Here is a 55257-nt window from a genome sequence, read left to right as displayed (position 1 = left end):
ACCGTGAGCACCGCGAACCCCGTGCCGCGCACCGCGGACAGCGCCAGCAACCACGCGAGCTGGTCGGTGGCCATGAAGGCCAGCGACGGCGCACCGAGCAGCAGCACTCCGGCGACCATCGTGAGCCGCCACCCCACCCGGCGCAGCAGCCACGGCACCGTCGTCTGGGTGAGGACGGTCGCGAGCATGAGGACGGCGTTGACCAGGCCGGCGCCGCTCTCGCCCGCCCCGCCCCGCACCGCCCACAGCGGCGCGGTCGGCAGCAGCAGCGCGTACCCGGAGAAGCCCAGCGCGGACATCGCCAGCAGCGGCCGGAACCCCGGCACTCGAGCGACGGACGACGAGGACGACGGGGCGGGGCGGCGCATCCTCGGCAACCTACCCGCCCCGGCCCCGGAGCGGGGGATCAGCCCGCCGGCGGCTCCTGCAGGGCGCGCACCTCGATGCGGGCCCGCAACGCGCGGGCGGCCCGGGTCGCCCACTCGACGGCGGCGGCCTCGTCCGCCACCTCGATCAACCAGAACCCGCCGACGTACTCCGGGGCCTCGACGAACGGGCCGTCCGTGACCACGGGCTCGACCCCGGTGGCGTCGACCGTCTTCGCCGACGACGGCGGGTGCAGACCGCCCAGGAACAGCAGCGCGCCGGACTCCTGGAGCGCGGTGTTGAACTCGCCGACGGCCGCCATCACGGCCTCCAGCTCGGCGGGGTCCATCGACGCCATCGTCGGTTCCTCGGCGGAGTCGTGCGGCAGGGTCAGGAAGTACTGGGTCACGGTTCACCCTCCTCGGCATCGGTGTGACCCGGGCCACATTACCGACGCGATCACCAGTCCGCGGGAATGGTGTCCTTGCCGTCGAGCCACAGCCGGTCGCTCGCGTCGCGGTGCGAGCCGCTGGAGCCGACGTGCTTGCCCCCGATCCGGTCGCCCTTGGTGACGACGTGCGTGACAGCCATCGCGTGGCCGTGCCCGAGCCCGTACGTCTCCTTGAGCCACGCGACGACGGGCGTCGACTTGCTGCCGGGGCCGAAGCCCTGCTCCGCGGCGGCGTCGACGAGCTGGCGCGGGGTGAGCCCCGTCTTCGTCTCGACGGCGTCGAGGTAGGCCTGGAAGGACATCAGCGGCTCTCCTGGGTCTCGTGCTGCGGGGTCAGGTTCTGCTGGATCATCGTGCCCGACGCGTGGATGCACATCATGCGCAGCGCGCCGGTCCCGGAGTTGGTGAAGCCGTGCCACGTGTCGGGCCCGACGACGGCGGTGTCGCCGGTGCGGGCGACGACCGTCTCGTCGCCGATCCGGATCGTCGCCTCCCCGTCGAGCACGTTCCAGGTCTCGCTGTACGGGTGCCGGTGCAGGCCCGGGCCCTGGCCGGGGTCGTTGGTGACGAGGAAGAACGAGACGCCCGAGCCGTGGGGCTCGCCCTCGAAGCGCAGCGTGCGCGAGCCCTCGATCCGGATCGCGTCCGCGGGTACCACCGTGGTCATGCTTCCTCCTGCGGGTCGGCCGACGCCGGGGCGGCGTCGGTGCGACCAGCCTCGCGAGGGACCGGCGGGTCCACGACCCTTTCGACGAGCGTCGAAAGGTCGGCGCGCTCGAGCTACGGCGGGATGTCGGTGGTCGGCCTCCCCGACGACCTGCTCGTGGACTGGTTCGCGCCCGCCACCTGGGACCGGCGGATCCGCCGCGCTCGTCGGCGAGTTCGCGGCGCAGCGCGTCCAGCGGCGACGGCGCCGCTACCGTGTCGCCGTGCAGCGCAACATCGCGGAGTTCCGCCTCGCGCCGGGCGACGTGTCGGCGATCCGGTTCGGCGTCTCCCCCGGTCACGAGCTCGCGCACGCCGTCCGGGTGCTGAGCCGGCCGCAGTACCACCCGCTGCAGTGGGGCTGGCTGCGCCGGGCCCGGGGGCAGGTCCCGGAGCGGGCGTTCGAGCTGATGCAGCTGCTGATCGGCGCGGACGGGTACATGCCGGACTTCCTCACCTCGACGCCCGGCTGGGACCTCGGGCCGGCCGAGGAGCTGGAGCGGCTCCGGGATGCCGACCCGGGGCCGATGCGGGTCGACCTGCGCAAGCGCGTCGACCGCACGAGCGGCACCGGGCAGCGACTGCTGCGCGCGATGGCCGACGACCCGGAGGGCGCGCGTGCCGCCGTCGCGGACGCCTGGGAGCAGTGCTGGGACGCGCTGCTCGCCCCGTACTGGCCACAGCTCGAACGCCTCCTGCGCGCCGACATCGGCGCCCGGTCGCGCCGCACGACGACACACGGCCTGGGCGAGATGGTCGAGACCCTGCACGAGGCGGTGAGCTGGGCGCCCGACGCCGTGCGGGTGCGGCTGCGGCTGCACGGCGAGGTGCTGGACTGCGCGGGCAGCGGCCTCGTGCTCGTGCCGTCCGTGATGGCGCCACGGTGCTCCGTCGTGACCGAGCCGCCCGCGCAGCCCACCCTCTTCTACCCGGCGCTCGGCCTCTCGGAGCGCTGGGTCGACAACGCCGCCGACCCGTCCGACACGCTCGCCGGCCTGCTCGGGGCCGGCCGCGCGGGGGTGCTGCTCGCGCTCCGGGGACCGCTGACGACGAGCGAGGTCGCCGCGGCCGGCGGGCTCGCCGTCTCGACGGCGTCCCACCACCTGGCGCTGCTGCGCGCGGCCCGGCTCGTCGACTCGCGGCGCGACGGCGCGAGCGTCCTGCACGTGCGCACCCCGCTCGGCGAGGCGCTCGTCGGCGCGTGACGCCTGCGGGCACGCCGGGTCCGCTCCGTACGATGACCGCATGGTGAACCCGGAAGGCGGCGCGGGGCCGGTGGGTCGAGCTCCCGGGCGCTCGTACCGGCAGGCCGCGGAGCGACGCGCGGAGATCCTCGAGCGAGCGATCGAGCTGTTCGCCGAGCACGGCATGGACACGTCGCTCCGGGCGATCGGCGAGTCGATCGGGGTGTCGCACGCCGCGCTGCGCTACTACTTCGCCTCGCGCGACGAGCTCCTCATCGAGGTCTACCGGCAGCACGAGGCGCGGGAGGACGAGGCCAAGAAGGACGCGGCCGACGAGGCCGACGAGGACGACGAGGACGAGCCGAGCGGTACGCAGGACGTCGCCGCCGTCGCGGTGATGGAGCGCAGCGCGGAGCGCAACCGGTCGATCCCGGGCCTCGTCGAGCTGTACGCGACGCTCACGACCGACGCCCTGCAGGGCGCAAAGCACCCGCTGACCAGGGAGTTCGTCGTCGAACGGTTCCGCCGGGTCCGGGCGGACCTCGTCGAGCGCATCGCGGCCGGGCAGCGGGCCGGGAGCGTCGCGGCGGACGTCGACCCCCAGGACGCCGCCGCCCTCGTGATCGCCGCGTCGGACGGGCTGCAGCTGCAGTGGCTGCTCGACCCGGACGCCGTCGACGTCCGCCGGTCCCTGGCGATCCTCGAGCGCGTGCTGCCCGGGGACGACGCCGGCGCGGCCGGGCGGGACGGGCCCGCCTGACCGCGCCGGTGCGCGTGGGTGCCGGATGGCGCGGGCGGCCTCAGACGGCCGCCGGCACCCCCAGCGTCGCGACCGCCGGGTCCCAGCCCTCGGGCAGCGGCGCGACCGGGTCCACGACGGACGCCACGTCGACCGCCGCGCCGCTGTCCGCGGCGTCGCGGATCGCGAGCAGCACGTCGAGCACGTGCGACGCCAGCGCTCCCGACGCCCGCTCGGGCTCGCCGGCCCGGATCGAGCGGACCAGGTCGACGACACCGGCCCCGCGCCCGTAGGCGGCACCCTCGGCGGGCAGCACGACGGGCTCGGCCCGCCCCGTCGTCCACAGCGTGCTCTCCCCGTCGAAGTTGTTGGGGTCGGGCAGCACGATCGTGCCCTCGGTGCCGTTGATTTCCACGAACCCCGCCCGGGGCAGCGCGTGCTGGAACGAGAAGGTCGACTGGGCCGAGCCGCCCCCGTCGAACTGGATCAGCGCGGCGTGGTGCGTCGGGACCTCGACGTCGAAGACCTGGCCCGCCAGCGGGCCGGAGCCGACCGTGCGGGTGCGGTGCGACGTCGACGAGACGGCCTGCACCCGGGACGCCGAGCCCAGCACGTGCACCAGCGTCGTCACGTAGTACGGGCCCATGTCGAACAGCGGCCCGGCGCCGAGCCCGTACAGGAAGCTCGGGTTCGGGTGCCACGCCTCCGGGCCGGGCACGTGGAACATGGTCGTGGCGGTCAGCGGCTCGCCGATGTCGCCGCGCGCGACGGCGCGCAGCGCCGTCTGGACCCCGGCGCCGAGCACGGTGTCGGGCGCGCAGGCGACCCGCAGCCCGGCGGCCTCGGCGTCGGCGAGCAGCGCGGCGGCGCCGTCGTGGTCCAGGGCCACCGGCTTCTCGCTCCACACGTGCTTGCCGGCCGCCAGGATCCGGCGGGTGACCTCGGTGTGCACGGCCGGGACGGTGAGGTTGAGGACCACCTCGACGTCGTCGCGGGCCAGCAGCTCGTCGGTCGTGCCCGACGCGCCGACGCCGTACGCCGACGCCTGGGCGGCGGCCCGGTCGACGTCGAGGTCGGCGACGAAGCGCACGTCGACGTCGGCGAACCGCGTGAGGTTCTGCAGGTACTGGTCGGAGATGTTCCCCGCCCCGATCAGGCCGACGCCGGCCACGCCGTCGCGGGTCACCGGTCGTTCTCCTGCAGCCACGCGAGCGAGGTGGCGATGCCCTCGAAGACGTCGCCGGAGTACGAGTCGAACTCGACCACCCGGAGGGCCTGCGGCGCCGCGGCGAGGACCGACGGGACGTCGACGTCGCCCTGCCCGGCCGGGGTCTGGTTCTCGTAGGCCGCCTGGAGGGCGTCCGGCACGACGAGCGCGCTCTCGCTGGACGGCAGCACCGTCGCGATGTCGCCGGACACCTTCCCGTCCTTGACGTGGATCGCGACGACGCGGTCCCCGAGGGACCGCAGGACGGCCGGGGCGTCGGCCCCGCCGACCGTCGCCCAGAACGTGTCGACCTCGAGCACGGCCTCCGGCGCGAGGTGCTCGGCGAAGATCTCGAACACGGCGCGGCCGTCGACCTTGTTCGCGAACTCCCACTGGTGGTTGTGGTAGCCGAAGCGCAGGCCGCGGGCCGCCGCCCGGACGGTGAGCTCGTTGACGCGGTCCGCGAGCCGCTTCGCGTCGTCGGCGGTCTGCCAGCGCTCGGTCGGCACGAACGGGTCGATGACGATCCCGATGCCGAGCCGGGCCGCGGCGTCGAGCACGACGTCGGGCTCCGCGGCGTCGATGACGGGCGCGTGGCCCGACGGCGCGGTGACGCCGGCGTCGGCGAACGCCTTGGCGTAGTCGTCGGCGCGCTCGTGGAACGCGTACGGCTCCACCTGCGTGAAGCCGACCTCGGCCACGCGCGCCACCGCGCCGGCCAGGTCGGCGGCGATGGCGTCGCGCACCGAATAGAGCTGCACGGAGGTCGGCCGCGCTGTGGTCTTCGACATGGAGAACTCCCTCGTTTCCGCTCGTCCTGCCCCGGACGCCCTTGCCCGTCGGGGGCTTCGCGTCGAGCCTACCCAGAGAATCTTCCATTGGAAGAATGATTCACCCCGTGGCGGTCCGCCAGGGGGCGGCGAGCCCGGCCGCGCGGGAGGAACCTGGAGGGGTCCGGCGCCGCGCAGCGAGCCTCGTCGTGCTGTCGCCGGCGGTCACGAGGGAGTGCGACGACCATGGTCACGACACAGCGCGGGTTCTCCAGCTTCTCGGTGGACGACGCCGACGCGGCACGAAAGTTCTACGCGGACACCCTCGGGTTCCGCGTCACCGCCCAGCCCGAGGGGGGCGGCCTGGTGCTGCACCTCGACAGCGGCGCGCACGTGTTCGTCTACGCGAAGGAGGACCACCGGCCCGCGACCTTCACCGTCCTGCACCTGGCGGTGGACGACGTCGACCCGGTGGTCGAGGACCTGACCGCCCAGGGCGTGCCGTTCCAGCGCTACGACGGGTTCGACCAGGACGAGAAGGGGATCGCGCGGGGGTTCATGGAGGGCGGCGACGGCGCCTGGTTCACCGACCCGGCGGGCAACGTCATCGGGCTCATGGACGGCGAGGGGATGAGCGCGCTGCTCGACCAGGTCACGTCCTGACGGCACGCGGGACGCGGCGGCCCTGCAGCACGCCCGCCGCGAGGATCACGATCGCGCCCGCGACCGGGACCACGAGCAGCCCGGCGCGCAGGCTCGACGCATCGGCGACGAGGCCGACGACCGGCGGCGAGAGCAGGAACCCGAGCCGCATCAGCCACGACACCACCGTCAGGCCGGTGCCCGCGCGCAGGCCGGGCAGCTCGTCGGCCTCGTGCATCGCCGCCGGGACGAGGGTCGCGACGCCGAAGCCCGCCGCGGCGAACCCGGCGATCGTGCCGGGCACCGTGGGGAACGCGAGCGCCAGGCCCATGCCGACGGCGACGAGCAGCCCGCCCGCGCGGGCGACGGCCCGCTGGCCGAAGCGGTCGACGAGCCGGTCCCCGAGCATCCGGCCCACGAACTGCGCGCCCACGAGCGCGACGTACCCGGCGGCCGCGAGCGCCGCCGGCGCCCCGAGCGCGCCCGCCGCGTACACCGCGGCCCACGTGCTGCCGGCATCCTCCACGAGCGCCCCCGCCACCGCGATGAGCACGAGGGCCGCGAGCACGAGCCCCGTCCGCACCCGCGAGACCGCGACCGCCGGCGCGACACCGCGCACGGACGGGCCGTCGTCGTCCGCCTCGCCGTCGAGGCCCGGGAGGCAGTACCGCAGGGCGACGACGGCGACCGCGGAGAACAGCGCCCCGGTGACGGCGAGGTGCACGGGCCGGGACAGGCCGAGCGCGATCGCGCCCGCGGCCATCGACCCACCGACGACGGCGCCGATCGACCACACCGCGTGGAACGAGTTGATGATCGAGCGTCCGTAGCGGCGCTGGACCCGCAGGCCGTGGGCGTTCTGCGCGACGTCGGTGATCGAGTCCATGGCGCCGCCGACGAACAGCAGCGGGATCAGGAGCGCGAGCGCCGGGGCGCTCGCGGCGGCGAAGACGCAGACCGCGGTGAGCACCGTGCTCGCCACCGCCACGCGCGCCGACCCGAACCGCCGCACCAGCACGGCCGCGGCGAGCCCCGCCGCGATCGCGCCCGCCGGGAAGGCGGCCACCGTCAGCCCGTACGTCGCGTTGGTGAGCCCCAGGTCGGCCTTGATCTCCGGGAACCGGGGCACGAGGTTGGCGAACAGCGCCCCGTTGGTGAAGAACAGGGCGCCCACCGCGGCGCGCGCCCGGCGCTCGGCGATGTCCGGGCGCGCCGGGGTGTCGACAGTCATGCGCCCGATCGTACGCCCGCGTGTGTACGGTCGTACACACGCGGGCGGTCGTAGGGTCGGCGCGTGAACCTCGACGACCTGGTGGCCCGCGTCGACGCGGCGTACGCCCGTGGAGACCTGCCCTCCTGGCCGCCGCCGAGGCCCGAGGGCGCCGAGGTGAGCGAGGCGGAGTACTCGCGCGTCACCGACCCCGCGAAGTACCGCGTCGTGCACGCCCGGGCCCGCGCCTGGGCGCAGGTGCTCGGCGCGCTGCCCGGCGTCCGGGTCGAGGAGCTGGGGCCGGTCGACGGCGTCCGTGCCGACGGCACCCGCGAGCCCGGCCGGTTCTCCCGCGGGACCCGGGTCGCGTCGTCGCGGCCGGGCACGCTGCCCCTGCTCCTGCTGGAGGCCGACGGCGGGCCGACCGACCACGGCCCGACCGTGGACCTGCTGCAGGTCGCCGTCGCCTCGCCGGAGCACGCCCTCGACGAGCAGCCCGACTGCGGGTGCGACGCCTGCGACTTCGGCTCCGCCGACCTGCTCGGCGCCGTCGACCAGGAGGTCGTGCGGGTCGTCGGCGGCCCGCTCGTCGCGCTGCGCGGCCGCGACTGGTCGGCGACGTGGTCCCCCGACGCGGGCGGCATGACCGGGGAGCCGCGGGACGACCCGCGCTTCCGTGGCCGCCGGGGCTTCAGCGAGACGATGCGTGCCTGCCGGGCGCTGGCCGAGGGCCGCGAGGTGGCGCTGCCCCGCGGCACCGCCGCCGTCGTCGGCCGGGCGTGGTTCGAGTAGACCCGCGCCGGGTGGCGGTCATGACGTCGGCGACGCCCGCAGCTCCGCGAGCCGCTCGGTCGACACGCACGAGACGAGGCACCGCTCCTTGCGGTTCTCCAGCAGCCGCGCCGTGAAGCTCGTGAGGCCGCCGTCGCCGAGGTCGACGGCTCCGTCGTCCGCCGTGAGGGCCAGCGCGAGCCCGTCGTAGTAGCCACGCCCCTTCTCGCGGGCCGCGTCGAGGACGGCGGGGACGACGTCGTGCGCCACGGCGGGCAGGACGGTGTCGGCGAGGCGCTCGGCCACGGCGCCGTCCGCCCAGGCCGTCAGCTCGACGCGGGGCCGCCGGTGGGCGATCGTGCGGCCGAGCACGTCCTGCCAGTACCGCACGTGCCGGACGAGCAGGTCCGCCTCGGTGCGCCCCGACCCGGTATCACGGGCGCTCGAGACCAGCACGAACAGCCGGAAGGCGACCCTGCGCCCGGGCCGAAGACCTGCGCCCGCAGCTGGGGCTGGACCGCGGCGAGATGGACCGCCTCGTCGCGCGGCCGTTCGGCGCGGCGCGCTGCGGCCTCGACGGCGAGCGCGTTGGTGGAGTCGCTCACGACCTCCGTGAGTCGCATCGTCGTGACGACGCGGTGCTGGCTGACCGGCGCGAGCGCGGCCACCGTCCCGAGGGGCGCGACCGGGGAGAGCTCGACGCCGTCGAACGCGTCGGGCAGGGCGTCCCACAGCGCGGCCTCGAGCGCGGCGAGCCGGCGGGGGTCGGACGCGCCGGGCCGCACCAGCCGGTCCTGGCGCCAGCGGGCGAGCACCTCGGCGGGCCGGATCGCGCCCGCGCGGGCGGCGGCGACGTCGAGCAGCAGCGTCCGCAGGTCCGCGGCGGGAAGCCGCGACTCCAGCAGGGCGCGGACGTCGTCCGGCACGTCGCGCCACACGCGGACGGAGGCGCCGGACCTCGGGTTGCCGTCGTCGGGCCGCATCGCGCCATCGAAGCACGGCCGGCCCCGGACGGTCACGGGGATACGGCGCCCGTCAGGCGCCCGTCAGGCGCCCGTCAGGCGCCCGTCACGTACTCGTACCAGGCCAGGCCGGAGTCGTCGATCGCGCGGAGCGTCTCGTCGTCCAGCGGCACGATCCGCGAGGTCGCCCCCGTCCCGACCGCGTCGGGCTCCGCTGGCACCTTCGTCGCGACGACCATCTGCCACACCTCCTCGGTGGTGACGTCGTCCTCCGAGCCGTGACCGTCCCTCGTGCCGGAGACGTGCACGCACGCGCGCACGAGGATCTCGTCGCCCTCGTCGTCGTGCCAGCCCTCGGTCGGGGTGTCGCCGCCGACGCCGTCGTCCTCGCACGGCGCGACGTCGGTGGACGCGAGGTCGGCCGTCTCCGCCTCGGCGGCGACCAGATCCGCGAGCTGGCGCTTCGCCTCGGCGGTCAGCACCTCCGAGTGGTCGCCGGTCGTGAAGTCCGCGACGATCTCGTCGGCCGTGAGGCCGGTGTGGTCCAGCCGTCTCGTCTGGTCGGCGTACCGCAGGGTGGTCGGCGCGGCGGCGGCCAGCGCCGTCGCCACGATCTGGGCGGCGTAGGCGGGCGTCGTGGACAGCACCGGATGGTCGGCGGGGAGCTCGCTGAACCGCGAGCCGGACGACGGCCCGGGGGGCGACGCCGTCGGCGCGCACGCCGCCAGCAGCAGGCACACGGCGGCGGCCCACGCGGGAGCGCCCACGACGCCCTGACGGTTCACGCCGTCATCATGGCAGGCCGTGTCCGCCCGGTCCCGGCGAAGGCTCGTATCCTCGAACTGCGATCCTGCCCGGCGAGCGAGGGGTGCCGATGTCCGACGACGGTTCCGGTCCGGCGTCGCCCCTGCGCCCGGCGGACCACGTGGCCGAGGAGCTGTTCGCGCGCCTGCACGACCTGCCAGGATCGACCGGCCCGGCGAACGCCGCCCACGCGCGGGAGCTGCTCGCCCAGGCGCGCGGCGTCCGCGACGCGTTCACCCGGCTGCTGCTGTCCTACCAGTGCGCGATCGACGAGGTGGCGACGAAGGTCGACATCCTCCGCCGGGACTTCGAGAGCGCCTACGACTACAGCCCGATCGAGCACGTCCGCACGCGGCTGAAGTCCCCGGACAGCCTGCTCGAGAAGGCGCTGCGGCAGGGCACCGACCTGACCGTGCCCGCCGTGCGCGCCGAGATCCGCGACATCGCCGGCATCCGCATCACCTGCAGCTTCGTCTCCGACGTCTACTGGATCGCCGAGATGCTCAGCGCGCAGCCCGACCTGCGCCTCCTGGCGACCAAGGACTACATCGCGAACCCGAAGCCCAACGGCTACCGGTCGCTGCACCTCATCCTCGACGTCCCGGTGTTCCTCTCCGACCGCACGGAGCACGTCCCGGTGGAGCTCCAGATCCGCACGATCGCGATGGACTTCTGGGCGAGCACCGAGCACAAGCTCGCGTACAAGTACCGCACCGACATGCCGCCCGAGCTGGCCGCCGAGCTCGACGACGCCGCCCGCGTCGCCGCGGACCTCGACGCGCGCATGGGGCGTCTGCGCGACCAGGTGCGGCCGTCGCCGCACAGCCCCCGCTAGGCCGGCCGCGTCGGTCGGCCGCGAACGGACGACACGCTCGCGGCAGGCTGTACTGTCGGCGGGGCGGGCACGTTTCTGCAGGTCACAGGATGTATTTCGGCACGACGCCGTCCGCATGCAGATCCCCGGCCCGCCGCACGCGGGCCGGACCGTCCGATGGGGAAGCGAGACGTCGATGCCCGCAGTCCGGTCCGTCCTGGTCGTCGGCGGTGGCGCCGCCGGGTGCGCCACCGCGATCCTGCTCGCCGAGGCCGGCGTGCAGGTCGAGATCGTCGAGTCCCGGCCCGGCGTCCCCGGGGTCGGCTCCGGCATCACCCTGCAGGGCAACGCCCTGCGCGTCCTGCGGGACCTCGGCGTCTGGGAGCCGGTCCGCGAGGCCGGGTACGCCTTCGACTCGCTCGGCATCCGCGCCCCCGACGCCGCCGGGACGCTCGTGGCCGAGATCCCCGACGTCCGCACCGGCGGACCCGACCTGCCCGGCACCCTGGGCATGTCGCGCCCCGCGCTCGCGCGACTCCTGCTCGACCGTGCCGCTGGTGCCGGCGCCACGGTCCGGTTCGGCACCGCCCCCACGGCCCTGCGCCAGGACGGCGACGGCGTCGAGGTGACGTTCTCCGACGGCTCCGGCCGCCGCTACGACCTGGTCGTGGGCGCCGACGGCGTCCGGTCGTGGACGCGGTCCGCGATCGGCATCGCCACCGAACCACGGGCCACGGGCATGGGCATCTGGCGCGCCTCCGTCCCCCGGCCCGCCGGCGTCGTGCGCACGGACCTCACCCACGGCGGCCGCTGCTACATCGCCGGGTACTGCCCGACCGGTGCGGACACCATGTACGCCTACCTCGTCGAGGACGTCCAGGACCGGACCGGCCTCTCCCAGGCCGAGCAGGTCGCCGTCTTCCGCGACCTCGCGGGCGCGTACGGCGGGCCGTGGGACGACATCCGCGAGTGCCTCACCGACGACACCCGCATCAACTACGCCCGGTTCGAGTCCCACGTCGTCGACGCGCCGTGGCACCGCGGGCGGGTCGTCCTCGTCGGCGACGCCGCGCACTCGTGCCCGCCCACCGTCGCCCAGGGGGCGGCCCAGGGGCTGGAGGACGCCGCCGTGCTCGCGGAGCTCCTCCTCGCCGGCGACCGCGTCGACGACGAGCTCCTCGGCCGGTACACCGCGCGGCGAGAACCGCGCGCCCGCGAGGTCGTGGACGCGTCCGTGCAGATCGGGCAGTGGATGCTCGACCGCACACCCCCGGCGGAGGCCGACGTGCCCGGCGTCATGCAGCGCGTCTCCGCCCTCGTGACCGAGCGGCCCTGAGCGAGGCGCGCCCGAGCGGGCCTGCGTCCCGACGCCTACTCCCGGTCGGGGCTCGCCCTGCCGTCGGCGTCCGGGCTCGCCCCGCCCGTGGTGTGGAGGAGCTCGCGCGCCTGCTCGGCCGCGCGGGCGATGCTCTCCCCGACGAACTCGAGGAAGCGGGACATGTTCTCGAGCCGCGCTCCGGTCGGGGACTCGCGCCCGTAGACCCGCACCCCCTGCCGGGCGGTCTCGGCGAGCTGGGCGTTGGTCCGGGCGGCGGCGATCACCGACTGGTACCAGACGTCGCCGTCGGCGACGTAGCGCTCGCGGCGGCCCTCGTCGCGCTCGCGGATGACGAGGCCCTGGCCCTCGAGGTACGCGATCGCCTTCGAGATCGACGACGGGCTGACCTCAAGGCGTCGGGAGAGCTCCGCCGCGGTGAGGCTGCCCGCGTCGGTGGTGAACAGGCAGGTCAGGATGCCCGCGGGGATGCGCGACAGCCCCGACCCCATGAACAGGGTCGTGAACGTCTCCTCGTACTCGCGCACCGCGGTGTCGTCGCGGCCGTGTGCCGGCCGCGGCGCCCTTTCCCCGGTCGGCGCCGTCGCCCGACGGCGGTGTGCGCGGCGCTCCGTGGCGCGCTGGGCCAGGTCGGCGCGGTAGGCGCTCGGCCCGCCGTTGCGCATGACCTCGCGCGTGATCGTCGAGGTCGGTCGGTCCAGGCGCCGGGCGATCTCCGCATAGGCGAGGTCGTCGGACAGCCCGATCGCGATCTGCTGACGTTCCTGCTTGGTGAGCCTTCCTCCAGGCATCGTGCCCTCCCCCCTGCTGCACGGTCCTCTCCACGCTAGCTCGCGTCCCGCGCCTCGTGCAACGCGAACCACGCCGGCCTGTTGCGTTCTCCTGTGACCAGGTGCAACACTTTCTACAGGCTGACCTGGGATGTTATGAGTTCGATGCAACATTGCTGTTGCCAGATCTGCGAACGCAACCGTAGCGTTTCCCATGTCAGAAACACGGAGCACTGCCGAGCACAGGAGCTGAGCACGATGCACACGTTCGACACCCCCACCACCGTCTCCCTCGTCCTCGACGTCCCTGCGGGCCGGATCCAGGTCGTCGCCGCCGATCGCCCCGACACCACGGTCGAGGTCCTTCCCGCCGACGCCTCGAAGGGCCGCGACGTGAAGGCGGCGGAGCGGACCACCGTCGAGTACGCCGCCGGCGTCCTGCGGGTCACGACGCCGGTCGAGCACAAGGTCCTCGGCTCCTCCGGGTCAGTCGAGGTCACGGTCCAGCTGCCCGCGGGCTCGCGGGTCAAGGTCGATGCCGCGGGCGCCGACGTGCGCGGCGTCGGGCGTCTCGGAGAGGTCGCCGTCGACACCGCGGCGGGCACGATCACCCTCGACGAGACGTCGGGCGGTCGGGCCGCCACGCTCGCGGGCGACGTCGAGGTCGGCCGGCTCACCGGCCCTGCCGAGCTCAGCACGGCGAAGGGCGACATCCGCGTCGCCGAGGCGGTGCGCGGCACCGTCACGGCGAGCACCCAGGCCGGCAGCGTGTCGATCGTCGCCGCGGCCGGGGTCTCGGCCACCCTCGACGCCTCCACCGCCCTCGGCCGGATCTCCAACTCGCTCCAGAACTCCGGCACCCCCGAGCTGGAGATCCACGCGACCACCGCCCTCGGCGACATCACCGCCCGCAGCCTCTGAGCGACCACGGCGCCGCACGGCGGCGCCGTGGCCCTCCCCCGCACGCCCGCCATACCGAAGGAGCACCCCATGAGCACCACCGCCCGCGGCCCCGCCATCGAGGTGGCCGGCCTGCGCAAGTCCTACCGGTCCAAGTCCGGCGACCAGCTCGTGCTCGACGGCGTCGACCTGGTCGTCCCGGCCGGCACCGTCACCGCGATGCTCGGCCCCAACGGCGCCGGCAAGACCACCACCGTCGGCGTCCTGTCCACCCTCCTGAAGGCCGACGCCGGCACCGTCCGCGTCGCCGGGCACGACGTCGACCGGGAACCGGACGCCGTCCGCGCCTCCATCGGCGTCACCGGCCAGATCACCGCCGTCGACGAGCTACTGACCGGCGCCGAGAACCTGCGCCTCATGGCCGACCTCAACCACCTCGGCAAGGCGGCCGGCCGCCGTCGGGCCGCCGAGCTGCTCGAGCGCTTCGGCCTCGCGGACGCCGGCGCCAAGCCCGTCGCCACCTACTCCGGCGGCATGAAGCGCAAGCTCGACCTCGCCATGACGCTCGTCGGGTCGCCGTCGGTCGTCTTCCTCGACGAGCCCACCACCGGCCTCGACCCTCGCTCCCGCCGCACCCTGTGGGACGAGGTCCGCGCGCTCGTCGCCGCCGGGACCACCATCCTCCTCACCACGCAGTACCTCGAGGAGGCCGACCAGCTCGCCGACTCCGTCGCCGTCCTGCACGACGGCCGCGTCGTCGCCGAGGGCACCCCCGCCGAGCTCAAGGCCGTGCACGACGCCGGATCGCTCGACGACGTGTTCCTCGCCCTCACCGAACCGCCCACCGAGGCCGACGTCGACCCCGACGCCGACGCCGCGAGCTCGAAGGAGAACGTCCGATGACCGCCATCGCCGCCCCCGCTCCCGTGACCGCGCGCCCGCGCCCGGTCGCCGACGTCCTGACCATGCTGCGCCGCAGCCTGCTGCGCGCGGTGCGTTACCCGGGGCTGACCGTGTTCCTCGTCCTCGGCCCGCTGGTCATGCTGCTGCTGTTCGTGTACGTCTTCGGCGGCGCCTTCGGCGCGGGCGTGGCGCCCGGGGTGGCGCCCGGCGCGGACGGCCGCGCCGCCTACCTCGACTACATCACGCCCACCCTGCTGGTCATCACCGTGGTCGGGGGCGCGACGTCGGTCGCCACCAGCGCCGCCATGGACGCGGCCAGCGGCATCATGGCCCGGTTCAAGACCATGGCGATCGCGCCCGGGTCGGTGCTGTCCGGGATGGTGCTCGGGTTCCTCGTGCAGGCGCTGGCGGCGCTCGTGCTGGTGCTCGGCGCGGCCGTCGCGATGGGCTACCGGCCCGACGCCGACGTCCTGGACTGGCTCGCGCTGCTCGGGCTGTTCGTGCTGCTGGGGTTCGCCCTGAACTGGCTGTGCGTCGCGATGGGCCTGAACGCCCAGAGCGTCGAGACCGCCAGCAACATGCCGCTCATCCTGGTGCTCCTGCCCTTCCTGGGCAGCGGGTTCGTGCCCGTGGAGACCATGCCGACGGCGGTGCGCTGGTTCGCCGAGTACCAGCCGTTCACGCCCATCATCGAGACCGTCCGCGGGCTGCTGGCCGGCGGCGGGCTCGAGGGCGCCGTCGTGGCGCAGGCCCTGGGCTGGATCCTGGCGATCGGCGTCGCAGGGTACGCCTGGGCCCGCTCGCTCTACCGCCGCGAGCGCCGGATCTGAACGACCAACGCACGGACGTCGTGCGGGCCGCACCGGGAACGACCCGGCGCAGCCCGCACGACGTTTCTGCGGTTCAGCGGCCCCAGCCGTGGCCGTGCCCGAGACGGACCGTCCACACCTCCCCGCCGAGCGTGACGACGTAGGCCGTGCCCCGGACGATCTCGACGGACGTCGGTTGGTCGAGCCCGTCGGCGACGGGACGCAAGGTCCCGTCCCACCCGGCCTTCATGAGCTGACCGGTGCCGGGTTCGGCGGGCGACCCCTCGGGGTTGACCGGATCGAACACACCCTGCGAGAGCGCGTACAGCCCGCCGCGGCCGAGCTCCACGTCGACGAGCAGCCGGCCGCCGGAGGCGATCTCCGCCGTGTCCGGCCAGCCCGGTCGGAACGCCACGACCTTCCCGTCCTCGGGCAGGTGCGGCACCGGTCCGGCCTGGGCGACCAGGACGGTCCGGCCGAACGTCTCGAGGCCGGTGGGGACGACGTTGTCGAGTGCGATCAGCTCGGAGATCGAGCCGCGCGGCGTCACGCGCAACACCCGGTTGTGGTGTCCGTCGGTGACGAGGAAGCCGCCGCGGTGCGCCTCGAGGGCGAACTGCACGCCGGTCGGCACGAAGAAGTCCGTGTCGGGCGGGTTCGCGACGGACCAGGCGCCGATGTCGGCGACGGGCACGACGGCTCCGGACCGGTCGACCCGGTAGAGGCCCGAGGCGTCGTCGGGCTCGACGAGGGTCACGAGGACGTACGCGGTGCGGCCGAGGAACGCGACGTCGAGCGCCCCGCCGGGCGTTCCGAGCACCCGCTCGGGCAGGCCGGACGCGAAGGTCGAGACCTCGCCGGTGCGGCGGTCGACCCGGGAGACCTCCCCCGTTTCGGGCTCCGTGACGTACAGGGCCCCGTCGGGGCCGATGGTGCTGCCACCCCCGCCCGACAGGCCGGTCACCAGGAGCGACGGGTCCCCGGGGTCGTGGCCGGATCGTGGTGACGACGCGACGGCGGTCGTCGCGGCGGTCGTCGCGGCGAGGAGCGTTGACAGGACAAGGGCGGTCAAGCGGTGTGGGGTGCGCACGGGAACTCCCATGGGTGCGTCGTTGCACTGCTGCGGGTCGGGCTCGGCGCAGACGTTGGCATCGCACACCGGGTCGGGACGTTTGCTTGCGTTCTCTCCCCGCGTTCGACAGTACGCCCGCAGGATCGCCGTCACGGGTGGAACCCGGACGGGCTTCCCGGCCACGACGGCGACCAGCCGGACGGCCCGCGCCGTTATGGTGGGCCGATGACGTCGGTCAGGCAGGTCCAGGTCACGTTCGACTGCGCGGACCCGGAGCGGGTCGCGCGCTTCTGGTGCGAGGTGCTGGGGTACGTCGTACCGCCACCCCCGGAGGGGTTCGCCTCGTGGGACGAGTTCGACCGCTCGCTGCCGGAGGACCGTCAGGGCTCGGCGTTCGCGTGCGTCGACCCCACGGGCGTGGGCCCGCGGCTGTTCTTCCAGCGCGTCCCCGAGGGCAAGGTCGTCAAGAACCGGGTGCACCTCGACGTGCGGGTCGGCACCGGGCTGGTCGGCGACGAGCGGCTCGCGACGCTCGAGGCCGAGCGGGATCGGCTGGTCGCGCTCGGCGCGACGCACGTGCGGACGCTGTACGCCGACGGCATCGAGGAGTCATGCGTCTGCATGCAGGACGTCGAGGGCAACGAGTTCGACCTCGACTGAGGCGGAGGTGCAGCGCAGGGTGAGGGCCGAGGAACGAGGCACTCGCCCGCAGCGGAACCGCAGACTCAGGCGACAGACAACTCGACTGAGTGTGTCGCCTGAGGGGCCTCAGTCGGGGGCGTCCCCCGTCGACCCCGTGCCGGGCGGCCCGCCGGGCACGGAGCGATGGAGGCCCGCGCCGCCGTCCGGCGCCGCGAAGCGCACCGGAGACGCGACGAAGAGCCCGCTCGCGAGCAGGGCGAGCACGGTCACGACCGAGCAGACCCGCGTCATGACGCGGGCCGCCCGCGCCCCGAGCCCGCGGCGTGCCAGCGCGAGCAGGCCGAACCCGACCAGGCCACCGGCGGTGTTGACGACGACGTCGGTCGCGTCGGACCGCCCGACTGCGAGCGCGTACTGGGCGGCCTCGAGGACCAGGCTCACCCCGGCGACCGCGGCCGCGGACCTCCACCACGGCCACGCCGGCGCGGCCAGGCCGAGGTAGAGGCCCACGGGGACGAAGAGCAGCAGGTTCACGAGTACCTCGCCGGGCGCGCTGGCACCGGAGCCGGCGGTCGGGGCAAACGGCACGAGCTTGACCACGCGCTGTGCGCCTTCCCCGACCCACGGGACCTCGAGCTTCCACAGCACGATCCAGGCGAGCAGGGCGAGGTAGACCACGAGGCCCGCGACCAGGGCGGCCCTGGTCGCTCGGTGCCCGCCGGACTCCGCGGCGTCGGGCGCGGGCTGCTGGGTGGTGATCACTGCTGCATCCTCGGGTCGTGCGTCGGGTCGGGGTACATGGCCGGGCAGCCGTCGTCGGCCGCGTCGGGGTGCAGCTCGTAGTGCCAGGGCTCGTTGGCGTACGTCTGGCACAGCCCGAACGCGGCGCCGTGCTCGGACAGCCACGCGGTCGCGGCGGTGGGACCGAGGTCGACCGCGTCGCCGGAGACGTGGGACGACGTGTCCGCCGTGGCCACCCATCGGGCGGCCTCCTCGGCCGAACCGTACTTCGCGACCGCCTCGCGGAAGAGCTGGTCCTGGAGCTCCGCGGAGCGCCAGCCGCTGGTGACGTGGAACGTCACCCCGTCGTCGGCGGCATCCGTCGCCGCGGCACGCAGGGCGCCGAGCAGCGCGGGGTCGAGGTTCGCGACGTCGGGATCGGAGTCGTCGAGCACGGTCACGGCGTCGGTGGCGGTGTCGCCCGGATCGCCGGGCTCGCCGGGCGCCGCGAGGTGGTCGCCGTGGCTTCCTCCGTGCCGCTGCGCGCCGTCGGACGACGTCGCGGACGTCCGCGACGTCGACGCGGACGTCTGCGACGAGGGCGAGGGCGCCAGGGAGGGCCAGGTGAGGACGCCGGCGAGGACCACGCCGACGACCCCGAGCACGACGAGGACCGCCGCTCGACCGCGGCGGGGCGCCGTGCGCGCGTGTTTCAGGTTGACCATGCCGGCCAGTCCAGGCGACCGGCAGTTGCCAGCGCGTATGCGCATTTCGATACGCCGGCGATATGCGACGGCTCGTAGCATCGAGGGCGTGCGCGTGCTGATCGTCGAGGACGAGCCCTACCTGGCGGACGCCGTCCGCGACGGGCTGCGCCTGGAGGCGATCGCGGCGGACGTCGCGGGTGACGGCCACACCGCCCTGGAGCTGCTGAGCGTCAACGCCTACGACATCGCCGTCCTCGACCGCGACGTCCCCGGGCCGTCGGGAGACGAGATCGCCGCGCACATCGTCGCCTCCGGCAGCGGCACGCCGATCCTCATGCTCACCGCGGCGGACCGGCTCGACGACAAGGAGTCCGGGTTCGAGCTCGGCGCCGACGACTACCTCACCAAGCCCTTCGAGCTGCGCGAGCTCGTGCTCCGGCTCCGGGCGCTGGACCGGCGTCGGGCCCACCACCGGCCACCCGTGCGCGAGCTCGCGGGCCTGCGTCTGGACCCGTTCCGCCGCGAGGTCTACCGCGACGGAAGGTACGTCGCGCTGACCCGCAAGCAGTTCGCCGTGCTGGAGGTGCTGGTCGCCGCCGACGGCGGCGTCGTCAGCGCCGAGGAGCTCCTCGAGCGCGCGTGGGACGAGAACGCCGACCCGTTCACCAACGCCGTGCGCATCACGGTCTCGGCGCTGCGCAAGCGGCTCGGGGAGCCGTGGCTCATCGCCACCGTGCCCGGCGTCGGCTACCGCATCGACACGACCGACGACGAGAGGGCTTCCGGCGGCGAGACCGAGGGAGACGTGGACCGTGGATAGGCGGCCCGGCCCGAGTGTCCGCCTCAAGCTCACCCTCAGCTACGCGGCGTTCCTCATGGTCGCGGGCGCCCTGCTGCTGGCGGTGGTGTGGGTGTTCCTGCTGCGGTACGTGCCCGAGTCGGTGCTGATCACCATCGACCGGCCCGGCCCCGGGCAGTTCATCCCCAACCGGTCCGACCTCGAGCGCGCGTTCGCTCCGCGGGCGGCCACGGCGATGGCGTGCCTCCTGGTGTTCGGGCTGGTGGGCGGGTGGCTCCTCGCCGGCCGCATGCTCGCCCCGCTGAACCGCATCACCGCCGCCACCCGGCGTGCCGCCGGCGGCTCCCTGTCGCACCGCATCCGGCTGCCGGGCCCCGACGACGAGTTCCGGGAGCTCGCCGACGCCTTCGACGCCATGCTCGCGCGGCTCGAGGCGCACGTCGCCGAGCAACGACGGTTCGCGGCCAACGCCTCCCACGAGCTGCGCACCCCGCTGGCGACCACCCAGGCGCTGCTCGACGTCGCGCGCAGCGACCCGGGCCACGACACCGGCGAGCTCCTCGACCGCCTGCACGCCGTCAACGCCCGCGCGATCGACCTTACCGAGGCGCTGCTCCTGCTCAGCCGCGCCGACAGGCGGTCCTTCACGGCCGAGCGCGTCGACCTGTCCCTCCTCGCCGAGGAGGCGACCGAGACGCTGCTGCCCCTCGCGGAGAAGCGCGGCATCTCCCTCGAGACGGCCGGCGACTTCGCCCCCGCCGTCGGGTCGCCGGCCCTGCTGCTGCAGCTGACCACGAACCTCGTGCACAACGCGATCGTCCACAACCTTCCCGACGGCGGCGGCACCGTGCGGGTCGGCACCGTCGCCCGGCCGGGGTCCGTCGCGCTCACCGTCGAGAACACGGGCGAGGCGGTCGCCCCCGAGGTGGTCGCGACGCTCACCGAGCCGTTCCAGCGCGGCACCGAACGGGTCCGCGCCGACCACGCGGGCGTCGGCCTCGGCCTGGCGATCGTCCAGAGCATCGCCCGGGCGCACGACGCTGACCTCACCCTCGCCCCCCGGCCGGGCGGGGGGCTCCGCGTCACCGTGCGGCTGCCGGCCGCGCCGCCGCGCCCCGCCGGGTGACAGGCCTGGGCGAGCCGGTTGCCGCGCGACCTGTCACCGGACCCCGTCGTCAGGAGGCGATCTCGGCGATCGCCCGCTTCAGGGCGGCGACCGACCCGGGGCCGCCATGACCCTCGTCCAGGATCGTCAGCTCGCTGCCGGGCCAGGCCCGGTGGAGCTCCCACGCCGTGACCGCCGGGCCGGAGATGTCGCGGCGGCCGTGGACGAGCACACCGGGGATCCCGTCGAGCCGCTCCATCCGCCCGAGGATGTCGTCGCCCCCGAAGCCCGAGTGGGACCAGTAGTGCGTCACCAGCGTGGCGAGCACGTCGCGGGTCGGGGGCGTGTGCCAGCGCGGGTCGGGCTGCCAGCCCGGTCCGAGCGAGACGTGCGTGTCCTCCCACCGACCCCACGCCGCCGCGGCACGACGACGGACCTCGACGTCGGCGTCGCGCAGGGCACGCGCGTAGGCGTCCACCACCCGCTCCCCCGGGGCGCGCTCGACCGCACCGGCGAAGGCCTCCCACTCCTCGGGGAACACCCGCCCGATCGACTCGGTGATCCACTCGACCTCCGCCGTCGACGTGGTCGTCACCGCGAACAGCCCGAGGCCCGTGACCCGCTCCGGGTGGGCCTGCGCGTAGGCGAGCGCCAGCGTGGTCCCCCAGGACGCGCCGGTCACCATCCACCGGTCGATCCCCAGGTGCCGGCGCAGCGCCTCGATGTCGTCGATCTGCGCCGGCGTGGTGTTCTCGTCGAGCCGGTCCAGGCGCTCGGTCACCAGCGGCCGGCTGCGGCCGCAGCCCCGCTGGTCGAACGTGACCGACAGCTGTCGCGTCGGGTCGATCCGACGTCGGTGGCCGGCTCCGGCTCCGCCGCCGGGACCCCCGTGCAGCCACAGCACCGCCGCGCCCTCCGGGTTTCCCGCCACCTCGTAGTACAGCTCGTCGCCGCCACCCACACGCAGGTGACCGGTCCGGAGCGGGATCTGGGTCGGCATGCCGGGAGCCTAGCTAGAGCAGCAGCAGGTTCAGGGCCGCGGCGGCCACGAACAGGGTGACCAGTCGCTCGAACAGCTGCTGGTCGACGTGACCGATGACCCGCCGCCCGATCCACGTCCCGACCAGCACGAGCGGCGCGAGCACCGCCCACAGCGCCACCGTCTCGGTGCGCACGATCCCCACGCCGACGGCGACGGGCAGCTTGATCAGGTTCACCGTGAAGAAGAACCACGCCGTGGTGCCGAGGAACCGCCACTTCTCGTAGCGGGCGGCCAGCAGGTAGAGACTCATGGGCGGGCCCCCGGCGTTGGCCACCATCGTCGTGAAGCCGGCCAGGCCGCCGTAGCCCACGGTGGCCACCCGCGTGTCGGCGCGCAGGCGGTCCCGCCAGAGGTTGAGCACCAGCAGGGCGAGCAGGATCGCGCCGATCGTGCGGCGCATGACGTCGTCGCTGACCATGGTCAGGAAGACCGCGCCGAGCGCAACGCCCGCCAGGACCGGCACGAGCAGCCGCCCGATCACCCGGAAGTCGGCGTGCCGGCGATAGGCCCAGATCGCGACGAGGTCGCCCGTCACCAGCAGCAGGAGCACCGCGCCCGTCGAGTCCTTCGCGGGGATGACGAGCGCCATGAGCGCCGCGGCGATCATGCCCAGGCCGCCGAGCGCCGTCTTGGAGAAACCGACGAGCAGCGCGACCAGGGCGGCGACGGCCCAGCCGGTCCACGGGAGCCCGGCGATCAGGGGGGCGGGCTCGAGCACCCGGGAAGCCTAGCCGTCGTCCCTCACCGTTCCCGCGTCTCCCCGCCTCCCCCTGCCACCTGGTCTCGTGCCGGCGACTGCGCTCCGACCATGGACAGCAGCTGGAGCCGCTCGTAGCTCTCGCTTCCCGGCGCCGCGGTGTAGACCAGCAGCGAGTGCGACTGCTCGGGGTCGAGGAGGATCTGGCAGCTCAGCTCCAGGAGCCCGACGGCGGGATGCTGGAAGCGCTTGACCTGGTGCGGGGTGATGCCGACCTCGTGCCGCTCCCACAGGGCGCGGAACTCGTCGCTGCGGGCGAGGAGCAGGTCGGCGAGACGGGCGGCCTTGGACTCCGGTCCGCGCAGGGCTAGGACTGTCCGGAGCCCCGAGGCGTACATGCGCGAGTAGAACTCGTGGTCGTCCGGCGGGTAGAGGCCGCGGACGGCCGGGTCGGTGAACCACCGGTACTCGATGCTCCGCGCCGGTCCGGTGTACCGGCTCAGGTCCCCGACGAGCGCGGCCCCCGGCCCGGTCTGCCGCAGCGTCTCGCCCAGCTCGGTGACGATCTCGGCCGGGGTGTCGGCAAGCCGGTCGAAGATCCGCAGCAGCCCCGGGCTGATGTGGTCGCTGCCGGGGCCCTGCAGCGGTGGGCGGTGACCGGCGAGGCGGAACAGGTGGTCGCGCTCGTCGCGCGAGAGGTGCAGCCCCTGGGCGATCGAGGCGATCATCTGCTCCGACGGATGCGGGCCGCGCTCGCGCTCCAGGCGGGAGTAGTAGTCGGTCGACATGTGGCACAGGGCCGCGACCTCCTCCCGGCGCAGCCCGCTGGTCCGCCGACGCGGTCCACGGGGCAGCCCCACGTCCTCCGGCTGCAACGCCTCACGGCGACGGCGGAGGAACTCGGCCAGGCCTGCACGATCGATCACCCGTACATCGTCTCCTGGACCGCGCCGCTCATCCACGGATCGTCGGGCCGTGGATAACTCGCTCCACGTCGGGGAGCCTCGGAGTCAGGCACCGCGCAGGTGCGCACCCACCACACGACGTCGGAGTGAGCCCATGGCACGCAGGCGGTACGACATCACCATCCCCGACCTCTCTGGACGGCGAGCACTGGTCACCGGGGCCAGCGACGGCATCGGGCTCGGCATCGCGACCCGGCTCGCCGGCGCGGGGGCCGAGGTCGTCATGCCGGTCCGCAACCGGCGCAAGGGAGAGGCGGCGGTCGAGCGGATCCGCCGGCAGCACCCCGACGCCAGGCTCTCGCTGCGGGAGCTGGACCTCTCGTCCCTGGAGTCGGTGGCCGCTCTCGGCAAGGAGCTCGTCGCCGACGGAGAGCCGATCCATCTCCTCGTCAACAACGCGGGGGTGATGACGCCGCCCGAGCGGCAGACCACCGTCGACGGGTTCGAGCTGCAGCTCGGCACCAACCACCTGGGCCACTTCGCGCTCACCGGCCACCTCCTGCCTCTGCTCAGGGCCGGACGCGCGCGGGTGACCACCCAGACGAGCATCGCCGCGCGTCGCGGCGCGATCGCCTGGGACGACCTGGGCGGGGAACGCGAGTATGACGGCATGCGCTCCTACCGGCAGTCGAAGATCGCGTGCGGCCTGTTCGGCCTCGAGCTCAGCCGCCGTAGTAGTGCCGCGGGCTGGGGGATCACGAGCAACGTCTCGCATCCCGGGGTCGCCCCGACCAGCCTGCTCGCAGCGCGCCCGGAGGTGGGCCGCGCGTCGGACACCCGGGACGTGCGCCTGATCCGCTGGCTCTCGGCGCGGGGCCTCCTCGTGGGCACGGTCGAGACCGCGACGCTCCCCGCCCTGATGGCCGCGACCTCGCCCCGGGCGAAGGACGGCGGCTTCTACGGGCCGCGGTGGCCCGGGAACGCCGGCGGCCCGCCCGGGGAGCAGAGGCCGTGGGCGCCGCTGCGCAGCGCGCAGGAAGCGTCCCGCCTCTGGGCGGTCTCCGAGGAGCTGACGGGGGTCAACCTCGCGTGACCACCGGGCGACCCGGACCGCTTTGCCCGCCCGGGCTCACGTCAGGTGCCGGACGAAGAACCTGGCCGCGTCGTCCCCCGCGAACGGCGGGACTCCGGTGTGCCCACCCAGGTTGGCCTGAAGCGTCTTCTCCTGGGAGCCGAAGGCGTCGAAGAGCTCGAGCGCCAGCTGCCGGTCGTTCCCCTCGTCGTCCCACTGCAGCAGGACGTGCAGCGGGATCGTGACCTGACGGGCCTCGTCGACCATGGTGCGGGGAACGAAGCTCCCGGCGAAGAGACCGGCGGCCGCGATGCGCTGTTCGACCACCGCCAGCCGGATGCCGATGGCGGTCACCCCGCCCGAGAACCCCACCGGGCCGCGGATCTCGGGCAGCGCCAGGAGGGCGTCCAGGGTGGACCGCCACTCCGGGACCGCCTGCTCGACCAGCGGGAGGACCAGCCGGTCAACGATCTCGTCGTCGACCGGCTCGCCCGCCGCGAGCGCCCCGCGCAGATCGGCGCGGGCCTGCTCGACGTCGGCCAGGCGGGGCCGGCTACCGCCCCCCGGGAGCTCGATCGTTGCGGCGGCGAAGCCGTCCGCCGCGCAGCGCCGGGCCCGCCCCGCCAGCCGGGGGTACATCCTGTCCAGTCCGCCCGGGTGGCCGAGCAGGATCAGCGGCACCGGTGCGGACACCGAGGCGGACGCGGGCGTCCACAGGATGCCGGGGATCTCGCCGAGGGTGAGCTCGCGCTCGACGACGTCGCCGTCGAGGCGCTTCTCAGCGGTGAGCTGCATGGTCGTGCCCTTCGGGAGCTCGTGTGCGAGGTTCCCGGGGCGGTCGCCGGTGGTGGCCCCGACCGCCCCGGGCCCTCTCTAGCCTAGGGAACCGTCACCGTGGTCGAGCCGCTCAGGCCGCTCGATGCGCCGGTGACGACGAGCTCGTGGCTTCCCGGCGACAGCACCTCGGGCAGCTCGATCCGCACACGCTCCAGATCGCCGGTGGCGTCGGCAGTCGCCGTCGTCGCCACCTCGGCTCCGTCGACGCTCACCGACACGGGTTCGTCGTTGGCGTAGGGCGAACCGCTGACCACCAGCGTCCGGCCGTGCACCTCGGCGCTGATGCTGGCAAAGGTCTCCTGCCCGTACAGCGGGGCGCCCTTGCGGACGGCCTCGACCGGGGGGATCGTCCCCGGCGACGTGCACGACCTGGCGGACGTGTCCCAGATCGAGTTGACGTTCGAGCGTGCCTGCTCGAGGGGGATGGAGCTGCCGGTCACCGTCTCGGTGACCTTGCACGGCTCGTTCGGGGTGGGGAACGCGTCGTTCTGGATCGTGAACAGGCGCGACATCTGGCCCGTGAACGAGACCTTCGACAGCGGGACCCAGCGGTCCTTGGCCGGCGAGAAGGTGAAGGCGTTGCCGTACGAGGCGGTGCGCGCACGTCCCGCCGTGAACTGGTCGTCGCGGACGAAGTCCTCGACGAAGGAGTACAGGCCGTCCAGCCGTTCGTGGGCGGCCGGGCGCTCGGTGCGCACGGTCATCAGCCGCGTCCAGTCCGGCGTCTTCCCGACGGGGTTCTTGTTGATCCACGCCGTGACAATCCTGGCGTTTCCGTCGGAGTCGTCGCCCTGCTCGGTGATCATCGTCGAGTAGGTCGTGCCCAGGTCCCAGTCGAACGGGATGCGGATGCTGGGGCCGCCGGCGTACTCGCCGTGGATCACCAGGTCGCCACCGGGGACGGCGTAGAGCACCTGCGAGGCCAGCCGGTCGTCCGGGACCTCGCCCTTGGCGGGGCCGAAGATCGAGAAGATGGCGATCTTGGACGAGTCCTCGAGCTCCTGGATGCCGAAGTAGCCGCCGGCGAAGCCGTTGGTCATGAAGTACGTGCCCGGTGCGCTGCTCAGCGGCGTGATCTCGTTGTAGAACGCACTGGCGTCCCGGGGCAGCTCCCCCGTGCTCGTCCTGTACTGCAGGTGGGCCGAGGGGTCGGCCTTCTCGAAGATGCCCGCCTCCTGCGCGTCGCAGATGCCCTGTCCCTCGACCAGCGGATCGCAGCTGTCGGGCTGCGGCGTCCGCCCGCCCCGGGGATCGACGCCGAACGGCTGCGCCACCGTCACGATCCGGGCGTCGAAGATGTGGGCCTGCCCGTTGCCGCTGACCTGGATCTCCCTGACCTTCCGGTCCGGGTCGATGGTGATGCCGCTGACGAACATCCCGTACAGGGTGTCCGCGTCGGCGTTCTCGGTGGTCGGCGTGTTGCGGCCCGGAACGCGGAACGCGTCCTGGACGACGCCGAGCTCGTCGGGCGTCTGGGTGGACCAGGTGTTGGTGGTGGCGAACGTCCTCAGCTCGGTGCGGTCCTCGTACTTCACCGTGACGTTGAAGGGGCGGTTGTTGCTGGTCGTCGTGGCCAGGAACGCGATGGCGTTGCCCTGGCCGCGCAGCTTGATCGTCGTGGGCACCGTCGACGGGGCGACGTTGTCGGGCGTGCCGGGCCTCGTGCGCGGCATGGTGAAGTCGAGGCCCCCCACGGTGACCTGCGCCCCGGGACCGTATCCGGCGTCGGCCAGGCTCGAGGCGCTGAAGGAGGACCCGCTGGAGCTCAGCTGACCCCGGCCCAGCGTCCGGGCATCGGTGATGCCCACGTTGTTGAACGCCCGGGAGACCGCGCCGCGGGAGTCGTGCGCGGAGTCCGGGCTGCCGGAGGGGGCCGCCAGGGCCGAGGGCGGCCCCATCCCCACCGCTGCCGTGATCATCACGGCGATGCCGAGTCGGAGTCGGGTGCTCAAGGCCATGGGAAGTCCCCTGTCGCGTGGCGTGGTCGGCGAGACGGCATGATGCAACGTTTCATCATGTGTGACGTGGACCATAGTGCCTGAGGCGCCCATCGATGTCACCCCCCGGGGCTCCCGGTACCGACCGGGCGTCCCGCAGCAGCCGATCCCGCGGCGCTAGGGTACGGACCGACCGCACCACCCAGGACGAGGGGCGCGATGGAACGCAAGCCCAAGCCGACCATCCGCGACGTCGCCCACCTTGCCGGAGTCGCTCCCTCGACCGTGTCCCACGTGCTGTCGGGGGCCCAGGGCGGGACGACCCGCGTCGGCGAGTCCACCCGGAAGCGGGTCAAGGAAGCCGCCGCCGCACTCGGATACGTCCCCAGCCAGGCGGCGCGCGGCATGCGACGGGGACGGACCGACCTGGTGGCGGTGGCGATCGGTGACCTCGACTGGCCGTGGGACCGTGCCCTTGCCGGTGCGGCGGCCCGCTTCTTTCCCGCGCACGGCTACCAGGTGGTGGTCGTCCTCGGCGACGCATGGCGGCAGTTCATGCTCTCGGGAGGGGCCGACGGCGTGATCCTCGGCTTCATTCCCGAGGGTGTCCCCCGGGACCGGACCGTGACGGAGCTGGCCGGCCGCGGGGTGGCCCAGGTGGTCATCTCCGACGCCATGGAACCCGCCGGTTTCGACGTCCTCGCGCCCGAACCGGATGCGGGCGTCGCCGAGGGGATGGACTTTCTCACCGCGAGGCACTCGCGGATCGCGTGCATCAGACGCGCCCCGGAGAGCCACCGCGCGCGCCCGTCGAGATACAGCGGCTACGTCGCCGGCCTCGAGCGGGCGGGCCTCCCCGTCGACGAAGGGCTCGTCCGCACGTCGCACCACCGTCGGGACCTCGCCTACACGGCGGCGCTCGACCTCCTGCGCCTCGACGTCCCGCCCACCGCCGTCTTCGCGACGGACGACATGGAGGCGCTGCAGGTCCTGCGCGCGGCGTTCCGACTGGGTCTGCGTGTGCCGCAGGACCTCCAGATCATGGGCGTCGGCAACTCCACCGAGGGCCAGGAGGGCGACCCCGCACTCACCACGGTGGGGCCGGAGCCCATCTTCGACCAGGTGTGCTCGATGCTCCTGGACCGGATGGAGGGCAGGACGCCTACCGACGGCGTCAGGGTCGCCGCTCCGTGGACCCTGCACCTCCGCGGCACGACGCTGCCCCGCTGACGCTCCGACCAGCAGTCCCCCATCACGCTCGACCCTGGCACCACGCGCCACGTCGTCGACGTCGTCCGAGAGCTCACCGGCGCCTGAGGAGCTCTCGACACGCGGCCCGTTGACAGCGAGGCGGCCTGGTCCCACAATGGCGAAACTGCTTTCACAATGGAGATGAAAGTCACTTAGAAACCGGGGTCCAACGATGTCCGCCATCGACGGGAAGCTCGTCGCCCAGTGCCTGACGCATCTGCGCGACCTGGAACGGGCGACCATCTCGGACCTGGCGGAGCGCACCGGCCTGTCGCGCCCGACGGTCACCGCGGCGCTGAACGCGCTGGTGGAGTCCGGGCTCGCCGTCGAGCACGAGGCACGGTCCGCCGCCGGCCGCCCCGCGCGCGCCTTCTCCCCCGTCGCCGGCTCGCCGGTGATCGTGGGCATCGACCTGACGCGCAGCACCGTCCGCATCGTGATCGCCGATCGCACCGGGCGGGTGCTGGGCCGCCAGGACTCCGAGATCGCGCCGCCGACCACCGCGCAGCCCTCGCTCGCCCCGGTCCGCGCCCTGCTGCTGCAGACGCTGGAGCGCGCCGGTCACCGGCAGTCGAACGTCGCGGCGATCGGCATCGCGGTCGCCGGTCTGATCGACGAGGACGGCATCCTCATCTCCGCCCCGCAGATCACCGCCTGGAACGGCCGGGACCTCGCCGCGATGTTCACCGAGTACTTCGGCGCGCCGGTCGTGGTCGACAACGACCTGTCCCTCGCCGCCGAGGCCGAGTCCCGCGGCGGGGCGCTCGCCGACGCCGAGACGGGCGTGTACGCGCTCACCTGGCACCACGTGTCGGCGCGGGTCACGGCATCCGGCCGGGTGCTCCGCGGGCGCCGCGGACGCGCCGGGGAGGTCGGGCTGCTCCGTGCGTTCAGCGATGTCGAGGTGCCGCCCGGCACCCTCCTCGAGGCCGTCCCGAAGGTGGGCGCCGAGCTGCGCCGGCTGCGGGACGACCCGGCCGACCTGTCCGGGCTCGCGGCGCTGGAAGCCCTGAGCGCAGCGATGGCGCCGGCGCTGGCCGCGCTCATCCTCACCGTCGACCCCGACGTCATCGTCCTCGGCGGCGAGCTCGGCGAGTACGCCGATCTCGTGGCCGGCCCGCTCGCCGACGGTATCCGCACCGCCGTGACGGGCATCGAGACCGGCCCGCGGCTCATCCGCGGGGGCGAGTTGGGCGCCGACGCGGCGGTCCTCGGGGCGGTCGGCCTGGCCTTCAAGAACCACTCCACCCGCATCTACGGGATGCCGGACGTTCCGGCACCCGTCATCACCATCGATCCGGAGAACGAAAAGATGACGACCGACACCGTCGCCGAGACGACACCGTTCCGAGCCGCCGTGATCGGCGTCGGCGCCCGAGCCGGCGTCGCGCTGCACGTGAAGGAGGCGGGCGGGATCGTCGTCGCGGCGGTCGACCCCGACGAGCGCACGCACGCGCGGGCCGCGCGCCTGTTCGGAGACGTCCCGGTGTTCTCCTCGGTCAAGGAGCTGCTCGCCTCGGACGTGGCGGTCGACGGCGCGTTCGTGACCACCCCGGACCACACCCACGCCGAGGTCGCCGTCGAGCTGCTCGAGGCGGGCGTCGCCGCCTACATCGAGAAGCCCCTCGCCGTCTCCATCGAGGACGCCGACCGCATCCTCGAGGCCGGGCACCGCACCGGCACCAAGGTCTACGTCGGCCACAACATGCGCCACATGCAGGTCGTCCGAATGATGAAGGACATCGTCGACCGCGGCGAGATCGGCGAGGTCAAGGCGATCTGGTGCCGGCACTTCGTCGGTCACGGTGGCGACTACTACTTCAAGGACTGGCACGCCGAGCGCGACAAGGCGATGAGCCTGCTGCTGCAGAAGGGCGCGCACGACATCGACGTCATGCACTGGATCGCCGGGACCTCCACGCGTTCGGTCGTCGGCGTGGGAGACCTCGCCGTCTACGGCGACGTCGAGTCGCGGCGCGACAACTCCGACCGGCGGATGGGCGACTGGTTCTCCATGCAGAACTGGCCGCCGAGCGCGCAGCAGGACCTCAACCCCGTCATCGACGTCGAGGACATCTCGATGATCATGATGCGCACCGACTCCGGCGTGCTGATGAGCTACCAGCAGTGCCACTTCACCCCGGACTACTGGCGCAACTACACGGTGATCGGCACCGAGGGGCGCATCGAGAACTTCGACGACGACGCCGGCGGCGAGATCCGCCTGTGGAACGCCCGCAGCGACTACCTCGAGAAGGGGCACGTGCGCTACCCGATCGAGGACGGCGGCGCCGGCGGTCACGGCGGCGCCGACCCGCTCACGGTCGCCGAGTTCGTCGAGTTCGTCCGCCGCGGGACGCCCACCGACACGAGCCCGGTCGCGGCCCGAGACGCAGTCGCGGCGGGCATCGGCGGCGCGCTGTCGATCCGCTCGGAGTCCCGGCCTTTCGAGATCCCCCGGCTCGCCGACGAGGTGCTCGACTACTACGCCGCGCACCAGCCCACCCGACGCTGATGCTCCGGTACACGCTGCGCCGCGTCCTGCTGATGATCCCGACCCTCATCGGGTCGACGTTCCTCGTCTATCTCCTGGTCTTCCTCATCCCGGGCGATCCGGTCACCAGGCTGGCCGGCGGGGAGAAGCGGCTCTCGGACTCGACGATCGCGTCCATCCGGGAGCAGTACAACCTCGACGACCCGTTCTTCGTCCAGTACGCGAAGTACCTGTGGGGTGTGCTGCACGGCGACTTCGGGCACGACTTCAACGGCAACTCCGTCTCCACCCTGATCGCGACCGCGCTGCCCTACACGGTGGTGCTGGCATTGACGGCGTTCGTGCTGAAGCTCGTCATCGGCGTGTGCCTCGGCGTCTGGGCGGGCCTGCGCCAGGGAAGGCTGCCGGACAAGTTCAACCTGTTCTTCACGATCTTCTTCCTGGCGGTGCCCGGCTTCATCATCGCCTACTTCTCGCAGTACGTGTTCGGCATCAAGCTGCACTGGTTGCCGATATCGGGGGTGCAGGCCGGGTTCCCGCTCGCGTTCGTCATGCCGGCGATGGTGCTCGCCCTGGAGACCGCGTCCCCGCTGGCGCGGCTGAGCCGCACGAGCCTCGTCGACACGATGCGGTCCGACTACATCGTCACGGCGACCGCGAAGGGGATCAGCCCGCAACGGATCATGTGGGTCCACGCGCTGCGCAACGCCTTCATGCCGGTCGTGACGTATCTCGGGCTGAGCATGGCGGCGCTGCTGGGCGGGTCGGTGCTCATCGAGACGATCTTCAACCTGCCCGGCCTCGGCGGCACGCTGGCGAGGGCGATCGACACGCAGAACGGTCCGGTCGTCGTCGGCGTCTCGATCTTCCTGCTGCTGTTCTACCTGGTCGCCGCCCTCGTCGTGGACCTGCTCTATCCGATCATCGACCCGAGGGTGCGCCATGCCTGAGTCCACCACCTCGCCGCAGACGGCGCGGGCTCGCCGGGGGCGCCCGCGCAGCGGCCTGCGCAGCCTGTGGAAGAGCCCGTGGTTCGACATCGCGGCGATCATCATCGTCGTCGTCGCGCTCATGGCGCTGTTCCCGTCCCTGTTCACGCACATCGACCCCCGGGACTGCGACCTGTCCAAGTCGCGCCTGGGGCCCGAGCCGGGCCACCTCATGGGCTACGACATCCAGGGCTGCGACTACTGGTCGAACATCGTCTACGGCGCGCGCACCTCGCTCGAGGTCGGCGTGTACACCGCGGCGATCTCGTTCGTGATCGCGCTCGTCGCCGGGTCGCTCGCCGGCTACTTCGGCGGCGTCGTGGACTCGGTCATCTCCTGGACGTCGAACGTGATCCTCGGCATCCCCGTCGGCATCGCCAGCCTGGTGATCCTGTACCAGTTCCGCTCCCGCACGGTGTGGACGATCGTGTTCGTCCTCGTGCTGTTCAGCTGGGCGGCCACCATGCGCTACATGCGCAGCTCGGTCATGCAGGTCAGGAACCTGGAGTACATCCAGGCCGCGAGGGGGCTGGGGGTCGGCCCGTGGCGCATCCTCGGCTCGCACGTGATCCCGAACGCGGTCACGCCGCTGATCGTCATGACCACGCTCTCCGTCGGCGCCGGGATGGCCGCCGAGGCGGGCTTCTCGATCCTCGGCGTCGGGCTCAAGCTGCCCGCGTTCTCCTGGGGCATCCAGATCGCGCTCGCGAGCCAGGACGGCAACTGGCAGATCGCACCGCTCCTCATGTTCTTCCCCGCCCTGATGCTGGGGCTCACCACGCTCGCCTTCGTCGTGCTCGGCGAGAGCCTGCGCGACGCCCTCGACCCGAAGGCCCGCCGATGACCGCGCTCCTCGACGTCCAGAACCTGTCCCTCGAGTTCCGCTCGCCGGGGAACCCGCCGATCGCCGCGCTGCAGGACGTGAGCCTCACGCTCGACCGGGGCGAGACGCTCGCCGTCCTCGGAGAGTCCGGATCCGGGAAGAGCATCACCGCCAAGGCGATCATGGGCATCCTGCCCAAGCCGGCCTCGCGCATCACCGGCGGACGGATCATGTTCGACGGCGACGACCTGCTCACCCTTCCCCCGACGAGGCTCCGCCGGGTGCAGGGCGCCCGCATCGCGATGGTGTTCCAGGACGCGCTGAGCGCCCTCAACCCCGTGCAGACCGTGGCCACCCAGATCGCCGAGCTCTACCGCGTGCACCGGGGGATGGGGAAGAAGCAGGCGCACGCGGCCGCGATCGAGATGATGCGCGCGGTGCGGATCCCCGACGCGGCGAACCGCGCCGACGACTACCCGTTCCAGTTCTCCGGCGGGATGCGCCAGCGCATCATGATCGCGATGGCGCTGGCGCTGGATCCCGACGTCCTCATCGCCGACGAACCGACCACCGCGCTGGACGCGACCGTGCAGGCTCAGATCCTGGACCTGCTGGGCGAGATCACCCAGGAGCGCCAGATGGCGCTGCTCATGATCACGCACGACCTGGGCGTCGCAGGACAGCTGGCGGACCGGGCGCTGGTCATGTACGCCGGGCGGGTCGCCGAGTCCGGCCCGATCGGGAGCATGTTCGAGAGCCCCGCGCACCCGTACACCAAGGGGCTGCTGGGCTCGATCCCGAGCGCGGCCCACCGCGGCGGAGACCTGCCGACGATCCAGGGACTGCCTCCGGACATCGCCCGGCGGCCGCCGGGCTGCAGCTTCAACCCGCGCTGCGGGTACGCCACCGCACAGTGCCGCACGGTGCTGCCGCACCTGGACCCGTTCGCGCCCGATCGGGCCGCCGCCTGCCACCACAAGGGGGAGGTGATCGCCGATGCCCCTGTTGGAGCTTGAGTCGGTACGCCGCTTCTACAAGCAGAAGCACACGATGTTCTCGCGCGGCACGCACGGGCAGGTCCGTGCCGTCGACGGCGTGGACTTCACGGTCGACCAGGGCGAGACCGTGGGCCTGGTCGGCGAGTCGGGCTGCGGGAAGTCCACGCTCGCGCGCATCATCTGCGGCCTGGAGGCGCCCAGCGAGGGGACCGTCCGCTGGAACGGTGCGGACGTCGGCGCCATGTCGGCGGCCGACCGCAAGTCGCTGCTGCACCGGGAGGTGCAGATGGTGTTCCAGGACCCGCACGCCTCGCTGGACCCGCGGCGGTCGGTCGGGCAGTCGATCGCGGAGGGCGTCACGACGCACCGGCTGCTGCCGGCGTCGAAGGTCGACGCGCGGGTGGGCGAGCTCCTCACCCAGGTCGGCCTGAACCCCGAACACGCGCACCGGTACCCGCACGAGTTCTCCGGCGGCCAGCTGCAGCGGATCGGCATCGCCCGGGCGCTGGCGGTCGAGCCGAAGCTGCTGGTGTGCGACGAGCCGGTCTCGGCGCTCGACATCTCGGTGCGCGCCCAGGTGCTCAACCTGCTCAATCGCCTCAAGCGCGAGCTCGGCCTGTCGATCGTCTTCATCGCGCACGACCTCGACGTCGTCCAGCACATGTCCGACCGCATCGTGACGATGTACCTCGGCAAGGTGGTCGAGCAGGGCGACTGCGACGACGTGTACGCCGCCACCGCGCACCCGTACACCCGCGCGCTGCTCTCGGCGATCCCGCGCAAGCTCGCGCCGGACGAGCGCCTCGAGCGGGTGGTGCTCGAGGGCGACCCTCCCTCGCCGATCGACCCGCCGCCGGGCTGCCCGTTCCACACCCGCTGCTACGCGGCGGTCGAGCGGTGCGCCACCGACGTGCCCGCCCTCCGGTCCGTGCCGGGCGGGCAGCCGGCGCACCACGCCTCCTGCCACCTCGCCGAGCAGATCACCCGATCGCGCGTCGGCATGGTCTCCACGCTTCCCTCCCCTCTCTCCCTGTCCGAAAGGAACCAATGATGAACCCTAGGAGCAGCCGCATCGCGGTCGGCATCGTCGCCGCCGCTGCATGCGTCACGATGCTGTCCGGTTGTCTCGGCGAGCCCTCCGAGGCCGCCGACGGCACGACGTCCCTCGTCGCCGTCAACAACGGCGAGATCGGCCGGATCACCGGCGCCCAGAATCCTGGCAGCCAGATCGCCATGGCGATCTGCGAACCGCTGACGGGCATCGAGGAGGACGGCACGGTCTTCATGCGCGGGGCCGAGTCGCTCGAGAGCGACGACCAGGTCAACTGGACGGTGAAGGTGGCCGACGGCCACACCTTCTCGGACGGCACGCCGATCACGGCGGAGACCTACGTCGACACGTTCAACTTCGTCGGCGCAGGCGCGAACGCGATGCCCTCGAACTACGCGTACGGCCCGATCAAGGGCTACGACGAGCTGAACCCCGCCGAGGGCAAGGCGACCGCGACGGAGTTCTCCGGCATCACGCTCGTCGACGAGAGCACGTTCACGATCGAGATGAAGTCGCCGAACAACGACGTCCCGTACATCCTGTCGCAGCTGGCCTTCTGCCCGATGCCCGAGAGCGCCTTCGCGGACCCGGTGGCGTACGACAAGGAGCCGATCGGCAACGGCGTCTACACGCTGGAGAAGCTCGACCCGCAGGTCGAGGCGGTGCTGAAGAAGGACCCGAAGTACCAGGGCTGGGTGCCCGACGGCGCGGCCGACCAGATCACCTTCCGCGTCTACACCGACACCAACACGGCCTACCAGGACGTGGTCGCGGGCAACGCCGACCTGCTCCGAGACCTGCCGCCCGGCCTCATCGCGCAGGGACGCAACGCGCTCGGCGAGGAGGGGCTCACCGCGATCGACAGCAACGCGCTGGAGACCTACTTCACCTGGCCGACCTACCTCGACGAGACCTTCCCGATCGAGGTCCGCCAGGCGTTCTCGATGATCGTGGATCGCGCGACCATCTCGAAGGACCTCTTCAAGGACGCGACCGTTCCGGCCGGGTCACTCATGCCGAACTCCGTGTCGGCGTACCGCGAGGACGCCTGCGGCGAGTACTGCACGTACGACCCGGACGCCGCCAAGGCGCTGATCGCCGAGTCGGGCTTCACGGGGACCATCCCGCTGAACTACTCCTCGGAGAACACCACGGACGCCGCGACCGCTCTCGCCGTGTCCAACTCCGCGAAGGAGATCGGCCTCACGGTCGAGCCGAAGCCGGTGCCCGCCGCCGCCCTGTCGGAGACGATCAACTCCTACGAGCTGGACGGACCCGTCATCCAGCTGTGGGGATCGTCGTTCCCCGCGGCGTCCGAGTGGGTGGCGTCGGTGTACATCGACGCGAACTACCGCTTGAAGTACACCGATGCCGAGGGGCAGGCCGCGGTCGACGCCGCGCTCGCCGCACCCAGCCAGGAGGAGGCCGACGCGCTCTGGCAGAAGAGCGAGGACCGCATCCTCGCCGACCAGGTGATCCAGCCGCTGTACCAGCAGGTGCGGTACATCGCGCACACCACGTGCGCGACGCCGCATCACGCGGGCGGCGACCAGCAGATCTACCGCACCGCGGTCACCTGCTCCTGAGCGGACCGACCGCCGAGGGGCCGGACGGGGGCGATCCTCCGTCCGGCCCTTCGCGTGCGAGCGGGTGCGAACGAAGACGCTCGCTACGAGGTCGAGCTCGTGACGGGTCGAGCGCTACGGGGTCGAGGACTCGGCGGCGCGCTTGATCGAGGCGGCCTCGGTCTGGGTGTACTCCCTGCTCAGCGACCGTGTCATCAGCCAGCCGATCCCGGACAGCAGTCCGGACACCCTGAGGCGAAGGGTGAGCCGGCTGCCGTCAGGGTGCGGCTCGACGACGTGCGCGCCGGTGATCGTGACGCCGGGCGAGCGTGACTCCCAGGTGAACGACGACCCGTCGACCAGCTCGGTGACCGTCCAGACCCCCTCGGGCAGCTTGGGCTGCCGCAACCGGGTGCGGGAGCCGACGGCCAGCGGTCCGTCGTCGAGGCGCTCCACGTCGTCGACCGTCGGGATCCGTTCGGGCCAGCGTTCGACGTCGACGAGGACCGCCCAGACCCGTTCGGGCGGGGCCGCGATGGTGAGGTCGTGCTGCAGGCCGGGCATGCGCCGAGTGTAGGACTGGTGGGTCTGGTCAAAGTCCCAGCATCGCCGTCGCGACCTGATCGGCGGCCGCATCGGGGATCGCCGTCGAGGCTCGTTCGAGCACGAGGAGCCGGGCGCCGGGGATCTCGCGCGCGAGCGCCATGCCGTTGCCGACCGGGAAGAACGGGTCGAGGTGACCGTGCACCACCAGCGTCGGCATCGCGAGCTCGGCGAGCCGCTCGCGCCAGCGCGGCGTGCAGTCGAGACTGGCGAACACGATGCCCAGCTGGTTGGCCATGTGCACCGCGGGCACCGTGCCCGGTGTGCGGTCCCAGGTGCGTGCGGCGACAGCCCGGGTGGCGGCGGGGTCGTTTCCGAGGATCTCAGCACCTTCGGTCGCGTGCTGCATCACCGCGTCGCGGTCGGACCAGTCGGGCATCGAGCGCGAGAACAACCGGGCCATCGTCGCCGCGTCATGGTCAGGCAGGTCGGCGTCGACCGGGCCGGGGGCGATCGGTCGCGTTCCGGCGAGGGTCAGGGCCGAGAACGCCTCCGGGTGATCGAGCGCCGCAACTTGGGCGACCATCCCGCCGACGCCGATGCCCACCAGGTGGGCCGGCCGGTCATCGAGCTCGCGGGCGAGCGAGGCGGCGTCGGCGGCAAGATCGCGCAGCGTGTACGCCGGAGCCTCGGGATCGACGGTGGTCGACGCACCGGAATCGCGCAGGTCGTACCGCACGACGTGGCGACCGCCGCGCGCGAGGGACTCGCAGAGCGCGTCGGGCCACGAGAGCATCGTCGTGCCACCCGCGCAGAGCACGAGCGGCGCCTCCGCGTCCCCGAAGTGCTCGACGCCGAGCGTGACGCCGTTCGCCTCGACCGTCGTCATCACGCCAGCTCCCCCGCCGCGATGACGCCGTCGGAGGTGGGGCACGGGCAGTTCGTCGGGTACATGGGGGCCTCCAGGACGGCGTCGGGGACAGCGGCGTCGGGAGGACGGCCAAGCAGCGCATTCCCGACGAGTCTCGTCGCCGCAGGACGATCACGACCGTCCTGCGTTCTCACCGATGGACGACCGGCAAAACGGAAACTCATCGGCGCGCAGGAGCTTGGCTGCGCTCACGTAGCCGGCGAGCCGACCCGTCCGCTCACCAGGTCGTGGGATGAAACGACGTCGACGCGGACGGGTCGTGAGGCACGACGACGATCTGGACGGCGTCCTCGTAGATCACGCGCCCCGGGTCTCCCGTCTCGACCCGCACGCACTCCACGCCGTGCGCCCGCAAGATCTCGAGGTACGGCGGCACCCGCTCAAGAAGGTGGGTAGCCGTCTCCTTGAACCACGCCGAGGCGCGCGGGTTCACGATCTCGTCGTAGACGGTGGGGTCGATGTCCGTCGGATCTGGGTAGGCCGCGTTGTACCAGTCGTTCCCCGAACGCCACGCCGCGCGCTCGTCGGGTGTCAGCTGCCCCGAACGCCCGAGGAGGTTGGTGAGCCCGAAGACGCCGGTGTGCACTCCGCGCTTGCCGGGGAGCGGCGACTGAAAGCGGACGAACATCTGCACATCTCACCACTCCTGTGCGTGCGGGCGATCCACCTCGGTTCGTCACGTCCAGAACCTGTTCCTGGCCGCGCTCAGATTCGGTGGCGGTGCCACACCCTCCGGTGCAGTCGATCGACAACAGCTGTCAGACCTGCATGTCGACGAACCGCGAGTAGTGCCCCTGGAACGCGACGGTGATGGTGTCGGTGGGGCCGTTACGGTGCTTGGCCACGATCAGGTCGGCCTCACCCGCGCGCGGGGACTCCTTCTCATAGGCGTCCTCGCGATGCAGGAGGATCACCATGTCCGCATCCTGCTCAATTGAGCCACTTTCGCGCAAATCCGACATTGCAGGTTTCTTGTCCTGCCGCTGCTCAGGACCACGGTTCAGCTGCGAGAGCGCGATGACCGGGACCTCGATCTCCTTCGCAAGCAGCTTGAGGGCACGAGAGAACTCGGAGACCTCCTGCTGGCGCGACTCGACCTTCTTGCCCGAGGACATGAGCTGCAGGTAGTCGATAACGACGAGCTTGAGGTCGTGCTTCTGCTTGAGCCGTCGGCACTTGGCCCGGATCTCGGTGAGCGACATGTTGGGCGAGTCGTCGACGAACATCGGCGCCTCGGAGATCTTGCCCATCACCTTGGCGAGCTTCTGCCAGTCGTCCTCGCCCATGGAGCCGTTGCGCAGCTTCTGCAGGTGCACTCGCGCCTCGGCGGACAGCAGACGCATCGTAATCTCGTTGCGGCTCATCTCGAGCGAGAACACGACGGACGCCTGCCCGTTCTTGATCGACGCCGACCGAGCAATATCGATGGCCAAGGTCGAGTTGTGCGTCGGGATCATCGCCCGGCTCGCCAGGTACAGGTGCGACGGGTGCTCGATCTCGACGCACCGCACGGGCACGGGCTCGACCCGCCTGACGTCCACGATGAACCGGGAGGTCAGCCTCGCGGTGGGCTTGCGACGGCGCTCCTTGTGGATCAGTCGCTTGCGCTCCAGGGCGAACACGTCGTCTTCCGTGGTGAAGGTGATCGTGTAAGCGGTCGACGACGCCGCGCTCCGCCCCTCGACAGACTTCTCCCACCACCCGGACCGGTAGCCCAAGCTGTGCACCAGCTCGCGGAATCCCTCGGCGAGCCGCCGATTGGTCACGGTGAACTGCGGGCTGCCGGTCCGGTTCACCGTGCCGTCGGTGTCCAACAGGCCCGCCAGGAGCTCACGGCGCTGCGTCTCGCTCGCCCGAAGGTACTCGGCAGGGACGTGCTTGTCCTCCAGCACACCGAGGGCACGAAGGATCCCCGCCACCGAACCGTGTGAGCGGTGGCACTCACGGCACCGGCGGTGGCCGCTGCTCGGGCGACCACAGTCCGGACACGTCGGCGCCGTGCTGGGTGCGGAGACGGCCGAAGCCTTGCCACCGCACGAACGACCACACGTCTTGACCTGCGACAGCTTCGGTACAAACTCCGCACCGCACACGACGCAGTGGCGCGTCGCGACCGGTCCGTCGCTAGGAAGCTGAAGCTGGTAGAGGCGGGCCCCACCCTCGAAATCAGTCCGCGCCGTGACCACGTGACCGAGCCCCTCGAGTCGCATGGCGATCTCTGGGTCGGCCGAGGTGAAGCGGGCGGAGGCCGAATGCCCATCCCCGAGCCAGACACCCAGAGCGTACGGGTGCAGGGGTAGTTCGGCGTCCGGCAGTTCCAAAGCATGTGCCGTGACAACGGAATGGTTGGCGCGCTTGTCCGCCGTGTCGCACCGCAAGGTCTGAGCGATCTGCTCGGACGTGCGGATGGATGCTTCGGGGTCCTGGCCCACCCGGACCTTTCGACGCTGGGCACGCGTGCTCGTGGACCACTCGTGCATGGCGTCCGCGACGATGGTCGTGCCGTCGTCGAACACGACCTCGTAGCAGGGCCGCCCGGTCATGACCTCGGTCGCGCGGACGACGCGCGTGGGGGTGCCGTCGGCGGCGAGGAGCTGGTCGCCCACGGCGACGTCGCCCATCGTCGTCCACCCGGTAGGTGTGGGCAGCGGGGTGTCGAGCGCGAGCGCCTTGCCCATGGCAGGTCGGGCGGCGATGACGATCATCTGCCCGGGGTGCAGGCCGTTGGTGAGGCGGTCGAGATCGGCGAAGCCGGTGGGGACGCCGGTCATCCCCTCGCCGCGGTGCCCGGCGGCCTCGATCTCGTCCATCGTGCCGCCGATGATCTCGGCGAGCGGCAGGTAGTCCTCGCTGGTCTTGCGCTCGGTGACGGCGTAGATCTCCGCCTGGGCGGTGTTGACGATGCCCTCGACGTCGCCGCCGTCGGTCGCGTACCCGAGCTGCACGATCTTGGTGCCCGCCTGCACGAGGCGGCGCAGCACGGCGCGCTCCTGCACGATGCGCGCGTAATACCCGGCGTTCGCCGCGGTAGGGACGCCCGCCATGAGGTCGTGGAGGTAGGGGGCGCCGCCGATACGCTGCAGCTCGCCGCGCTTGGTCAGCTCCCCGGAGACGGTGATGGCGTCGGCGGGCTCCCCGCGGCCGTAGAGGTCGATGATCGCGTCGTAGATGGCCTCGTGCGCGGGGCGGTAGAAGTCGTTGCCGCGGATCTGCTCGACGACGTCGGCGATGGCGTCCTTGGAGAGCAGCATGCCGCCGAGCACGCTCATCTCGGCGGCGACGTCCTGAGGAGGTGTGCGGTCGAAACCGGCGCCCGACGACGACCCCGAGTATCCCGCCTCGAGCTCCTCGATCGACATGCCCACCTCGCTCCCCCGGCGCTGCCGGCACTCGGGCCCGACGCCCGGACCGTCCCCGCTGTCAGGACCTCGTTCTACTCTGAGGCACCGACACCGGCCTCGACGCTAGGCTCGCCAGCCCGGGTGTGCAACGAGCGTTGTGGACGCACCTGTGGACCAACCTGTGGACATCCCCCCGAGGCTGTGCACAGGCGGTGGACGGGCATGTGCACAACTGGGGATATCTGCTGTGTACAACGCTCCGTAGGTCTGTGACCTGCGCGAACACTACCCTCAGGCTGTGGAGGAGAAGAAGTTGGGTGAGGTGCGACGCACTCCGCGTCCAGACGACGGACAGGACGGCGACACCCCGGCTTCATCCGCGGCACCGGACGGACACGCACCCGTACAGCGGCCGCACGACGCTGTCCACAGGCCCGAGCACCACGCCGGCAGCCCTGCCGACCGCCAGCTCGAGCGTCGCCGGATCGACCGCGACATCCTCGCACTCGCCTGGCCGGCGCTGGGCGCTCTCGTCGCGGAGCCGCTGTTCGTCCTCGTCGACAGCGCCGTCGTCGGCCACCTCGGCACCGCCCAGCTCGCAGGGCTGTCGCTCGCCTCCACGCTCCTGGTGACGCTCGTCGGGCTGTGCGTCTTCCTCGCCTATGCCACCACGGCCGCCGTCGCCCGCCTCGTCGGCGCCGGCCGCACCCGCGACGCCCTGCAGTCCGGCATCGACGGCATGTGGCTCGCCCTCGGCCTCGGCGTCGCCCTCGCGACCCTGCTCGCCGTCGTGGCCCCGTGGGCCGTGGGCGCCATGGGCGCCGACGACGACGTCGCCACGCACGCGGTGACCTACCTGCGCTGGTCGGTGGTCGGCCTGCCGGGGATGCTCGTCGTCCTCGCCTCCACCGGCGTGCTGCGCGGCCTGCAGGACACCCGCACCCCGCTGTGGGTGGCGTCGTCCGGCGCGGTGGCGAACGCCGTCCTCAGCGTGGCCCTCGTCTACGGCGCAGGCCTCGGGATCGCGGGCTCCGCGATCGGGACCGCGGCGACGCAGCTCGGCATGGCGGCCGTGCTCACCGTCGTCGTCGTGCGCGGCGCCCGCCGCCACCACGCCGCGCTGCGCCCGCACCGAGCGGGCATCTGGGCGAACGCCGTCGCCGGCGCGCCGCTGTTCGTGCGGACCGTCTCGCTGCGCCTCGCCATCCTCCTGACCGTCGCAGTCGCGACGGGCCTCGGCGCCACCGCGCTCGCCGCGCACCAGGTGGTCAACAGCCTCTGGGGGCTCGCCGCGTTCGCCCTCGACGCGCTGGCGATCGCCGGGCAGGCGCTCGTCGGGTACGGCCTCGGCGCCGGCGACACGACGCGCGTGCGGGCGGTGCTGCATCGCTCCCTGCAGTGGGGCGTGGGCGCCGGCGCGGCGATCGGCATCCTGCTCGCGGCGGCCGGCTGGTGGATCGCGCCGCTGTTCTCCCCCGACCCCGACGTGCGCGTCGCGATCGCCGTGGGCCTCGCCGTCTGCGGCGTGCTCATGCCGATGGCGGGCTGGGTGTTCGTGCTCGACGGCGTCCTCATCGGCGCCGGCGACGGCCGCTACCTCGCGTGGGCGGGGATGCTGACGCTCGTCGTGTACGCGCCCGTCGCGCTCGCCGTGCGCGCCTGGGCGCCCGACGGCGCCGTCGGGCTCGCGTGGCTGTGGGGCGCGTTCGCGGGGGTGTTCATGCTGGCTCGCGCGCTCACCACCGGGCTGCGCGCTCGCGGCGACCGGTGGATGGTGACGGGCGCGTGACGCCGCCGGTCGGTCGTGTGACGCGGGCGTGAACCCGGCCGGCCCTCAGGCCGGCACGCGCAGCCGGTACCCGACGCCGCGCACGGACGACAGCCGCAGGTCCGGCACCGAGCCGAGGCGCTTGCGCAGCCGCTTCACGGCCGAGACGACGGGGTCCGAGTCGCCGAGGTAGACCGTGCGCCAGACGGTCCGGGTGAGGTCCGCGAACGACCAGACCCGGTCCGGCTCTGAGGCCAGGGTGGCCAGCAGGTCGAACTCGCGCATCGACAGGTGGATCGGCCGGCCCCCGGCCGTGACCTCCCGCGCCGCGAGGTCCACCTCGAGGGTGCCCAGCACGAGGCGCGCCGGCCCGGCCTCGTCCGCCACGGCCACCCCGGTGACGGGACGCACCGGCGGGGCCACGACGGGCGGCCGTACCGGCTCCGCGCCGCCGTCGGGCGGCCCGAGGAGCAGGCGCGCCCCGTCGGCGTCCGCCGTCGCGATCACCGCCGCCCGCCCCCGCAGCAGCCGGGCCACCTCGCCCACCCGCTGCAGCGGCAGCCCGACGCACAGCACGTACCCGCCCAGGTGCTCGGCGGAAGGGTTCTGGGGCATCGCTGTCCTCCATACCTTCCTGCAACGTCTACCCAGGTACCTATCAGACCCGCGCAGGTTGCGCGCGGCGACCAACCCTTCGCCGCCCGGCTCGCGACCCGGTGTTGACCGGGAACTGACCGTCCCCCGCCCTTGTCCGCGGCACGGGTCGGGGGTGGGCTGGAGCGGGGCACCCGACCGGGTGCCCCGTTCCGACGTCGCCGCCGACCGGTGGCGACGCTGCTCACGGGAGGTACCGTGCACGCTCTGCACCTCAGGGGAAGGAGATGGGCCGCCACAGGGACGGCCCTCGCCCTCCTCGCCGCACCCGCCGCAGTCATGATCCCGGCGTCCGCCGCCGCACTGCCCGCCGCCGACCCGGCGTCGGGCCCCGTCCTCTCCCCGTCCGCCCCCGTGCCGGCGCCGGAGGACAAGCTCACCGCCCAGGCGGAGAAGCGCCTCACCGGCGGCCCCGCCGACTTCTGGCTCGAGCTGTCCGACGCCGCCGACCTGACCGCGGCGAAGGACATCGCCGACTGGGACGACCGCGGCGCGTACGTGTACGACGCGCTCACCAGCGTGGCCGCCGACTCGCAGGCCGACCTGGTCAAGCAGCTCGAGGCGGACGGCGCCTCCTACGAGACGTTCTGGATCTCGAACCGGATCCTCGTCACCGACGGCACCCTCGGCCTCGCGAACCAGCTCGCGACGTCCGCCGAGGTGAGCCGCATCAGCACGCCCGTCGTCCTCGAGCCCGTCGAGCCCGTCGAGCGCGAGAAGGCCGCCGACAAGGGCACGCAGGCCGTCGAGTGGGGCGTCGCCGCGATCAACGCCGACGACGTCTGGGCCCAGGGCTTCACCGGCCAGGGCATCACCGTCTCCAGCATCGACAGCGGCGTGCAGGGCGACCACCCGGCCGTCGCCGCGAAGTACCGCGGCCTGCAGGCCGACGGCACGGTCGACGACGACTACGCCTGGTTCGACGCGTCCGGAGCCTGCGACGGCACACCGTGCGACGGCGACGGCCACGGCACGCACACGATGGGCACGATGGTCGGCGACGACGGCGACGCCAACCAGATCGGCGTCGCCCCCGACGCCGAGTGGATCGCGGCCAACGGCTGCGCCACCTGCTCCGACGCTGACCTCCTCGAGTCGGGCCAGTGGATCCTCGCGCCGACCAGGGCCGACGGCTCCGACGCCGACCCGAGCATGCGGCCGCACGTCGTCAACAACTCCTGGGGCCTGAACGCCCCCGGCGCCATCGACGACTTCATGGCCGAGGAGATCGCGGCCTGGGAGGCCGCCGGCATCTTCGGCGCCTGGTCCGCGGGCAACGAGGGCCCCGCCTGCCAGACGACGTCGTCCCCGGGCGCCAACGAGGCCACCTACGCCGTCGGCGCGTTCAACGAGGCCGGGAACATCGCGTCCTTCTCCTCCCGCGGTCCGGGCGAGAACGGCGCCGTGCAGCCCAACATCGCCGCCCCGGGCCAGAGCGTCCGGTCGTCGATCCCCGGCGACGGGTACGGCGTCTACTCGGGCACCTCGATGGCGGCCCCGCACCTCGCGGGCGCGGTCGCGCTGCTGTGGAGCGCGGCGCCGAGCCTCGTCGGCCAGATCGAGGAGACCCAGGCCCTCCTGGACGCCTCGGCTGTCGACGTCGACGACACCACCTGCGGCGGCACCGCCGACGACAACAACGTCTGGGGCGAGGGCAAGCTCGACGTGGCCGCGCTCGTCGCGGCAGCCCCCGTCGGTGACACCGGGACCGTCTCGGGCGCCGTCACGGACGCCGACGGCGCACCTGTCGACGGCGCGACCGTGACGTTCGACGGCGCGAACGACCGCACCGTCACGACCGACGAGACCGGCGCCTACGAGGCCGTGCTCGCCGTCGGCGACTACTCGGTCACCGCGTCGGCCTTCGGGTTCCTCGCCTCCGAGGCGGTCGACGTGACCGTCACCGCTGACGAGACCGTCACCGTGCCGATCACGCTGACGGCCGCGCCGACCCACGCGGTCACGGGCACCGTGTCCGACGCGGGCAGCGGCGATCCCGCCGCGGGCGCGCTCGTCGAGCTGTCGGCGCCGATCGAGGGCGTCACGACGGACGCCGACGGGGCCTTCGCCTTCGCCGACGTCCCCGAGGGCACGTACACGCTGACCGTCTCGGCGGGCACGTGCGCCGAGCCCTTCAGCACCGAGGTCACGGTCGACGGCGACGAGGTCGTGGACGCCGCGCTGCAGCGGATCGTCGACGACTACGGCTACTTCTGCGCCACGGGCACGGCGGGGGCCGCCGCCGGCGACACCCTCCTGGACCTCACCGGCGACGACCGTGCCACCGAGGTCGCCCTGCCGTTCTCCTTCCCGTTCTACGGCGAGGAGTACGACTCGGCCTTCGTGTCGACCAACGGGTTCCTCAACTTCCTGGGGTCCGTGACCTCGTACTCGAACGTCGCGCTCCCGAACGCCACGACGCCGAACGCGGGCGTCTACCCGTTCTGGGACGACCTGAACGTGGACGCGGAGTCGGGCGTGTACACGGGGGCCACGACCGTCGACGGCGTCGACGCGTTCGTCGTCGAGTGGCGCAACGTGCGCAAGCTCAACCCCACCACCGACCGGATGACGTTCTCGGCCACGCTGCTGGCGGACGGCCGGGTCCTGCTCGGGTACGGCGACCTGGTCGACACGGCCACGGCGACGGGCAGCTCGGCGACCGTCGGTATCGAGGACGCCGCTGGGGCCGTCGCGTCCCAGTTCTCGTACAACACGGCGGCGCTGACCGACGGCCTGTCGGTCACGTACGACCTCGCCGACATGGGCGTCCTCACGGGCACCGTGCGGGACGGGAACACCGGCGAGCCGATCGAGGGCGCCACCGTGACGGTCACGTCGAAGGACGACGGGGACGTCAAGGTCGCGACCACCGGGGCCGACGGCACCTACTCGGTGATGCTCCCGCTGGAGCGGTACGGCATCGTCATGGAGGCGCCGGGCTACGAGAGCGCCACGCGCAGCGCGGCGTTCACCGAGGATGGGCAGGTCGTGACCCGCAACGTCGCCCTGGCAGCGGGCCGGCTCACCGTGGACAAGGAGAGCATCTCGGCCAGCCTCGCCATGGGGGGCACCGCGTCGCGGGCCTTCCGCGTCACCAACACCGGCACCGCGCCGGTGAACGTCGACCTCGGCGTCGGCGACGGCGGCTTCGAGGTCCTCGGGTCGGCCGACACGGGCGGGGTCATCTCGCACGTCGTCGGCGAGGCCACCGTGCCCGAGTCCGGGGGGCCCTCCTTCGGGACCACCGGGTCGGGCCTCGGCACGGCCGACGGGGACAAGGCCGCCCCAGAAGGCCTGACGACGTCCGGCGCGAAGGCAGGCACCGTCACACCAGACCTCTCCGGGGTCCCGCTGGCGGAGACGACCCTCACGCACTCGGCGTCGCAAAACATCGTCGCGAACAACTCGGTGGCCTGCACCAACCAGGTGGTCACGCAGGACAACGCGTACCTGCGGACCTTCACGCTGAGCGACTTCGACGTCTCGGGGAAGTTCGCCGTGTCGAGCGTGTCGTTCGCCGTCGAGGCGGCGCGCGTCGCCCAGCCGCTGACCGTGAACCTGTACACCCTGGACGGCGACCTCACCTACGCCAACATGACGCTCATCGGCAGCGCCGAGGCGACGGTGGGCACCGACGCGGGCGGCACGGTCGTGTCGGTCCCGGTCACGGGCGAGGTGCCCGCGGGCGGCACGCTCGTGGTCGAGGTCGACGTCCCGGCCGGCGGCTGGTTCTTCGCCGGGTCGAACCCCGACGGCCAGACGGCGCCGACCTACCTGCGGTCCGAGGCGTGCAGCATCCCCGAGCCGACCGACACCGCCGAGATCGGGTACCCCGACATGCACCTGGTCATGAACGTGTCGGGCGAGACCGCCGGGGGTGGGATCTCGTGGCTGGACGTCCAGCCGCCGAGCTTCACGCTCGCCCCGGGGGCCAGCGTGCGCGCTGCCGCGACGCTCACCGCGGACGTCGCCCAGCCGGGCGCCTACTCCGCGACGATCACCGTCGCGAACGACAGCCCGTACGCCGCGCCGTCGGTCGCCGCCCTGATGAACGTCAAGGCGCCGACCGGGTGGGGCAAGATCACCGGCACGGTCACCGGGGACGGCGCGCCGCTCGAGGGCGCCGTCGTCCACCTCGACGGGCGGGCGTCCGACATGACGCTCATCACGGGTACCGACGGCACCTACGCGTACTGGATGCCGCGGGCCAACGGGCCGCTGCAGCTGATCGTCGCGGCCAACGGATTCATCCCCGCCACCCGGACGGCGCAGATCGTCGCCGGGCAGACGTCGGTGTACGACGTCGACCTGAAACCGCTGCCGTGACCGGTGCGGCCAGGCCCTGACGAAGGCAGGGCGCGCGAAGGCCCCGGCTCCCTCGCGGGAGGCCGGGGCCTTCGTGCGTCAGTCGTCAGGCGTTCAGCCGGCGACGACCTTGACGGCGATCTTCGCCGACACCTCGGGGTGCAGGCGGATCGACACGGTGTACTCGCCGACCGTCTTGATCGGCTGACCGATCTCGATCTTGCGCTTGTCCACCTTGGGGCCGCCGGCCGCCTCGACCGCCGCGGCGATGTCCGCGGTGGTGACGGCGCCGAACAGGCGACCGGAGTCACCCGCGTGCGCCGAGACGGCGACCTGCCTGGACTCGAGCGACTGGGCCGCGGCCTGGGCGTCGTCCAGCGTGGCGATCTCGCGGGCCTTGCGAGCCTTGCGGATCGCGGAGACCTGCGACTCGGCACCCTTGGTCCACGGGGTGGCCAGGCTGCGCGGGATGAGGAAGTTACGGGCGTACCCGTCCTTCACCTCGACGACGTCGCCGGGCTCACCGAGACCGGTGACCTCGTGGGTCAGAATCAGCTTTGCCATGATTCAGATCCTTTCGGTCAGCGGGCCGACGACGAGTACGGCAGCAGGGCCATCTCGCGGGCGTTCTTGACGGCACGGGCGATCTGACGCTGCTCCTGCACGGAGACGCCGGTCACGCGACGCGCACGGATCTTGCCGCGGTCGGAGATGAACTTGCGCAGCAGGGCCGTGTCCTTGTAGTCGACGGACTCGATCTTGGCCGTCTTGAGCGGGTTGGCCTTCTTCTTGGGCTTGCGCACCACAGGCTTCGCCATGGTGTTGCTCCTTCACAGGTGCAGTCCTGCGCCGCGTTCCGGCCCGAGGGCCGACGTCGCGGGAGGACGGGTGATCTGGGGACTAGCGGTCGATCAGAACGGGGGCTCGTCCGAGAACCCGCCTCCGGAGGAGGCGGGGCCGGCCGTGGCCCACGGGTCGTTGCTCTGACCGCCACCGGAAGAACCGAAACCTCCGCCGGCCTGGCCGCCCTGGGAGCCGCCGAAGCCGCCCCCCTGGTTGCCGCCACCGCCGCCGAAGCCGCCACCGCCGCCGCCGGAGCGCTGGGCGCGGGTGACCTTCGCCGAGGCACTCCTCAGCGACGGGCCGACCTCGTCGACCTGCAGCTCCACGACGGTGCGCTTCTCCCCCTCGCGAGTCTCGTACGAGCGCTGCGTCAGACGGCCCTGCGCGATGACGCGCATGCCCTTCGTCAGCGACTCGGCGACGTTCTCGGCCGCGTCACGCCAGATCGAGCAGCGGAGGAACAGCGTGTCGCCGTCCTTCCACTCGTTGGTCTGGCGGTCGAACAGGCGCGGCGTGGACGCGATCGTGAAGTTCGCGACGGCGGCCCCAGACGGCGTGAAACGCAGCTCCGGGTCCGCGGTCAGGTTTCCGATCACCGTGATGACGGTGTCACCAGCCATGCCAAGCTCCTTCGTTCGTCCGTTTGACGTGCGCGACTACGTGGGGGAATCCCATCACGGGGCACCGACAGGCGCCTACGACGGGGGAAGAGTCGGTTCTGTCTGTCTCAGCGGGCGTCGGTGCGCAGGATCTTGGTGCGCAGCACGGCCTCGTTCAGGCCGAGCTGGCGGTCCAGCTCCTTCGCGGTGGCCGGCGTCGAGGTGAAGTCGACGACGGCGTAGATGCCCTCGGAACGCTTGTTGATGTCGAACGCCATGCGGCGACGACCCCAGATGTCGACCTTGTCGACGGAGCCACCCTCGGTCGAGATGACCGACAGGTACTTGTCCAGCGACGGGGCCACGGTGCGCTCCTCGACCTCCGGGTCCAGGATCACCATCAGCTCGTACTGACGCATGTTCAACCCACCTCCTCTGGTCTCAGCGGTCACGGTCGTTCCGTGACAGGAGGGTTCTTGCGTGCGTCGGCTGCGTCCGCGGATGCCCGCAGGCACAGCCAGTCGACCAGGATACCCGCGAGGGCGGGCCTGGCGGAAATCCGGTCTAGTCCCCGCCCAACGGCCAGTCGGGCTCCTCGGTCGTCGGGCTCGACGACGGGTCGGGCGTCGGGTCGTTGCCGCCGCCGTTGTTGCCGTCGTCCTCCGGCTCGGGGCCGAGCGAGACGACGAGCGTGACCGTGGTGCTCGGGTCGACGCTCGTGCCCCCCGGGGGGTCGGTCGAGATCACGGCGCCCACCGGCACGGTGTCGCTGTACTCCTCGGCCACCGTCGACGACAGGCCCTGGGCCCGGATGAGCTGCTCGGCTGCCGTGCGCGGCTGGCCGTCGACGCCGGGCACCACGACCTGCTCCGGCTGGTCGGGAACGCCCGTGGAGACGACCAGGGTGATGGTGGTGCCGACGGTGACCTCGGTGTTGGCGCCGGAGTTCTGCAGCACCACACCCTTGGGCTGGTCGCTGTTCTGCGCCTGGGGCTGCGGGACCAGCCCGAGCTCGTCGAGCGTGGCGGTCGCCACGGCCACGTCCTGCCCGGTGAGGTCGGGCACGGTGACCTTCTCCTCCTCCGACGGCGTCGGGGACGGCGTGTAGGTGGGCTGCGGCGGCACGTACTCCGGGAACTCCGCGTACTCCAGGTTCTCGGTGGCGACCTTCATGAAGTCCGTCCACGCGCGGACGGGCCACGAGCCACCGGTGATGCCGAGGCCCTGCGCCTTCCACTCGCCGAACGGGTCGATCGTCTCCTGGCCGCCGATGTCGGTGTCGTTGATCGTCGAGTACTGGCGCAGCCCGACGACGGTGGTCAGCTGGGGCACGAAGCCGGCGAACCACGCCGACTTGTTCTCCTGCGAGGTGCCGGTCTTGCCGGCCACCGGCCGTTCGAGCTCCTGCGCCGGCTCGCCGGAGCCTTCCTCGACGACCTTCGTCATCGCGTAGGTGGCCGCCGCCATGTCATCGGGCTCGAAGACCTTCTCCTGCGCCGTCGGGCCCTCGTAGACCGTGGCGCCGTCGAGCGTCTCGACCTTCTTCACCACGTGCGGGGTGGTCTTGTACCCCTGCGCGGCGATCGTGGAGTACGCGTTCGCGAGGTCGATCGGGTACACCGACGCCGTGCCGAGCACGTTCGACGGCACCGGCTGGATCTCGGTGCTCTTCCGGATGCCCGCCCGGTGCGCGACCTCCGCGGTGGTCTCCGGGCCGATGTCGAGGTTGAGCTGGGCGTACGCCGAGTTGACCGAGTTCGCCGTGGCCGTCGCCAGGTCGATCTGACCGTAGTCGGCGTAGTTGAAGTTGTCGGGCTCCCAGGGAGTGCCGTCCTTGTCCACCCAGACCTGGCCCGTCGCGGGATCGATCGGCGCTCCGGGCGAGTTGCCGTCGAACATCTCGTCGAGGGTGTGGTCCTGCTCCAGGGCGCCGATGAGGGTGAACGGCTTGAACGTCGAGCCGGCCTGCATGACGTCCTGCGTCGCGGTGTTGAGCGACTGCTTGACGTAGTCGGCGCCGCCGTACATCGCGCGCACGGCTCCGGTCTGCGGGTCCATGGACACGAGCGACATGCGCACGTTCTTGTCCGCGTCGTCGGGCAGGGACTTGGCGACGTCCACCGCGGCCTTCTGCAGCTTCGGCGAGATCGTCGTGGTGATCTTGAGCCCGCGCGTGTCGAGCTCCTCCTCGGTGTACTTGCCGTCGGGGTTCTTCTCGGACTTCACGAGCTCCTGGCGCACCGCCTGCAGCAGGTAGCCGGTCTGGCCGCCGCGGGTGTTGGTGGCTTCCTTCTTCTCGTTGAACTTCGGGAAGGCCGCCTCCTTGTGCTCCGCGGCGGTGATGTACCCCTGCTCGTACATGCGGTCGATGCTCCGCTGCCAGCGGATCTTCGCCTGCTCGAGGTTGACCGACGGGTCCCAGTTCACGGGCGACGGGATGATGCCGGAGAGCAGCGCCGCCTCGGACGGCGTGAGGTCCTTGGCGTCCTTGCTGAAGTACTCCTGCGACGCGGTCTGGATGCCGTAGGTGCCGCGGCCCCAGTAGATGGTGTTGAGGTAGCCCTCGAGCACCTCTTCCTTGGGGGTCGTCTGCGCGATCTTCAGCGCGATGATCGCCTCGCGCGCCTTGCCCGCGTACGACGTCGTCGTGTCGAGCCGGGTCCGCTCCACGTACTGCTGCGTCAGCGTCGAGGCGCCCTGCGAGGCGCTGCCGGACTGCAGGTTCGTGTACGCGGCGCGCACGATGCCCTTGGGGTCGATGCCCTTGTTGGTCCAGAACGTGGAGTCCTCGGACGCGACGACGGCGTTGCCGACGTAGTCGGGCAGGTCGGCGAGGGCGATGAGCTCGCGCTTCTGCTCCGCGAAGGTGCCCATCTCCTTGCCGTTCGACCAGTAGACGGTGGTCGCCTGCTGGTTGATGCTCTCCAGGTTGTCCGGGACCGTCGTGGTGCTCCACGCGGCCACGAACAGGCCGGCGCCCAGCGCCGTGCCGGTGAGACCGGTGCCGACGACGATGCGCCAGGAGGGCAGCCAACGCTGCACCGCGCCCTTGTTCGGGCGCGGGTAGTTCCAGAAGCGACGTCTCCTCGCCACGTCAAGCCTTTCGTCGTGCGGGACCGGGCGGCGCTCTCGAGGGCGCGCACCGGCCTGCGGACCAAGGGAACCCTAGGCGATGCGACGACACCGGCGGGAGCCCCGGGCGCCTCGGGCGACGGTTCTTGCGGACCGTCCCCACCCCCCTGGCGGGCGCTTCGCGGAACCTTCACAACTCGGCGCGGGGCGGCGCGACGTCGTTGCCGTTGCGCAGACATGACAACGCGTCCTATTGTCACGATGTATCGACTCGATAGGTCGAGACAGAACGTGCCGCCCGCCCGGGTGGACGGAGCGGGAGGGGGACGTCGTGCGCAGCAGGTCTGCCGTGCTCGAGACCGCCATCCTCGGCCTGCTCAACTCCGCCCCGCTGCACGGATATGAGCTGCGCAAGCGGCTCAACCTGCTGCTCGGTTCGTTCCGCGCGTTCTCCTACGGCACCCTGTACCCGGCGCTCAAGTCGCTCGTGACCCGAGGCCTCATCGAGGCCACCGAGCCCGAGCTCCCGGTGCCGGCCGTCCGGCCGACCAGGTCCGGCAGCCGGGCGTCCGCCCGGCAGGCCAGCAAGGCGCCGCTGACCGGTCGGCGGGGGCGCATCGTGTACCGGCTCACGCCGGAGGGCAAGGAGCACCTCCAGACCGTCCTCGCGTCGTCGGGGCCGGCCGCCTGGGAAGACGAGAGCTTCGACGTCCGCTTCGCGTTCTTCGCGCAGACGGACGCCGAGACCCGCATCCGTATCCTCGAGGGTCGGCGCACCCGGCTCACCGAGCGGCTGGAGGCGGTCCGGGAGTCCGCCGCACGCACCCGCGAGCGGCTCGACGAGTACACCCTCGAGCTGCAGCGTCACGGGCTCGAACAGGTCGAGCGCGAGGTGCGCTGGCTCGACGGACTCATCACCACGGAACGCGACCGGGCCCTCGGCCGCGACCGCGACCACAACCCCGGGGCGCCCGGCGCCCCGGCCCAGAGAAACAAGGAGCGAGGATGACCTCCGTCCGCGTTGCCATCGTCGGTGTCGGAAACTGCGCGTCCTCCCTGGTCCAGGGAGTGCAGTTCTACCGGAACGCCGACCCGGCAGACACCGTCCCCGGTCTCATGCACGTGCAGTTCGGCGACTACCACGTGAGCGACCTCGAGTTCGTCGCGGCGTTCGACGTCGACGCGAAGAAGGTCGGCTTCGACCTCGCCGAGGCCATCCACGCCTCCGAGAACAACACCATCAAGTTCGCGGACGTGCCGCCCACGGGCGTCCTCGTCCAGCGCGGCCACACCCTCGACGGCCTCGGCGACTACTACTCCGCGACGATCGACGAGTCGGACGCCGAGCCGGTCGACGTCGTGCAGGCGCTGAAGGACGCGAAGGTCGACGTCCTCGTCTCCTACCTGCCGGTGGGCTCCGAGGAGGCCGACAAGTTCTACGCGCAGTGCGCCATCGACGCCAAGGTCGCGTTCGTCAACGCGCTGCCGGTGTTCATCGCGTCCGACCCCGAGTGGGCCAAGAAGTTCGAGGACGCGGGCGTGCCGATCGTCGGCGACGACATCAAGTCGCAGGTCGGCGCCACCATCACGCACCGCGTGCTGGCCAAGCTGTTCGAGGACCGCGGCGTCGTGCTGGACCGCACCTACCAGCTCAACGTCGGCGGCAACATGGACTTCAAGAACATGCTGCAGCGCGACCGCCTCGAGTCGAAGAAGGTCTCCAAGACCCAGGCCGTGACGTCCAACCTCACGGGGGCGCTCGGCGGGAAGAAGGAGGACCGCAACGTCCACATCGGCCCGTCGGACTACGTCGCGTGGCTCGACGACCGCAAGTGGGCGTACGTGCGCCTCGAGGGCCGCGCGTTCGGCGAGGTGCCCCTGAACCTGGAGTACAAGCTCGAGGTGTGGGACTCCCCCAACTCCGCCGGCATCATCATCGACGCCGTCCGCGCCGCGAAGATCGCGCTGGACCGTGGCGTCGGTGGTCCCATCCTGTCCGCGTCGACGTACTTCATGAAGTCCCCGCCCGAGCAGATGGAGGACACGCAGGGCCGCGCCCAGCTCGAGGCCTTCATCCGCGGCGACATCGAGCGCTGACCTGGAGCGCAGCGGAGCGTGAGGGCCGAGGAACGAGGCACTCGCCCGTAGCGGAGCGCAAGGTCGGCGCGACCATCCGGGTCGAGCGCTGACCTGGAGCGCAGCGGAGGGTGGGGGCCGTGGAACGAGGCACTCGCCCGTAGCGGAGCGCAAGGTCGGCGCGACCATCCGATCGAGCGCTGACACCCCCGCGAGATAGAGAAGCGCCCCCGCCGAGATAGAGAGGGCGGGACGTCGAGATGGAGAAGCCTGTCCACAGATCCTGTGGACAGGCTTCTCTGTCTCGACGTCCCGCGGTCTCTATCTCGCGGAGGACGGGGTGAGGCGGACGACGGCGCCGCCGGCCGCGACGGACTCCTGCGCCGCCGCGACGACCCGCAGGCTGCGCAGCCCGGCCCGTCCGTCCGGTCCGGGCGTGGACCCGGTGCGTACGCACCCGAGGAAGTGCTCGAGCATCAGCGCGTCGAGGTTCTCCCCGAGGCCGAGCCACGCCTGCTCGGCGCCCCCGGCGACGACGCCGCCGACATGTGCCCCGAACGGGTCGATCTCGACGACGCCTCCCGTGCCGACGACCTGCAGCGTCAGGCCGCCCCACGTCGGCGCGCCGTCGGGCACGGACCACGAGCAGTCGACGGTCACCTCCGCGCCGCCTGCGTACGTGATGCTGACGAGCCCGCCGGTCTCGGCCCGCACGCGCGGGTCGTCGCCGTGCACGATGCGGTTGGTCACGGCCCTCACGGCGACGGCCTCCTCGCCGAGCAGCGCGTCGAGCAGGTCCGCCACGTGCACGACGTGGTCGGCGAGCGCGCCACCGCCGGACAGCTCCGGGTCGGTGAACCAGGAGCGGCCGGCCGGCAGCTTGCCGTTGTTCGTCCCGGTGCCGCCCAGGACGACGCCGAGCGCGCCCGATTCCACCAGGGCGCGCAGGGTGGCGAACTCCGGGCTGAACCGCACGGGGTAGGCGGTCATGAGCACGACGCCGGCTGCGTCGCAGGCCGCGACCATCGCCTCGGCGTCCTCGACCCGCGTCGCGAGCGGCTTCTCGCACAGGA

Annotated in this window: 54 protein-coding genes (2 of these 54 only partly in view); 24 read left to right on the top strand and 30 right to left on the bottom strand. The window is 72.4% G+C overall.

Features of this window, described 5'->3' with window-relative positions:
* The 4 genes in view from ABD254_RS09825 to ABD254_RS09810 are tightly spaced (at most 50 nt apart) and all read right to left on the bottom strand, a layout consistent with a single transcriptional unit that may run on beyond the window.
* A protein-coding gene (locus ABD254_RS09825) for an MFS transporter (RefSeq protein WP_344248011.1) crosses the window boundary here: on the bottom strand, positions 1-368 show its 5' end (the start). Its footprint begins 835 nt before the window's first position; only the first 368 of its 1203 coding nucleotides appear in the window; its start codon is at positions 366-368; the stop codon falls past the left edge of the window.
* 38 nt (positions 369-406) lie between these two features.
* Positions 407-775, bottom strand: coding sequence for a YciI family protein (locus ABD254_RS09820; protein WP_344248009.1), 369 nt, complete (start codon positions 773-775; stop codon positions 407-409).
* A gap of 50 nt (positions 776-825) precedes the next feature.
* On the bottom strand, positions 826-1119 hold the full coding sequence (locus tag ABD254_RS09815) for a DUF4287 domain-containing protein (protein ID WP_344248007.1): 294 nt from the start codon (positions 1117-1119) through the stop codon (positions 826-828).
* Complete coding sequence (locus ABD254_RS09810; RefSeq protein ID WP_344248005.1) at positions 1119-1484, bottom strand: cupin domain-containing protein; 366 nt, start codon at positions 1482-1484, stop codon at positions 1119-1121. Before ABD254_RS09810 ends, ABD254_RS09815 begins: the two co-directional genes overlap by 1 nt.
* A gap of 262 nt (positions 1485-1746) precedes the next feature.
* On the opposite strand from ABD254_RS09810, the gene ABD254_RS09805 reads away from it, so the two are divergent.
* The gene (locus ABD254_RS09805) at positions 1747-2727 is read left to right on the top strand and encodes an ArsR/SmtB family transcription factor (RefSeq protein ID WP_344248003.1); all 981 of its coding nucleotides are present in this window, start codon (positions 1747-1749) and stop codon (positions 2725-2727) included.
* 40 nt (positions 2728-2767) lie between these two features.
* Positions 2768-3466: a TetR/AcrR family transcriptional regulator gene (locus ABD254_RS09800; RefSeq protein ID WP_344248001.1), complete on the top strand. Its 699-nt coding sequence runs from the start codon at positions 2768-2770 to the stop codon at positions 3464-3466.
* A 40-nt stretch (positions 3467-3506) separates the two neighbouring features.
* On the opposite strand, the gene ABD254_RS09795 is transcribed toward ABD254_RS09800, so the two are convergent.
* Positions 3507-4631, bottom strand: a complete 1125-nt coding sequence (locus ABD254_RS09795; RefSeq protein ID WP_344247999.1) for a Gfo/Idh/MocA family protein — start codon at positions 4629-4631, stop codon at positions 3507-3509.
* Positions 4628-5443 carry a sugar phosphate isomerase/epimerase family protein gene (locus ABD254_RS09790; protein ID WP_344247997.1) on the bottom strand — a complete coding sequence of 272 codons (816 nt, stop codon included), beginning with the start codon at positions 5441-5443 and terminating at the stop codon, positions 4628-4630. The genes ABD254_RS09795 and ABD254_RS09790 overlap by 4 nt, the downstream gene beginning before the upstream one ends.
* A gap of 225 nt (positions 5444-5668) precedes the next feature.
* Between ABD254_RS09790 and ABD254_RS09785 the strand changes: the two genes are divergently transcribed.
* Positions 5669-6085 (top strand): VOC family protein, encoded by a 417-nt coding sequence (locus tag ABD254_RS09785; protein ID WP_344247995.1) that lies wholly within the window; start codon positions 5669-5671, stop codon positions 6083-6085.
* Here ABD254_RS09785 and ABD254_RS09780 read toward each other — a convergent pair.
* The gene (locus tag ABD254_RS09780; RefSeq protein WP_344247993.1) at positions 6075-7295 is read right to left on the bottom strand and encodes an MFS transporter; all 1221 of its coding nucleotides are present in this window, start codon (positions 7293-7295) and stop codon (positions 6075-6077) included. The genes ABD254_RS09785 and ABD254_RS09780 overlap by 11 nt on opposite strands.
* A 63-nt stretch (positions 7296-7358) precedes the next feature.
* Here ABD254_RS09780 and ABD254_RS09775 point away from each other — a divergent pair, with 63 nt between their 5' ends.
* Complete coding sequence (locus ABD254_RS09775) at positions 7359-8066, top strand: DUF6226 family protein (RefSeq protein ID WP_344247991.1); 708 nt, start codon at positions 7359-7361, stop codon at positions 8064-8066.
* 18 nt (positions 8067-8084) lie between these two features.
* Here the strand turns inward: ABD254_RS09775 and ABD254_RS09770 are convergent, their stop codons facing one another.
* The 3 genes from ABD254_RS09770 to ABD254_RS09760 form a co-directional block, all read right to left on the bottom strand.
* Positions 8085-8417, bottom strand: coding sequence for a hypothetical protein (locus ABD254_RS09770; protein ID WP_344247990.1), 333 nt, complete (start codon positions 8415-8417; stop codon positions 8085-8087).
* Positions 8372-9028: a hypothetical protein gene (locus ABD254_RS09765; RefSeq protein ID WP_344247989.1), complete on the bottom strand. Its 657-nt coding sequence runs from the start codon at positions 9026-9028 to the stop codon at positions 8372-8374. The genes ABD254_RS09770 and ABD254_RS09765 overlap by 46 nt, the downstream gene beginning before the upstream one ends.
* Positions 9029-9102: 74 nt before the next feature.
* Entirely contained in the window at positions 9103-9792 is a 690-nt protein-coding gene (locus ABD254_RS09760) for a hypothetical protein (protein ID WP_344247987.1), read from the bottom strand.
* Between the two features lie 89 nt (positions 9793-9881).
* Between ABD254_RS09760 and ABD254_RS09755 the strand changes: the two genes are divergently transcribed.
* Both ABD254_RS09755 and ABD254_RS09750 read left to right on the top strand, forming a co-directional pair.
* Positions 9882-10646, top strand: a complete 765-nt coding sequence (locus tag ABD254_RS09755) for a GTP pyrophosphokinase (RefSeq protein ID WP_344247985.1) — start codon at positions 9882-9884, stop codon at positions 10644-10646.
* A 175-nt stretch (positions 10647-10821) separates the two neighbouring features.
* Positions 10822-11961 carry an FAD-dependent monooxygenase gene (locus tag ABD254_RS09750; RefSeq protein ID WP_344247983.1) on the top strand — a complete coding sequence of 380 codons (1140 nt, stop codon included), beginning with the start codon at positions 10822-10824 and terminating at the stop codon, positions 11959-11961.
* Positions 11962-11996: 35 nt separating this feature from the next.
* Here ABD254_RS09750 and ABD254_RS21435 read toward each other — a convergent pair whose 3' ends face one another.
* Positions 11997-12752 carry a helix-turn-helix domain-containing protein gene (locus ABD254_RS21435; protein ID WP_425553704.1) on the bottom strand — a complete coding sequence of 252 codons (756 nt, stop codon included), beginning with the start codon at positions 12750-12752 and terminating at the stop codon, positions 11997-11999.
* A gap of 237 nt (positions 12753-12989) precedes the next feature.
* Here ABD254_RS21435 and ABD254_RS09730 point away from each other — a divergent pair, with 237 nt between their 5' ends.
* From ABD254_RS09730 to ABD254_RS09720, 3 genes are all read left to right on the top strand, one after another.
* Entirely contained in the window at positions 12990-13652 is a 663-nt protein-coding gene (locus ABD254_RS09730; protein WP_344247981.1) for a DUF4097 family beta strand repeat-containing protein, read from the top strand.
* A 69-nt stretch (positions 13653-13721) separates the two neighbouring features.
* On the top strand, positions 13722-14534 hold the full coding sequence (locus ABD254_RS09725) for an ABC transporter ATP-binding protein (protein WP_344247979.1): 813 nt from the start codon (positions 13722-13724) through the stop codon (positions 14532-14534).
* Positions 14531-15364, top strand: coding sequence for an ABC transporter permease (locus tag ABD254_RS09720; RefSeq protein ID WP_344247977.1), 834 nt, complete (start codon positions 14531-14533; stop codon positions 15362-15364). Before ABD254_RS09725 ends, ABD254_RS09720 begins: the two co-directional genes overlap by 4 nt.
* Positions 15365-15437: 73 nt before the next feature.
* On the opposite strand, the gene ABD254_RS09715 is transcribed toward ABD254_RS09720, so the two are convergent.
* Complete coding sequence (locus tag ABD254_RS09715) at positions 15438-16415, bottom strand: ScyD/ScyE family protein (RefSeq protein ID WP_344247975.1); 978 nt, start codon at positions 16413-16415, stop codon at positions 15438-15440.
* A gap of 225 nt (positions 16416-16640) precedes the next feature.
* Between ABD254_RS09715 and ABD254_RS09710 the strand changes: the two genes are divergently transcribed.
* On the top strand, positions 16641-17075 hold the full coding sequence (locus ABD254_RS09710; RefSeq protein ID WP_344247973.1) for a VOC family protein: 435 nt from the start codon (positions 16641-16643) through the stop codon (positions 17073-17075).
* 108 nt (positions 17076-17183) lie between these two features.
* Here ABD254_RS09710 and ABD254_RS09705 read toward each other — a convergent pair whose 3' ends face one another.
* Together ABD254_RS09705 and ABD254_RS09700 are read right to left on the bottom strand one after the other, a co-directional pair.
* A complete protein-coding gene (locus tag ABD254_RS09705) occupies positions 17184-17819 on the bottom strand; it encodes a VanZ family protein (RefSeq protein ID WP_344247971.1) in 636 nt (211 codons plus the stop codon).
* Positions 17816-18502 (bottom strand): M15 family metallopeptidase, encoded by a 687-nt coding sequence (locus ABD254_RS09700; RefSeq protein WP_344247969.1) that lies wholly within the window; start codon positions 18500-18502, stop codon positions 17816-17818. Before ABD254_RS09700 ends, ABD254_RS09705 begins: the two co-directional genes overlap by 4 nt.
* 88 nt (positions 18503-18590) lie before the next feature.
* On the opposite strand from ABD254_RS09700, the gene ABD254_RS09695 reads away from it, so the two are divergent.
* The gene (locus tag ABD254_RS09695) at positions 18591-19304 is read left to right on the top strand and encodes a response regulator transcription factor (protein ID WP_344247967.1); all 714 of its coding nucleotides are present in this window, start codon (positions 18591-18593) and stop codon (positions 19302-19304) included.
* Positions 19297-20409: a sensor histidine kinase gene (locus ABD254_RS09690; RefSeq protein WP_344247965.1), complete on the top strand. Its 1113-nt coding sequence runs from the start codon at positions 19297-19299 to the stop codon at positions 20407-20409. The genes ABD254_RS09695 and ABD254_RS09690 overlap by 8 nt, the downstream gene beginning before the upstream one ends.
* Positions 20410-20458: 49 nt before the next feature.
* Here ABD254_RS09690 and ABD254_RS09685 read toward each other — a convergent pair whose 3' ends face one another.
* The 3 genes from ABD254_RS09685 to ABD254_RS09675 are packed head-to-tail and all read right to left on the bottom strand — an operon-like array spanning position 20459 to position 23053.
* Entirely contained in the window at positions 20459-21388 is a 930-nt protein-coding gene (locus tag ABD254_RS09685) for an alpha/beta fold hydrolase (protein ID WP_344247963.1), read from the bottom strand.
* A gap of 13 nt (positions 21389-21401) precedes the next feature.
* A complete protein-coding gene (locus tag ABD254_RS09680) occupies positions 21402-22148 on the bottom strand; it encodes a sulfite exporter TauE/SafE family protein (RefSeq protein ID WP_344247961.1) in 747 nt (248 codons plus the stop codon).
* Between the two features lie 23 nt (positions 22149-22171).
* Positions 22172-23053, bottom strand: coding sequence for a helix-turn-helix transcriptional regulator (locus ABD254_RS09675; protein WP_344247959.1), 882 nt, complete (start codon positions 23051-23053; stop codon positions 22172-22174).
* A gap of 133 nt (positions 23054-23186) precedes the next feature.
* Here ABD254_RS09675 and ABD254_RS09670 point away from each other — a divergent pair, with 133 nt between their 5' ends.
* Entirely contained in the window at positions 23187-24125 is a 939-nt protein-coding gene (locus ABD254_RS09670; protein WP_344247957.1) for an SDR family oxidoreductase, read from the top strand.
* Positions 24126-24161: 36 nt separating this feature from the next.
* Here the strand turns inward: ABD254_RS09670 and ABD254_RS09665 are convergent, their stop codons facing one another.
* Both ABD254_RS09665 and ABD254_RS09660 read right to left on the bottom strand, forming a co-directional pair.
* Positions 24162-24899: a dienelactone hydrolase family protein gene (locus ABD254_RS09665; protein ID WP_344247955.1), complete on the bottom strand. Its 738-nt coding sequence runs from the start codon at positions 24897-24899 to the stop codon at positions 24162-24164.
* 83 nt (positions 24900-24982) lie between these two features.
* Entirely contained in the window at positions 24983-26899 is a 1917-nt protein-coding gene (locus ABD254_RS09660; protein ID WP_344247953.1) for a DUF3472 domain-containing protein, read from the bottom strand.
* 198 nt (positions 26900-27097) lie between these two features.
* Between ABD254_RS09660 and ABD254_RS09655 the strand changes: the two genes are divergently transcribed.
* From ABD254_RS09655 to ABD254_RS09625, 7 genes are all read left to right on the top strand, one after another.
* Complete coding sequence (locus tag ABD254_RS09655) at positions 27098-28108, top strand: LacI family DNA-binding transcriptional regulator (protein WP_344247951.1); 1011 nt, start codon at positions 27098-27100, stop codon at positions 28106-28108.
* Positions 28109-28301: 193 nt separating this feature from the next.
* Entirely contained in the window at positions 28302-30644 is a 2343-nt protein-coding gene (locus tag ABD254_RS09650) for an ROK family protein (RefSeq protein ID WP_344247950.1), read from the top strand.
* Entirely contained in the window at positions 30644-31573 is a 930-nt protein-coding gene (locus ABD254_RS09645; RefSeq protein ID WP_344247948.1) for an ABC transporter permease, read from the top strand. Before ABD254_RS09650 ends, ABD254_RS09645 begins: the two co-directional genes overlap by 1 nt.
* On the top strand, positions 31566-32456 hold the full coding sequence (locus tag ABD254_RS09640) for an ABC transporter permease (RefSeq protein ID WP_344247946.1): 891 nt from the start codon (positions 31566-31568) through the stop codon (positions 32454-32456). Before ABD254_RS09645 ends, ABD254_RS09640 begins: the two co-directional genes overlap by 8 nt.
* Positions 32453-33451, top strand: coding sequence for an ABC transporter ATP-binding protein (locus tag ABD254_RS09635; protein ID WP_344247944.1), 999 nt, complete (start codon positions 32453-32455; stop codon positions 33449-33451). Before ABD254_RS09640 ends, ABD254_RS09635 begins: the two co-directional genes overlap by 4 nt.
* Entirely contained in the window at positions 33432-34484 is a 1053-nt protein-coding gene (locus ABD254_RS09630; RefSeq protein WP_344247942.1) for an ABC transporter ATP-binding protein, read from the top strand. The genes ABD254_RS09635 and ABD254_RS09630 overlap by 20 nt, the downstream gene beginning before the upstream one ends.
* Positions 34484-36070 carry an ABC transporter substrate-binding protein gene (locus tag ABD254_RS09625; protein WP_344247940.1) on the top strand — a complete coding sequence of 529 codons (1587 nt, stop codon included), beginning with the start codon at positions 34484-34486 and terminating at the stop codon, positions 36068-36070. The genes ABD254_RS09630 and ABD254_RS09625 overlap by 1 nt, the downstream gene beginning before the upstream one ends.
* Positions 36071-36184: 114 nt before the next feature.
* Here ABD254_RS09625 and ABD254_RS09620 read toward each other — a convergent pair whose 3' ends face one another.
* The 4 genes from ABD254_RS09620 to dnaB form a co-directional block, all read right to left on the bottom strand.
* Complete coding sequence (locus ABD254_RS09620) at positions 36185-36613, bottom strand: SRPBCC family protein (RefSeq protein WP_344247938.1); 429 nt, start codon at positions 36611-36613, stop codon at positions 36185-36187.
* A gap of 28 nt (positions 36614-36641) precedes the next feature.
* On the bottom strand, positions 36642-37481 hold the full coding sequence (locus ABD254_RS09615; protein ID WP_344247936.1) for an alpha/beta fold hydrolase: 840 nt from the start codon (positions 37479-37481) through the stop codon (positions 36642-36644).
* Between the two features lie 259 nt (positions 37482-37740).
* Complete coding sequence (locus ABD254_RS09610) at positions 37741-38151, bottom strand: hypothetical protein (protein ID WP_344247934.1); 411 nt, start codon at positions 38149-38151, stop codon at positions 37741-37743.
* 130 nt (positions 38152-38281) lie between these two features.
* Entirely contained in the window at positions 38282-40882 is a 2601-nt protein-coding gene (dnaB, locus tag ABD254_RS09605) for a replicative DNA helicase (protein ID WP_344247932.1), read from the bottom strand.
* Positions 40883-41348: 466 nt separating this feature from the next.
* On the opposite strand from dnaB, the gene ABD254_RS09600 reads away from it, so the two are divergent.
* On the top strand, positions 41349-42653 hold the full coding sequence (locus tag ABD254_RS09600; protein WP_344248534.1) for an MATE family efflux transporter: 1305 nt from the start codon (positions 41349-41351) through the stop codon (positions 42651-42653).
* 45 nt (positions 42654-42698) lie between these two features.
* On the opposite strand, the gene ABD254_RS09595 is transcribed toward ABD254_RS09600, so the two are convergent.
* Positions 42699-43247 (bottom strand): winged helix-turn-helix domain-containing protein, encoded by a 549-nt coding sequence (locus ABD254_RS09595; protein WP_344247930.1) that lies wholly within the window; start codon positions 43245-43247, stop codon positions 42699-42701.
* Positions 43248-43484: 237 nt separating this feature from the next.
* Between ABD254_RS09595 and ABD254_RS09590 the strand changes: the two genes are divergently transcribed.
* The gene (locus ABD254_RS09590) at positions 43485-47615 is read left to right on the top strand and encodes a carboxypeptidase regulatory-like domain-containing protein (RefSeq protein ID WP_344247928.1); all 4131 of its coding nucleotides are present in this window, start codon (positions 43485-43487) and stop codon (positions 47613-47615) included.
* 93 nt (positions 47616-47708) lie between these two features.
* Here the strand turns inward: ABD254_RS09590 and rplI are convergent, their stop codons facing one another.
* The 5 genes from rplI to ABD254_RS09565 all read right to left on the bottom strand — a co-directional run bounded on the left by rplI (position 47709) and on the right by ABD254_RS09565 (position 52129).
* Positions 47709-48158: a 50S ribosomal protein L9 gene (gene rplI, locus ABD254_RS09585; protein ID WP_344247926.1), complete on the bottom strand. Its 450-nt coding sequence runs from the start codon at positions 48156-48158 to the stop codon at positions 47709-47711.
* Positions 48159-48175: 17 nt separating this feature from the next.
* Positions 48176-48412 carry a 30S ribosomal protein S18 gene (rpsR, locus tag ABD254_RS09580; protein ID WP_100422261.1) on the bottom strand — a complete coding sequence of 79 codons (237 nt, stop codon included), beginning with the start codon at positions 48410-48412 and terminating at the stop codon, positions 48176-48178.
* Between the two features lie 93 nt (positions 48413-48505).
* A complete protein-coding gene (locus ABD254_RS09575; protein WP_344247919.1) occupies positions 48506-49057 on the bottom strand; it encodes a single-stranded DNA-binding protein in 552 nt (183 codons plus the stop codon).
* 107 nt (positions 49058-49164) lie between these two features.
* Positions 49165-49455, bottom strand: a complete 291-nt coding sequence (gene rpsF / locus ABD254_RS09570; RefSeq protein ID WP_344247917.1) for a 30S ribosomal protein S6 — start codon at positions 49453-49455, stop codon at positions 49165-49167.
* Positions 49456-49600: 145 nt separating this feature from the next.
* Complete coding sequence (locus ABD254_RS09565) at positions 49601-52129, bottom strand: transglycosylase domain-containing protein (protein ID WP_344247915.1); 2529 nt, start codon at positions 52127-52129, stop codon at positions 49601-49603.
* A 310-nt stretch (positions 52130-52439) separates the two neighbouring features.
* On the opposite strand from ABD254_RS09565, the gene ABD254_RS09560 reads away from it, so the two are divergent.
* A complete protein-coding gene (locus ABD254_RS09560; protein ID WP_344247913.1) occupies positions 52440-53117 on the top strand; it encodes a PadR family transcriptional regulator in 678 nt (225 codons plus the stop codon).
* On the top strand, positions 53114-54205 hold the full coding sequence (locus ABD254_RS09555) for an inositol-3-phosphate synthase (protein WP_344247911.1): 1092 nt from the start codon (positions 53114-53116) through the stop codon (positions 54203-54205). The genes ABD254_RS09560 and ABD254_RS09555 overlap by 4 nt, the downstream gene beginning before the upstream one ends.
* A gap of 300 nt (positions 54206-54505) precedes the next feature.
* Here the strand turns inward: ABD254_RS09555 and ABD254_RS09550 are convergent, their stop codons facing one another.
* Positions 54506-55257 carry the 3' portion of a Gfo/Idh/MocA family protein gene (locus tag ABD254_RS09550; RefSeq protein ID WP_344247908.1) on the bottom strand. It continues 289 nt past the right edge of the window, so only the last 752 of its 1041 coding nucleotides appear in the window; the start codon falls outside the window, past its right edge; the stop codon is at positions 54506-54508.

Source organism: Isoptericola hypogeus, from assembly GCF_039531145.1.
Classification (GTDB): Bacteria; Actinomycetota; Actinomycetes; order Actinomycetales; family Cellulomonadaceae; genus Isoptericola; species Isoptericola hypogeus.
The sequence above is the reverse complement of the archived record's forward strand: the minus strand, read 5'-3'. Positions and strand labels throughout refer to the sequence as shown.

What these genes read in the sequence shown, in the direction of transcription:
- ABD254_RS09815 (WP_344248007.1), bottom strand. Translation starts at nt 1,119, where the DNA reads ATGTCCTTCCAGGCCTACCTCGACGCCGTCGAGACGAAGACGGGGCTC.
- ABD254_RS09810 (WP_344248005.1), bottom strand. Translation starts at nt 1,484, where the DNA reads ATGACCACGGTGGTACCCGCGGACGCGATCCGGATCGAGGGCTCGCGC.
- ABD254_RS09800 (WP_344248001.1), top strand. Translation starts at nt 2,768, where the DNA reads ATGGTGAACCCGGAAGGCGGCGCGGGGCCGGTGGGTCGAGCTCCCGGG.
- ABD254_RS09790 (WP_344247997.1), bottom strand. Translation starts at nt 5,443, where the DNA reads ATGTCGAAGACCACAGCGCGGCCGACCTCCGTGCAGCTCTATTCGGTG.
- ABD254_RS09785 (WP_344247995.1), top strand. Translation starts at nt 5,669, where the DNA reads ATGGTCACGACACAGCGCGGGTTCTCCAGCTTCTCGGTGGACGACGCC.
- ABD254_RS09780 (WP_344247993.1), bottom strand. Translation starts at nt 7,295, where the DNA reads ATGACTGTCGACACCCCGGCGCGCCCGGACATCGCCGAGCGCCGGGCG.
- ABD254_RS09765 (WP_344247989.1), bottom strand. Translation starts at nt 9,028, where the DNA reads ATGCGGCCCGACGACGGCAACCCGAGGTCCGGCGCCTCCGTCCGCGTG.
- ABD254_RS09755 (WP_344247985.1), top strand. Translation starts at nt 9,882, where the DNA reads ATGTCCGACGACGGTTCCGGTCCGGCGTCGCCCCTGCGCCCGGCGGAC.
- ABD254_RS09750 (WP_344247983.1), top strand. Translation starts at nt 10,822, where the DNA reads ATGCCCGCAGTCCGGTCCGTCCTGGTCGTCGGCGGTGGCGCCGCCGGG.
- ABD254_RS21435 (WP_425553704.1), bottom strand. Translation starts at nt 12,752, where the DNA reads ATGCCTGGAGGAAGGCTCACCAAGCAGGAACGTCAGCAGATCGCGATC.
- ABD254_RS09730 (WP_344247981.1), top strand. Translation starts at nt 12,990, where the DNA reads ATGCACACGTTCGACACCCCCACCACCGTCTCCCTCGTCCTCGACGTC.
- ABD254_RS09725 (WP_344247979.1), top strand. Translation starts at nt 13,722, where the DNA reads ATGAGCACCACCGCCCGCGGCCCCGCCATCGAGGTGGCCGGCCTGCGC.
- ABD254_RS09720 (WP_344247977.1), top strand. Translation starts at nt 14,531, where the DNA reads ATGACCGCCATCGCCGCCCCCGCTCCCGTGACCGCGCGCCCGCGCCCG.
- ABD254_RS09710 (WP_344247973.1), top strand. Translation starts at nt 16,641, where the DNA reads ATGACGTCGGTCAGGCAGGTCCAGGTCACGTTCGACTGCGCGGACCCG.
- ABD254_RS09700 (WP_344247969.1), bottom strand. Translation starts at nt 18,502, where the DNA reads ATGGTCAACCTGAAACACGCGCGCACGGCGCCCCGCCGCGGTCGAGCG.
- ABD254_RS09685 (WP_344247963.1), bottom strand. Translation starts at nt 21,388, where the DNA reads ATGCCGACCCAGATCCCGCTCCGGACCGGTCACCTGCGTGTGGGTGGC.
- ABD254_RS09670 (WP_344247957.1), top strand. Translation starts at nt 23,187, where the DNA reads ATGGCACGCAGGCGGTACGACATCACCATCCCCGACCTCTCTGGACGG.
- ABD254_RS09665 (WP_344247955.1), bottom strand. Translation starts at nt 24,899, where the DNA reads ATGCAGCTCACCGCTGAGAAGCGCCTCGACGGCGACGTCGTCGAGCGC.
- ABD254_RS09660 (WP_344247953.1), bottom strand. Translation starts at nt 26,899, where the DNA reads ATGGCCTTGAGCACCCGACTCCGACTCGGCATCGCCGTGATGATCACG.
- ABD254_RS09655 (WP_344247951.1), top strand. Translation starts at nt 27,098, where the DNA reads ATGGAACGCAAGCCCAAGCCGACCATCCGCGACGTCGCCCACCTTGCC.
- ABD254_RS09650 (WP_344247950.1), top strand. Translation starts at nt 28,302, where the DNA reads ATGTCCGCCATCGACGGGAAGCTCGTCGCCCAGTGCCTGACGCATCTG.
- ABD254_RS09645 (WP_344247948.1), top strand. Translation starts at nt 30,644, where the DNA reads ATGCTCCGGTACACGCTGCGCCGCGTCCTGCTGATGATCCCGACCCTC.
- ABD254_RS09640 (WP_344247946.1), top strand. Translation starts at nt 31,566, where the DNA reads ATGCCTGAGTCCACCACCTCGCCGCAGACGGCGCGGGCTCGCCGGGGG.
- ABD254_RS09635 (WP_344247944.1), top strand. Translation starts at nt 32,453, where the DNA reads ATGACCGCGCTCCTCGACGTCCAGAACCTGTCCCTCGAGTTCCGCTCG.
- ABD254_RS09630 (WP_344247942.1), top strand. Translation starts at nt 33,432, where the DNA reads ATGCCCCTGTTGGAGCTTGAGTCGGTACGCCGCTTCTACAAGCAGAAG.
- ABD254_RS09625 (WP_344247940.1), top strand. Translation starts at nt 34,484, where the DNA reads ATGAACCCTAGGAGCAGCCGCATCGCGGTCGGCATCGTCGCCGCCGCT.
- ABD254_RS09620 (WP_344247938.1), bottom strand. Translation starts at nt 36,613, where the DNA reads ATGCCCGGCCTGCAGCACGACCTCACCATCGCGGCCCCGCCCGAACGG.
- ABD254_RS09615 (WP_344247936.1), bottom strand. Translation starts at nt 37,481, where the DNA reads ATGACGACGGTCGAGGCGAACGGCGTCACGCTCGGCGTCGAGCACTTC.
- ABD254_RS09610 (WP_344247934.1), bottom strand. Translation starts at nt 38,151, where the DNA reads ATGTTCGTCCGCTTTCAGTCGCCGCTCCCCGGCAAGCGCGGAGTGCAC.
- dnaB (WP_344247932.1), bottom strand. Translation starts at nt 40,882, where the DNA reads ATGTCGATCGAGGAGCTCGAGGCGGGATACTCGGGGTCGTCGTCGGGC.
- ABD254_RS09595 (WP_344247930.1), bottom strand. Translation starts at nt 43,247, where the DNA reads ATGCCCCAGAACCCTTCCGCCGAGCACCTGGGCGGGTACGTGCTGTGC.
- rplI (WP_344247926.1), bottom strand. Translation starts at nt 48,158, where the DNA reads ATGGCAAAGCTGATTCTGACCCACGAGGTCACCGGTCTCGGTGAGCCC.
- rpsR (WP_100422261.1), bottom strand. Translation starts at nt 48,412, where the DNA reads ATGGCGAAGCCTGTGGTGCGCAAGCCCAAGAAGAAGGCCAACCCGCTC.
- ABD254_RS09575 (WP_344247919.1), bottom strand. Translation starts at nt 49,057, where the DNA reads ATGGCTGGTGACACCGTCATCACGGTGATCGGAAACCTGACCGCGGAC.
- rpsF (WP_344247917.1), bottom strand. Translation starts at nt 49,455, where the DNA reads ATGCGTCAGTACGAGCTGATGGTGATCCTGGACCCGGAGGTCGAGGAG.
- ABD254_RS09555 (WP_344247911.1), top strand. Translation starts at nt 53,114, where the DNA reads ATGACCTCCGTCCGCGTTGCCATCGTCGGTGTCGGAAACTGCGCGTCC.